This is a genomic window from Arthrobacter sp. EM1, assembly GCF_029964055.1.
GTDB lineage: Bacteria > Actinomycetota > Actinomycetes > Actinomycetales > Micrococcaceae > Arthrobacter.
This window is the reverse complement of sequence record NZ_CP124836.1, coordinates 975383-1032099: the sequence shown is the minus strand read 5'-3', so window position 1 is coordinate 1032099 and position 56717 is coordinate 975383. Positions and strand designations below refer to the sequence as shown.

General features: G+C 66.8%; 53 protein-coding genes (2 of these 53 running past the window's edge). 13 read left to right on the top strand and 40 right to left on the bottom strand.

The window, feature by feature from the left end; genetic code table 11:
- The 7 genes from QI450_RS04590 to argC all read right to left on the bottom strand — a co-directional run.
- On the bottom strand, window positions 1-450 hold the start of the coding sequence (locus QI450_RS04590) for an argininosuccinate synthase (protein ID WP_226774714.1). The gene continues 756 nt to the left of window position 1, outside the view; only the first 450 of its 1206 coding nucleotides appear in the window; the start codon lies at window positions 448-450; the stop codon falls past the left edge of the window.
- A 61-nt stretch (window positions 451-511) separates the two neighbouring features.
- The gene (locus QI450_RS04585) at window positions 512-1042 is read right to left on the bottom strand and encodes an arginine repressor (protein WP_226774715.1); all 531 of its coding nucleotides are present in this window, start codon (window positions 1040-1042) and stop codon (window positions 512-514) included.
- Window positions 1042-2061, bottom strand: coding sequence for an ornithine carbamoyltransferase (argF, locus tag QI450_RS04580; RefSeq protein WP_226774733.1), 1020 nt, complete (start codon window positions 2059-2061; stop codon window positions 1042-1044). Before argF ends, QI450_RS04585 begins: the two co-directional genes overlap by 1 nt.
- Before the next feature lie 11 nt (window positions 2062-2072).
- Window positions 2073-3332 (bottom strand): acetylornithine transaminase, encoded by a 1260-nt coding sequence (locus tag QI450_RS04575; protein ID WP_226774716.1) that lies wholly within the window; start codon window positions 3330-3332, stop codon window positions 2073-2075.
- Window positions 3329-4285, bottom strand: coding sequence for an acetylglutamate kinase (gene argB / locus QI450_RS04570; RefSeq protein ID WP_226774717.1), 957 nt, complete (start codon window positions 4283-4285; stop codon window positions 3329-3331). The genes QI450_RS04575 and argB overlap by 4 nt, the downstream gene beginning before the upstream one ends.
- Window positions 4286-4294: 9 nt before the next feature.
- Window positions 4295-5461, bottom strand: coding sequence for a bifunctional glutamate N-acetyltransferase/amino-acid acetyltransferase ArgJ (gene argJ / locus QI450_RS04565; protein WP_282468106.1), 1167 nt, complete (start codon window positions 5459-5461; stop codon window positions 4295-4297).
- Window positions 5458-6489, bottom strand: coding sequence for an N-acetyl-gamma-glutamyl-phosphate reductase (gene argC / locus QI450_RS04560; RefSeq protein WP_226774720.1), 1032 nt, complete (start codon window positions 6487-6489; stop codon window positions 5458-5460). Before argC ends, argJ begins: the two co-directional genes overlap by 4 nt.
- A gap of 219 nt (window positions 6490-6708) precedes the next feature.
- Here argC and QI450_RS04555 point away from each other — a divergent pair, with 219 nt between their 5' ends.
- The 4 genes from QI450_RS04555 (at window position 6709) to QI450_RS04540 (ending at window position 14513) form a co-directional block, all read left to right on the top strand.
- Window positions 6709-7800 (top strand): acyl-CoA desaturase, encoded by a 1092-nt coding sequence (locus tag QI450_RS04555; protein WP_226774721.1) that lies wholly within the window; start codon window positions 6709-6711, stop codon window positions 7798-7800.
- 219 nt (window positions 7801-8019) lie between these two features.
- Window positions 8020-8982 (top strand): quinone oxidoreductase, encoded by a 963-nt coding sequence (locus QI450_RS04550; RefSeq protein ID WP_226774722.1) that lies wholly within the window; start codon window positions 8020-8022, stop codon window positions 8980-8982.
- Between the two features lie 156 nt (window positions 8983-9138).
- A complete protein-coding gene (locus QI450_RS04545; RefSeq protein ID WP_226774734.1) occupies window positions 9139-13077 on the top strand; it encodes a Pls/PosA family non-ribosomal peptide synthetase in 3939 nt (1312 codons plus the stop codon).
- A gap of 44 nt (window positions 13078-13121) precedes the next feature.
- Window positions 13122-14513: a M1 family metallopeptidase gene (locus tag QI450_RS04540; protein WP_226774723.1), complete on the top strand. Its 1392-nt coding sequence runs from the start codon at window positions 13122-13124 to the stop codon at window positions 14511-14513.
- An 18-nt stretch (window positions 14514-14531) separates the two neighbouring features.
- On the opposite strand, the gene QI450_RS04535 is transcribed toward QI450_RS04540, so the two are convergent.
- From QI450_RS04535 to pheS, 3 genes are all read right to left on the bottom strand, one after another.
- A complete protein-coding gene (locus QI450_RS04535; protein WP_226774724.1) occupies window positions 14532-15143 on the bottom strand; it encodes a 4'-phosphopantetheinyl transferase superfamily protein in 612 nt (203 codons plus the stop codon).
- Window positions 15144-15217: 74 nt separating this feature from the next.
- Window positions 15218-17761 carry a phenylalanine--tRNA ligase subunit beta gene (gene pheT / locus QI450_RS04530; protein WP_226774725.1) on the bottom strand — a complete coding sequence of 848 codons (2544 nt, stop codon included), beginning with the start codon at window positions 17759-17761 and terminating at the stop codon, window positions 15218-15220.
- Between the two features lie 2 nt (window positions 17762-17763).
- A complete protein-coding gene (gene pheS, locus QI450_RS04525) occupies window positions 17764-18825 on the bottom strand; it encodes a phenylalanine--tRNA ligase subunit alpha (protein WP_226774726.1) in 1062 nt (353 codons plus the stop codon).
- A 177-nt stretch (window positions 18826-19002) separates the two neighbouring features.
- On the opposite strand from pheS, the gene QI450_RS04520 reads away from it, so the two are divergent.
- From QI450_RS04520 to QI450_RS04510, 3 genes are all read left to right on the top strand, one after another.
- Window positions 19003-19434 carry a hypothetical protein gene (locus QI450_RS04520; RefSeq protein ID WP_226774727.1) on the top strand — a complete coding sequence of 144 codons (432 nt, stop codon included), beginning with the start codon at window positions 19003-19005 and terminating at the stop codon, window positions 19432-19434.
- Between the two features lies 1 nt (window position 19435).
- Window positions 19436-20074 (top strand): SIMPL domain-containing protein, encoded by a 639-nt coding sequence (locus QI450_RS04515; RefSeq protein WP_226774728.1) that lies wholly within the window; start codon window positions 19436-19438, stop codon window positions 20072-20074.
- Window positions 20075-20189: 115 nt separating this feature from the next.
- Window positions 20190-21344 (top strand): Rv2578c family radical SAM protein, encoded by a 1155-nt coding sequence (locus QI450_RS04510; protein ID WP_226774735.1) that lies wholly within the window; start codon window positions 20190-20192, stop codon window positions 21342-21344.
- On the opposite strand, the gene QI450_RS04505 is transcribed toward QI450_RS04510, so the two are convergent.
- From QI450_RS04505 to QI450_RS04490, 4 genes are all read right to left on the bottom strand, one after another.
- On the bottom strand, window positions 21341-22714 hold the full coding sequence (locus tag QI450_RS04505) for an NAD(P)(+) transhydrogenase (Re/Si-specific) subunit beta (RefSeq protein WP_226774729.1): 1374 nt from the start codon (window positions 22712-22714) through the stop codon (window positions 21341-21343). The two genes, QI450_RS04510 and QI450_RS04505, sit on opposite strands and share 4 nt — an antisense overlap.
- Window positions 22711-23028: an NAD(P) transhydrogenase subunit alpha gene (locus QI450_RS04500; protein ID WP_226774736.1), complete on the bottom strand. Its 318-nt coding sequence runs from the start codon at window positions 23026-23028 to the stop codon at window positions 22711-22713. Before QI450_RS04500 ends, QI450_RS04505 begins: the two co-directional genes overlap by 4 nt.
- Window positions 23028-24167, bottom strand: a complete 1140-nt coding sequence (locus tag QI450_RS04495) for a Re/Si-specific NAD(P)(+) transhydrogenase subunit alpha (protein WP_226774730.1) — start codon at window positions 24165-24167, stop codon at window positions 23028-23030. Before QI450_RS04495 ends, QI450_RS04500 begins: the two co-directional genes overlap by 1 nt.
- Before the next feature lie 170 nt (window positions 24168-24337).
- Window positions 24338-24793 (bottom strand): (deoxy)nucleoside triphosphate pyrophosphohydrolase, encoded by a 456-nt coding sequence (locus QI450_RS04490; RefSeq protein WP_226774731.1) that lies wholly within the window; start codon window positions 24791-24793, stop codon window positions 24338-24340.
- Window positions 24794-24963: 170 nt separating this feature from the next.
- Between QI450_RS04490 and QI450_RS04485 the strand changes: the two genes are divergently transcribed.
- Window positions 24964-26172, top strand: coding sequence for an MFS transporter (locus QI450_RS04485; RefSeq protein WP_226774196.1), 1209 nt, complete (start codon window positions 24964-24966; stop codon window positions 26170-26172).
- A 46-nt stretch (window positions 26173-26218) separates the two neighbouring features.
- Here QI450_RS04485 and QI450_RS04480 read toward each other — a convergent pair whose 3' ends face one another.
- Window positions 26219-27139 (bottom strand): cation diffusion facilitator family transporter, encoded by a 921-nt coding sequence (locus tag QI450_RS04480; protein WP_226774195.1) that lies wholly within the window; start codon window positions 27137-27139, stop codon window positions 26219-26221.
- A 228-nt stretch (window positions 27140-27367) separates the two neighbouring features.
- Between QI450_RS04480 and QI450_RS04475 the strand changes: the two genes are divergently transcribed.
- On the top strand, window positions 27368-27634 hold the full coding sequence (locus tag QI450_RS04475; protein WP_253033207.1) for a GlsB/YeaQ/YmgE family stress response membrane protein: 267 nt from the start codon (window positions 27368-27370) through the stop codon (window positions 27632-27634).
- A 188-nt stretch (window positions 27635-27822) separates the two neighbouring features.
- Here QI450_RS04475 and QI450_RS04470 read toward each other — a convergent pair whose 3' ends face one another.
- The 4 genes from QI450_RS04470 to infC form a co-directional block, all read right to left on the bottom strand.
- Window positions 27823-28734, bottom strand: coding sequence for an RNA methyltransferase (locus tag QI450_RS04470; RefSeq protein WP_226774193.1), 912 nt, complete (start codon window positions 28732-28734; stop codon window positions 27823-27825).
- Window positions 28735-28799: 65 nt separating this feature from the next.
- Window positions 28800-29276: a 50S ribosomal protein L20 gene (gene rplT, locus QI450_RS04465; RefSeq protein ID WP_226774192.1), complete on the bottom strand. Its 477-nt coding sequence runs from the start codon at window positions 29274-29276 to the stop codon at window positions 28800-28802.
- 118 nt (window positions 29277-29394) lie between these two features.
- Window positions 29395-29589: a 50S ribosomal protein L35 gene (gene rpmI, locus QI450_RS04460; RefSeq protein WP_009358635.1), complete on the bottom strand. Its 195-nt coding sequence runs from the start codon at window positions 29587-29589 to the stop codon at window positions 29395-29397.
- A 115-nt stretch (window positions 29590-29704) separates the two neighbouring features.
- Window positions 29705-30814, bottom strand: coding sequence for a translation initiation factor IF-3 (infC, locus tag QI450_RS04455; protein WP_226774197.1), 1110 nt, complete (start codon window positions 30812-30814; stop codon window positions 29705-29707).
- Between the two features lie 407 nt (window positions 30815-31221).
- Here infC and QI450_RS04450 point away from each other — a divergent pair, with 407 nt between their 5' ends.
- Complete coding sequence (locus QI450_RS04450; protein ID WP_226774191.1) at window positions 31222-31608, top strand: DUF1844 domain-containing protein; 387 nt, start codon at window positions 31222-31224, stop codon at window positions 31606-31608.
- A gap of 125 nt (window positions 31609-31733) precedes the next feature.
- On the opposite strand, the gene QI450_RS04445 is transcribed toward QI450_RS04450, so the two are convergent.
- From QI450_RS04445 to QI450_RS18080, 8 genes are all read right to left on the bottom strand, one after another.
- Window positions 31734-33056, bottom strand: coding sequence for an MFS transporter (locus QI450_RS04445; protein ID WP_226774190.1), 1323 nt, complete (start codon window positions 33054-33056; stop codon window positions 31734-31736).
- Window positions 33057-33114: 58 nt separating this feature from the next.
- Window positions 33115-34014 carry an SseB family protein gene (locus QI450_RS04440; protein ID WP_226774189.1) on the bottom strand — a complete coding sequence of 300 codons (900 nt, stop codon included), beginning with the start codon at window positions 34012-34014 and terminating at the stop codon, window positions 33115-33117.
- A 10-nt stretch (window positions 34015-34024) separates the two neighbouring features.
- A complete protein-coding gene (gene priA / locus QI450_RS04435) occupies window positions 34025-34771 on the bottom strand; it encodes a bifunctional 1-(5-phosphoribosyl)-5-((5-phosphoribosylamino)methylideneamino)imidazole-4-carboxamide isomerase/phosphoribosylanthranilate isomerase PriA (RefSeq protein WP_226774188.1) in 747 nt (248 codons plus the stop codon).
- A gap of 147 nt (window positions 34772-34918) precedes the next feature.
- Window positions 34919-35068, bottom strand: coding sequence for a hypothetical protein (locus QI450_RS04430; RefSeq protein ID WP_282468178.1), 150 nt, complete (start codon window positions 35066-35068; stop codon window positions 34919-34921).
- Window positions 35069-35077: 9 nt separating this feature from the next.
- Window positions 35078-35860 carry an imidazole glycerol phosphate synthase subunit HisH gene (gene hisH / locus QI450_RS04425; protein ID WP_226773803.1) on the bottom strand — a complete coding sequence of 261 codons (783 nt, stop codon included), beginning with the start codon at window positions 35858-35860 and terminating at the stop codon, window positions 35078-35080.
- Window positions 35857-36483, bottom strand: coding sequence for an imidazoleglycerol-phosphate dehydratase HisB (gene hisB / locus QI450_RS04420; RefSeq protein WP_226773804.1), 627 nt, complete (start codon window positions 36481-36483; stop codon window positions 35857-35859). Before hisB ends, hisH begins: the two co-directional genes overlap by 4 nt.
- A 64-nt stretch (window positions 36484-36547) precedes the next feature.
- The gene (locus tag QI450_RS04415) at window positions 36548-37666 is read right to left on the bottom strand and encodes a histidinol-phosphate transaminase (RefSeq protein WP_226773805.1); all 1119 of its coding nucleotides are present in this window, start codon (window positions 37664-37666) and stop codon (window positions 36548-36550) included.
- 67 nt (window positions 37667-37733) lie between these two features.
- Complete coding sequence (locus tag QI450_RS18080; RefSeq protein ID WP_309485673.1) at window positions 37734-38207, bottom strand: LysM peptidoglycan-binding domain-containing protein; 474 nt, start codon at window positions 38205-38207, stop codon at window positions 37734-37736.
- Window positions 38208-38549: 342 nt separating this feature from the next.
- Here QI450_RS18080 and lexA point away from each other — a divergent pair, with 342 nt between their 5' ends.
- Window positions 38550-39296: a transcriptional repressor LexA gene (lexA, locus tag QI450_RS04405; RefSeq protein ID WP_226773806.1), complete on the top strand. Its 747-nt coding sequence runs from the start codon at window positions 38550-38552 to the stop codon at window positions 39294-39296.
- A 261-nt stretch (window positions 39297-39557) separates the two neighbouring features.
- Here the strand turns inward: lexA and QI450_RS04400 are convergent, their stop codons facing one another.
- Window positions 39558-41744, bottom strand: coding sequence for an ATP-dependent DNA helicase (locus QI450_RS04400; RefSeq protein WP_226774363.1), 2187 nt, complete (start codon window positions 41742-41744; stop codon window positions 39558-39560).
- Window positions 41737-43305 (bottom strand): GTPase HflX, encoded by a 1569-nt coding sequence (gene hflX / locus QI450_RS04395; protein ID WP_226774364.1) that lies wholly within the window; start codon window positions 43303-43305, stop codon window positions 41737-41739. The genes QI450_RS04400 and hflX overlap by 8 nt, the downstream gene beginning before the upstream one ends.
- Before the next feature lie 544 nt (window positions 43306-43849).
- Between hflX and QI450_RS04390 the strand changes: the two genes are divergently transcribed.
- Window positions 43850-44464, top strand: coding sequence for a methyltransferase (locus QI450_RS04390; protein ID WP_226774365.1), 615 nt, complete (start codon window positions 43850-43852; stop codon window positions 44462-44464).
- Here the strand turns inward: QI450_RS04390 and dapF are convergent.
- From dapF to QI450_RS04360, 6 genes are all read right to left on the bottom strand, one after another.
- The gene (dapF, locus tag QI450_RS04385) at window positions 44445-45401 is read right to left on the bottom strand and encodes a diaminopimelate epimerase (RefSeq protein ID WP_226774366.1); all 957 of its coding nucleotides are present in this window, start codon (window positions 45399-45401) and stop codon (window positions 44445-44447) included. The two genes, QI450_RS04390 and dapF, sit on opposite strands and share 20 nt — an antisense overlap.
- A 60-nt stretch (window positions 45402-45461) precedes the next feature.
- Window positions 45462-46358: a tRNA (adenosine(37)-N6)-dimethylallyltransferase MiaA gene (miaA, locus tag QI450_RS04380; protein ID WP_226774385.1), complete on the bottom strand. Its 897-nt coding sequence runs from the start codon at window positions 46356-46358 to the stop codon at window positions 45462-45464.
- Between the two features lie 69 nt (window positions 46359-46427).
- Complete coding sequence (gene miaB / locus QI450_RS04375; protein WP_226774367.1) at window positions 46428-47996, bottom strand: tRNA (N6-isopentenyl adenosine(37)-C2)-methylthiotransferase MiaB; 1569 nt, start codon at window positions 47994-47996, stop codon at window positions 46428-46430.
- A complete protein-coding gene (locus QI450_RS04370) occupies window positions 47993-48508 on the bottom strand; it encodes a regulatory protein RecX (protein ID WP_226774386.1) in 516 nt (171 codons plus the stop codon). The genes miaB and QI450_RS04370 overlap by 4 nt, the downstream gene beginning before the upstream one ends.
- Window positions 48509-48611: 103 nt before the next feature.
- Window positions 48612-49664 carry a recombinase RecA gene (gene recA / locus QI450_RS04365; RefSeq protein ID WP_226774368.1) on the bottom strand — a complete coding sequence of 351 codons (1053 nt, stop codon included), beginning with the start codon at window positions 49662-49664 and terminating at the stop codon, window positions 48612-48614.
- A gap of 276 nt (window positions 49665-49940) precedes the next feature.
- Window positions 49941-50159 (bottom strand): DUF3046 domain-containing protein, encoded by a 219-nt coding sequence (locus tag QI450_RS04360; protein WP_226774369.1) that lies wholly within the window; start codon window positions 50157-50159, stop codon window positions 49941-49943.
- A gap of 45 nt (window positions 50160-50204) precedes the next feature.
- Here QI450_RS04360 and QI450_RS04355 point away from each other — a divergent pair, with 45 nt between their 5' ends.
- Window positions 50205-50714 carry a MarR family winged helix-turn-helix transcriptional regulator gene (locus QI450_RS04355; protein WP_226774370.1) on the top strand — a complete coding sequence of 170 codons (510 nt, stop codon included), beginning with the start codon at window positions 50205-50207 and terminating at the stop codon, window positions 50712-50714.
- Window positions 50715-50794: 80 nt separating this feature from the next.
- On the opposite strand, the gene QI450_RS04350 is transcribed toward QI450_RS04355, so the two are convergent.
- From QI450_RS04350 to QI450_RS04330, 5 genes are all read right to left on the bottom strand, one after another.
- Entirely contained in the window at window positions 50795-51247 is a 453-nt protein-coding gene (locus QI450_RS04350) for a helix-turn-helix transcriptional regulator (RefSeq protein WP_226774371.1), read from the bottom strand.
- Window positions 51248-51387: 140 nt separating this feature from the next.
- On the bottom strand, window positions 51388-51900 hold the full coding sequence (locus tag QI450_RS04345; protein ID WP_226774372.1) for a CinA family protein: 513 nt from the start codon (window positions 51898-51900) through the stop codon (window positions 51388-51390).
- Window positions 51897-52538 (bottom strand): CDP-diacylglycerol--glycerol-3-phosphate 3-phosphatidyltransferase, encoded by a 642-nt coding sequence (gene pgsA / locus QI450_RS04340; RefSeq protein ID WP_226774373.1) that lies wholly within the window; start codon window positions 52536-52538, stop codon window positions 51897-51899. Before pgsA ends, QI450_RS04345 begins: the two co-directional genes overlap by 4 nt.
- A 9-nt stretch (window positions 52539-52547) precedes the next feature.
- A complete protein-coding gene (locus QI450_RS04335; RefSeq protein ID WP_226774374.1) occupies window positions 52548-55529 on the bottom strand; it encodes a DNA translocase FtsK in 2982 nt (993 codons plus the stop codon).
- A gap of 157 nt (window positions 55530-55686) precedes the next feature.
- A protein-coding gene (locus QI450_RS04330) for a ribonuclease J (RefSeq protein ID WP_226774375.1) crosses the window boundary here: on the bottom strand, window positions 55687-56717 show its 3' portion. It continues 661 nt past the right edge of the window; only the last 1031 of its 1692 coding nucleotides appear in the window; its start codon lies off the right edge, out of view; its stop codon occupies window positions 55687-55689.

Below are 56717 nucleotides of genomic sequence, written 5' to 3'. Positions count from 1 at the left end.
CAGGGCAAGGTCACGGACCGGTGCAATGCACTTCAGGTCCGGGCCGAGGGTCTGGATACCGACCTCGAAGCGGACCTGGTCGTTGCCCTTGCCGGTGCAGCCGTGGGCCACCGTGGTAGCGCCGAATTCGCGGGCAGCCTTGACCAGGTGCTTCACGATCACGGGGCGGGAGATCGCGGAAACCAGCGGGTAGTGGCCTTGGTAGAGGGCGTTGGCCTTCAGCGCGGGCATGCAGTACTCGTTGGCGAACTCGTCGGAGGCGTCAGCCACATAGGCTTCGACGGCGCCGCAGCCCAGGGCGCGCTGGCGGATCGTCTCCAGCGACTCGCCGCCCTGTCCGACGTCGACCGCCACGGCGATCACCTCGGCACCGGTAGCTTCACCGATCCAGCCGATAGCTACGGAAGTATCCAGGCCACCGGAGTAGGCCAGCACAATACGCTCAGTCACTTCAATTGCTCCTTAGTTGTTTGGTTCTTAGTTGTTTGGTTCTTAGTTCTCTGGTGGAAGTTTATTGGCCGGCTTCATCAGCGAGCCGCAGGAAGCGGGCCGCGACGGCTGCGCCGCCGACCGGGTCGCGGGTGACCAACAGCACGGTGTCGTCCCCGGCGATGGTGCCGAGGATGGACGGCATCACCGAGTGGTCGATCGCCAGCGCCAGGAAGTTGGCCGCGCCGGGAGGCGTTCGGAGCACCACAATGTTCGCGGACGCTTCGGCGGTGACCAGCAGTTCCGCGCAGAGCCGGGCCAGCCGCGCGTCGAGGATTTCCTGGCTGACACCGCTTTTGGCCGCGCGTTCCCCGCCCTCCCCCGGCACCGCGTAGACGAGCACACCTTCCTTCCCGCGGACCCGGACCGCGCCGAGCTCCACGAGGTCCCGGGAGAGGGTGGCCTGGGTGACCTGGACGCCGTCGTCGGCGAGCAGTGCCGCCAGCTCCGCCTGTGAACGGACCGACTCACCCGTGAGGATCGCGGTGATCCGTGCCTGCCGGGCCGTCTTGGTGGCCGGGCTGGCCCCCGGGGAAGCGGGCTGGACGGACACTATCGGCGCCCCTTCGGTGCCGGCTCCCCGTTCGGCGCCAGCCCGTCAACGACGGCGAGGCCGGAGTTGTGCATCAGCCAAGCCATCAGCGCCTTCTGGGCGTGCAGCCGGTTCTCGGCCTCGTCCCAGACGATTGACTGCGGGCCGTCGATCACGGCCGCGGCGATCTCGTAGCCCCGGTAGGCGGGCAGGCAGTGGAGCACCACGGCATCCGGCGCCGCCAGCTGCATCGCCGCTTCGTCGACAGCGTAGCTGCGGAACAGCTGCAGCCGGGCCTCCTTCTCCTCCTCCTGGCCCATGGAGACCCATGTGTCGGTGGCGACGACGTCGGCCCCCAGCAGCGCCTCGGCAGCGTCAATGGTGACAAGAACCGACCCGCCGGTCTCCGCCGCGCGGTCTTCGGCCGCGGCGATGATCGCCGGGGAAGGCAGGTAACCTTCGGGGCCGGCCACACGGACGTGCATGCCGGCGGTGACGCCTGCCAGCAGGTAGGAGTTGGCCATGTTGTTGGCAGCGTCGCCAAGGTAGCTTAGGGTGAGGCCCGCCAGCTCGCCCTTGTGTTCCTTGATCGTAAGCAGGTCGGCGAGGAGCTGGCAGGGGTGGTAGTCATCGCACAGGGCGTTAATGACCGGCACCCGGGAGTTTGCTGCCATGGCCACCAGGCCGGCGTGGGCACCGGTCCGCCAGACAATGGTGGACACCATCCGCTCCAGGACCTTGGCGGTGTCCTCGATGGACTCCTTGTGGCCGATCTGCGCCTCGCCCGGGTTGATGATCAACGCATTGCCGCCCATGTCGGCCACGCCCGCGGCGAACGAGACCCGAGTCCGGGTGGAGGTCTTATCGAAGATCACGGCAACGGTCCTGCGTCCGCTGGCCTCCGCCGCGAACGGCTGCACACTGTAGGGGGCGGCCTTCATCCGCAGGGCAAGGTCCAGGACCTCAGCCTGCTCGGCCGGGGTGAGGTCGGTGTCCTTGAGGAAGTGCCGGGGCCGGCTGTTCGACGTCACTGTCGACATTTCAGTCGTGTTCACTGGGCGTCCTTTGCTGTCTGGAGAAGGGCAGGCAGTGCCGCGAGGAAGCGGTCGGCCTGTTCGGTCGTGAGGATCAGCGGCGGGGCGAGCCGGATCGTGTGCGGGCCCGGGCTGTTGACGATAAAGCCTGCGTCGAGCCCGGCGGCCACGACGGTCGGGGCGACGTCGGCGTCCAGATCAAAGCCGATCAGGAGCCCTTCGCCGCGGACCGCGGCAACGCCGTCGATCCCCGCGAGGCCGGCACGCAGCCGCTCCCCTACGTTCCGGACGTGGTCCAGGACATGCTGGTCCGCCAGCACGTGCAGGGTGGCCAGTGCTGCAGCGGTGGCCACCGGGTTGCCGCCGAACGTCGTCCCGTGCTGGCCGGCGGAGAGCAGCGCGGAAGTTTCCGGGCCAAAGGTCACGAGGGCGCCAATCGGGAAGCCGCCACCGAGGCCCTTGGCGAGCGTGACCGCGTCGGGCATAATCCCGGCGTCCTCGCTGGCGAGCCACTTGCCGGTACGGCCGATGCCGGTCTGGACCTCGTCCAGGATCAGCAGGGCACCGACGGCACGGGTGGCCGCCCGCGCGGCCTGCAGGTAGCCGGCGGGCAGCGGCCGGACGCCGGCCTCGCCCTGGATCGGTTCGAGGAAGACTGCTGCGGTGGTGTCGTCCACTGCGGCCAGGAGCGCGTCGATGTCACCGAAGGGGATGTGCACAACGCCGCCAGGCAGCGGCGCAAACGGCGCCCGGTAGGCCTCCTTTGCGGTGAGCGCCAGCGCGCCCATGGTCCGGCCGTGGAAGGCGCCCTCAAGGGCGATGATTTTGGTCCGCGGCGTCGCTGCCGAACCAACATTGCGCCGTGCCAGCTTAAACGCGGCCTCGACCGCCTCCGTGCCGGAGTTGGCGAAAAACACCTTGGAACCGGCCGGCGCGCTGGTGATCTCCAGCAGCTTTTCGGCCAGCGCGATCTGGGTGGGACTCGTAAAGAAGTTGGAGACGTGACCCAGGGTGGCGAGCTGGCTGGAGACGACCGATGTGACAAAAGGATGCGCGTGGCCGAGGGCATTGACCGCGATCCCGCCGAGCAGGTCCAGGTATTCCTTGCCGTCCGCGTCCCAGACGAGGCAGCCGGCGCCACGGACCAGGACCCTCTGCGGGGTCCCGAAGACACCCAGCAGCGAGGTGGAGTAGCGGGCCAGCCAGTCGGCTCCGGTACCGGAGCCGCCGGTTCCGACCATTTCGCTGAGTTTGGGGGATTTTTCCAGCTGGTTCATTTGTTTTCCTCGTCCGGGACGACCTGTGTGCCGATGCCCGCTGTTGTGAAGGTCTCCAGCAGCATCGAATGCGCCAGCCTGCCGTCCACGATGTGTGCGCGTTCGACGCCGCCTTCAACGGCTTTGAGGCAGGCCTCCATTTTCGGGATCATGCCTGACTCCAGACGCGGCAGCAGCTCGCGGAGTTCCGACGCGGTAAGCGAGGAAATCAGCGAGGAGCGGTCCGGCCAGTTGGCGAAGAGACCCTCAACATCGGTGAGGATAACCAGCTTCGAGGCGCCGAGCGCCTCGGCCAAGGCCGCGGCGGCGGTGTCCGCGTTGACGTTCAGCACCTGGCCGGTGGTCTGCACTTGGTGGGTTCCCCGGTCACCGGTGCCGTCCGCGAATATTTCCGGCGCTACTGTCGAAATCACCGGGATCCGGCCGGCCGCAACGATATCCAGGATTCCCTCGGGGTTTACGCCGACAACTTCGCCGACGAGGCCCAGATCCACCTCCTCGCCGTCCACCACGGTGCCGGTCCGGACGGCCCGGAGCAGCCCGCCGTCCTCACCGGACATACCAACGGCGTAGGGGCCGTGTGAGTTGATCAGGCCCACGAGTTCGCGGCCCACCTGGCCGGTGAGGACCATACGGACCACGTCCATGGCCTCCGGCGTGGTGACCCGCAGCCCGCCCTTAAACTCGGATTCGATCCCGAGCCGGCTGAGCATGGCGTTGATCTGCGGGCCGCCGCCGTGCACCACGACCGGGTGGATCCCGACGTGGTGCAGGAAAACGACGTCCTCGGCAAAGGCGCGGCGCAGCTCATCGTTAACCATGGCGTTGCCGCCGTATTTGATCACCATCGTGGTGCCGGCAAAGCGCTGGATCCAGGGCAAGGCCTCGATCAGGGTGCCGGCCTTGCCCTGGGCATCGGACATGGACGTGGTCTCGCGGGTCTGGGCGTTCATCGGCATCCCCTAGCTGGAGTAGGCGCTGTTTTCGTGGACGTAGTCGTGGGTGAGGTCGTTGGTCAGGATGGTGGCCTCGGCGTTACCGGCCTGGAGGTCGATCTCGACCAGGACCTCGCGGGGTGCCAGGTCCACGAGGCTCCGGTCGTCGCCGATGCTGCCGTTGCGGCAGATCTGCACGCCGTTCATGGACACATTGAGCCGGTCGGGTTCGAAGGCGGCGTCGGTGGTGCCGACGGCGGAGAGCACCCGGCCCCAGTTGGGGTCCTTGCCGAAGATCGCGGCCTTAAAGAGGTTGGAGCGGGCCACTGCGCGGCTGACGACTTCGGCGTCCTTTTCGCTGGCGGCGTTGAAGGTGCGGATGGCGATGTCGTGGCTGGCTCCTTCTGCGTCGCCGATCAGTTTGCGGGCCAGTTCTGCGCAGACCCGGGTCAGGCCGGCGCCGAAGTCGGCGGCCGACGGCACGGCGCCGGACGCTGCGGAGGCGAGCAGCACCACCGTGTCGTTGGTGGACATGCAACCGTCCGAGTCCGCCCGGTCGAAGGTGACCCGGGTGGCGTCGCGGAGTACAACGTCGAGCATGTCCGGCTGGACGTCAGCGTCAGTGGTGAGCACCACGAGCATGGTGGCGAGCCCGGGGGCGAGCATGCCGGCACCCTTGGCCATACCGCCGATGGTGAATTCCTTGCCGTCGGCGTCGGTACCGGTGAAGACGGCCTGTTTGGACACCGAGTCCGTGGTCATGATGGCGGTGGCAGCATCGGAGCCGCCGCCTGTGCTCAGCGCTGCGCTTGCCGCCCCGATCCCGGCGAGGACCTTATCCATCGGCAGTTGCTCGCCGATCAGGCCGGTGGAACAGACGAAGACGTCGGTGGCGGAGATGCCGAGGGCTTCGGCGGTCTTTTCGGCGGTGGTGTGGGTGTTCTGGAAGCCTTGCGGGCCGGTGCAGGCGTTGGCCCCGCCGGTGTTCAACACAACGGCATCCACGCGGCCGTCCTTGACCACCTCTCGGGACCAGTGCACGGGGGCTGCGGCCACCCGGTTGGAGGTGAACACGGCCGCGGCGGCCTTGGCGGGGCCGTCGTTGACCACAAGGGCGAGGTCGGGGTTGCCGGAGGCCTTGAGGCCGGCGGTGACTCCGGCGGCACGGAATCCCTGGGGGGTGGTGATGCTCACGGTGCTACTCCCTGCAGATCGAGGCCGGCGGTTTCCGCCAGGCCGAGGGCAATGTTCATGGACTGCACGGCTCCGCCGGCGGTCCCTTTGGTCAGGTTGTCGATGGCGCACGTAACGATTACCCTGCCGGTGTGCCCGTCGAGTGCCAGCTGCATCACGGCGTGGTTGGACCCCTGGACCGACTTTGTCGAGGGCCATCGGCCTTCGGGCAGCAAGTGCACAAACGGCTCGTCGTCGTAGGCCTCGCTCCAGGCCTGGCGGAGCTCCCCGGCAGTAACGCCGGGGCGCACCTTCGCCGTGGCGGTGGTGAGGATGCCCCGGCTCATGGGGGCCAGCGTGGGCGTAAAGGACACCGTTACCGGAGCGTTGAGGGCCGCCGAAAGCCCCTGCTCAATCTCGGGCGTGTGCCGGTGCCCGCCCCCCACACCATAGGGGCTCATCGAGCCCATCACCTCGGCGCCGATCAGATTGGCTTTGGCCGCCTTACCGGCCCCGGAGGTTCCGGATGCGGAAACGATAACAACGTCGTCGGGCTGCAGCAGGTGGTTACTAAAACCAGGGGTAAGGGCCAGCAGGACCGAGGTCGGGTAGCAGCCCGGCACGGCGATCCGGGTGGCGCCCCGGAGCGCCTCACGCTGGCCGGGAAGCTCCGGGAGCCCGTAGGGCCAAGTGCCGGCGTGCGGGGAGCCGTAGAACTTTTCCCAAGCGGCCGCATCCTCGAGCCGGTGGTCGGCGCCGGCGTCGATCACGAGGGTGCCTGCGGGCAGTTGCGCGGCGATCTCCCCGGAGGCTCCGTGCGGCAAGGCCAGGAACACAACGTCGTGTCCGGACAGGTTGGCCACTGTGGTGTCTTCGAGGATACGGCTGGCCAAACCGTGGAGATGGGGCTGCAATTCCCCTAGTCTGGAACCGGCGTTGCTGTGGGCCGTGATGGCACCGATCGTTACGTTGGGATGACCGGCAAGGAGCCGCAGCACCTCGCCGCCGGCATAACCGCTTGCGCCGGATACGGCAACAGAAATAGTCATACAGGGAACTATACAGCAAGAGTATGCATAGATGTCGATAATTATGCATCAGCTGAGCCGCGCCCGGCCATGGTCACCCGGCCGCGGAGTGCACCTGGGCTGCACCGCGGGAGGGGTCCCGATGGCCCGGGGGCGTATGCTTGGTCGTGGGTGATCCAGACCGTGCAATCCGAATGTCGGATGCAGCGTTGCCCGTAACAGTTACGAGGCGCGAGCTCCATGACCCCCACCACTGCTACGCCGGAGCGACCCAAATCTCGCCTCCGCCAGCCCAACGCCGTTGTCCTGAGCTACTCGGAACTCCTCAAGACCGTCAAGTCCGCCGGCCTCCTCGAACGCCGCGTCGGCTTCTACGTCACGGTCTTCTCCGTCCTGGTCCTTCTGATGACCGCCACCTGGTTCGGCTTTGCGCTGATCGGTGACAGCTGGTTCCAACTCCTTATCGCCGCGGCGCTGGGCATCCTCTGCACCCAGCTGAGTTTCCTGGCCCACGAGGCCGGACACCGCCAGATCTTCGCCTCCCGCCGCGCCAACGACTGGGCCGCCCGGCTCCTTGCCACCTCGGTCGCCGGCATCAGCTACTCCTGGTGGGAGCAGAAGCACGGCGCGCACCACAACCACCCGAACGTCATTTCCAAAGACCCGGACATCGCCACCGGCGCCATCGCCTTCTTCCCGGAGGCTGCCGCTACCCGGCAGGGACGGTTCTCCTTCCTCACCCGCAAACAGGGCTGGCTCTTTTTCCCGCTGCTGTTCCTCGTCGGCCTGGGCCTCCAGATCGATTCAATCAAGTTCATCTTCCAGCGCGCCAAAGTCACACACCGCTGGGTGGAAATCCCGATTCTCCTGGTCCGGCTCAGCCTGCTCCCGGTATTGGCCTTCACGTTCCTGCCGTGGGGCGTTGCCCTTGCGTTCATCGGGGTCCAGCTGGCCGTCTTCGGGTTCTACATGGGCGCCTCGTTCGCCCCTAACCACAAGGGCATGCCGGTTCTGCCGGCGGACAGCCGCGTTGACTTCTTCAGCCGGCAGGTCCTGACGTCACGGAATATTTCCGGTGGCCCCTGGATGGACATCCTGCTGGGCGGCCTCAACCGCCAGGCCGAACACCACCTCTTCCCGGATATGGCCCGGCCGCAGCTCGACAAGGCCGCCGTGATCGTCCGCGAATTCTGCGCGAAGCACCAGGTTCCCTACACGGAAACCACCCTGCTGCAGTCCTACGGCATCATCGTGCGCTACCTCAACGAGGTCGGTCTCTCCGCCGGACGCCACTTCGAGTGCCCGATGGCGACCGTGACCCGACGCTTCTAAGCCGCGGCCGGGCTCCGCTGCGCGAAGGGCAAGCCGGCAGCCCCGGCCCGTCAGTGTGACCCGAAGTGGCGGCCGAATACCGGCCGCCACTTCGGCGTTGCTGTCGCTGTCCCTAGGATGGTGCAGAAGCGGAGCCGGAGATCGGGCCGCGGAAACCCAGCCGGCCGATGCGGGCCGGTTTGCAGCCCAGGAACTTCAGCTCAAGCAAGGAGACAGCTAATGCACGCAATCGTCGCCCGCGAGGCCGGGGGTCCCGGTGTCCTCACGCTGACCGGGGTGGAGCGCCCGACGCCGGGCCCCGGCCAGCTGCTGATCAAGGTCGCCGCCGCCGGCGTCAACTTCATCGACACCTACAAGCGCAGCGGCAGCTATCAGGTGGACTACCCCTTCACCCCCGGCTCCGAGGCCGCCGGCACCGTGGCGGATCTCGGCGACGGCGTCACCGGGTTCTCCCCCGGCGACCGGGTGGCGACGGCGGAAGGCATCAACTGCTACGCCGGCTACGCACTTGTCGATGAGGACAAAGCCCTGCCGGTCCCCCGCGGCGTGGACGATTTCACCGCAGCCGCCCTTCCCCTGCAGGGCATCACCGCGCACTACCTGATCAATTCCTCCTTCACGGTGGAGCCGGGCCACACCGTCCTGCTGCACGCCGGAGCGGGCGGCGTCGGGCTGCTGCTGATCCAGCTGCTCAAGGCCAAGGGCGCACGCGTTATCACCACCGTGTCCACGGATGAAAAGGAACAACTGGCCCGCGGCGCCGGAGCCGACCACGTGCTGCGCTACGACGGCTTCGCGGCAAAGGTCCGCGAACTGACCGACGGGACCGGCGCGGACGTGGTCTACGACGGCGTCGGGAAGGACACCTTCGACGGTTCCCTGTCCGCCCTGCGTATCCGCGGCACACTGGTGCTCTTTGGCGCCGCGTCCGGGCCTGTGCCGCCGTTCGATCCGCAGCGGCTCAACGCCGGCGGATCCTTGTACCTGACCCGCCCGACGATTGCACATTTCCTGCGTGATGCCCGGGAACGCCGCTGGCGCTCGGACGAGCTTTTCGCCGCGGTGGCTGACGGAAGCCTCAAGGTCCGGATTGGCGCCCGCTATGATCTCGCGGAAGCCGCCCGGGCACACGAAGACCTGGAGCAGCGCCGCACCACGGGCAAGGTCATCCTGGTCCCCTAAACCAGGACCGCCAGGGTCCGCCGTTATCCGGGACCAGCGTGCGCACATCCGGCTTGAGGCGGATCATTAACACAAAGCGACGCCGGACACCTTCCATTTACCTAGGTCAGAGACGATGCCCCCGTGACTGAGCAACAGCAGCAACCCACAAGCACCGTGCTCCCGCAGGATGCCGCCACCCTAAACACGGTCTTCCCGGCCCAGCTTGCAGGGTCCCCCGCCACTCCGCCGGAGCGGACGCTCGTTGACATCCTGCAGGACACGGCCAAACGCTTTCCGGACGCCTCCGCGCTCGATGACGGTCACGAGTCGCTCAGTTATGCGCAGCTTATGGCGGCAGTCCGGGCCCGGGCAAGGGAGCTGCACGCCGCAGGGCTGGGTGCCGGGGACAGGATCGGTGTCCGGATTCCCTCCGGTACCAACCTGCTGTATGTCTCAATCCTGGCCATCATGATGGTCGGGGCGGCGTATGTTCCGGTGGACGCGGACGACCCGGAAGAGCGGGCCAGGCTGGTGTTCGGCGAAGCACGGATCGCCGGGACGCTTCGCGGTGCCGGCGAGATAGTGACGGCACGCCAGCTGCCCCGGCCGTTTCCGGCTCCCCGGCCTCCCGCGCCGGACGACGACGCCTGGGTCATCTTCACCTCGGGGTCCACCGGAACGCCGAAAGGCGTCGGCGTGCAGCATCGTTCCGCCGCGGCATTCGTCGACGCCGAGGCGCGGATCTTTTTGCAGGACGATCCGATTGGCCCCCAGGACCGCGTCCTTGCCGGCCTGTCCGTGGCTTTCGACGCCTCCTGCGAGGAAATGTGGCTAGCCTGGCGGCACGGCGCCTGCCTCGTCCCGGCGCCCCGGGCGTTGGTCCGGACCGGGATGGACCTCGGCCCGTGGCTGATCAGCCACGGCATCACTGTCGTTTCCACAGTACCTACACTGGCCGCGCTCTGGCCGGTGGAGTCCATGGAGAGCGTCCGGCTGCTGATCTTCGGCGGCGAAGCGTGCCCGCCGGAACTGACCGAGAGGCTCGCCGTCGAAGGCCGCGAAGTCTGGAACACCTACGGCCCCACCGAGGCCACCGTTGTCGCCTGCGCCGCTCGATTGGGCGGGCCCGGCCCAATCCGGATCGGCTTGCCGCTGGACGGGTGGGACCTCGCCGTCGTCGACGCTGAAGCCCGGCCGGTGGGTGAAGGCGAGGTTGGCGAACTAATCATTGGCGGCGTCGGCCTGGCCCGTTACCTTGACCCGGCCAAGGACGCTGAGAAATTTGCCCCGATGCCTTCGCTGGGCTGGACGCGGGCCTACCGCTCGGGCGACCTGGTCAGGTACGAAGCGGAGGGGCTGATCTTTCAGGGCCGCGCCGACGAACAGGTCAAGCTAGGCGGGCGCCGGATCGAACTGGGCGAGATCGACTCCGCCCTGCAGGCGTTGCCGGACGTCGCAGGTGCGGCCGCGACGGTGCAGACGACGGCGGCTGGAAACCAGATCCTAGTGGGGTACCTGGCCCCGGCCGGCGGGCGCGACCTCGATCTCACCGCCGCACGTGAGCTCCTCGGCAAGAGCCTGCCGGCCCCCTTGATTCCGCTGCTGACAGTTGTCGATTCGCTGCCCACCAAGACCAGCGGCAAGGTGGACCGGCACGCGCTTCCGTGGCCGCTGGTGGGGGCCGGCGCCGCCGACGCCGCCGCGGCCCCGCTGAACCTGCCCGATGATGCCGGCTGGATCGTGGAGCAGTGGAGTTCCGTCCTGGGCAGCGCCGTGTCCGGCCTGGACGCCGACTTCTTCGCCTACGGCGGCGGGTCCCTCGCTGCCGCGCAGCTTGTCTCGGCCCTGCGCGTGCGCTATCCAACGATCACGGTGGCCGACATCTATGCCACGCCCCGGATCGGGGCTCTCATCGATACTGCACGCCTGTCGCTGCCCGAGGGCGGGGCAGGACCGGCCCCGGAACGCACGGTCCGGCGCACGGCCCGCAAGTCGCAGGTTTTCCAGACACTGATGGGGGTTCCGCTGCACCTCCTGGTCGGCATGCGCTGGCTGACTTATGTGATGGCGGCGAACAATCTGCTCTCCTGGCTCGCCGGCTTCACTGCGGCGCCCACGGTTTCCTGGTGGTGGGTGGGAGCCTCCTGGCTCGTTTTTGTCAGTCCGGCCGGCCGGATGCTGATCTCCGTCGCGGCAGCGCGCCTGCTGCTGCGCAAGGTAGTGCCGGGAGTCTACCCCCGCTCCGGCCGGGTGCACCTGCGCCTGTGGCTGGCCGAGCAGATCCAGGACCTCGCAGGCGCCGTCAGCCTCGCCAGTGCCCCGTGGGTGCCCTATTACGCACGCGCCCTCGGGGCGAAAATCGGCAACAATGTCCAGTTGCACTCGCTGCCTCCGGTCACGGGAATGCTCTCGCTGGGCACCGGTTGCAACGTCGAACCTGAGGTCGATCTGTCCGGCTGGTGGATTGACGGCGACGTAGTCCATATCGGCGCCATCCATATCGGGCCCGGCGCAACTGTCGGTGCACGCAGTACCCTTATGCCCGGTGCCTCGATCGGTGCCGGAGCCCGGGTGGAGCCCGGATCGGCCGTGCTGGGCAAGGTGAAGTCCGGGCAGTTGGTCGCCGGCTCACCCGCGGAGCGGCGGGGCAAAGCCAAACCCTCCTGGCCGGAGGCTCCCGCCGAGCACCCCATAATCGGCAGGCTCTGGTTTGTCGGCTTCGCCACAGCGTCCGCCGTACTGGCCCTGATTCCCGTGATCTCCGCTGCTGCCGCGGCCTTAGTGGTTTATGCCTTCATTCGAGGCGGCGCTTCGTTGACGGCAGCGGTTCCGCAGCTGCTGCTGGCCATTGCGCCGGCGGCCCTCGTCTGGTTCCTGTCCAACCTGCTGCTGATCCTGCTGACCACCCGGCTCCTCAGCCTGGGCCTGGCCGAAGGATATTACCGGGTGCGCAGCAGAATCGGCTGGCAGGTCTGGGCTACCGAGCGGGTCCTGGACCTGGCCCGGGACGTGCTCTTCCCGATCTATGCGAGCCTCTTCACTCCGGTCTGGCTGCGCCTGCTTGGCGCGAAGATCGGCAAGAACGTGGAGGCTTCGACGGTGCTGTTGATCCCGAAGATGACCACTGTGGGCGAGGGAGCCTTCCTGGCCGACGACACGATGGTGGCCTCGTACGAACTCGACGGCGGCTGGTTGCGGATCGCGCCCGCGAAGATCGGCAAACGCTCCTTCCTGGGCAATTCCGGGATGACGGCGGCCGGCCGCAATGTGCCCAAGAACTCCCTGGTTGCCGTGCTGTCAGCGACCCCCGCCAAAGCCAAGGCCGGCACCTCCTGGCTGGGCAGTCCGCCGGTGCGGCTCCGTCGCACCGCCATCGCCTCCGATGACACCCGGACGTACCAGCCGCCGCTCAGGCTCAAGGTCGCCCGGTCGCTCTGGGAACTGTGCCGTTTTGTTCCCGTCGTGGTGACCGTCGCAATCGCGGCCGGCGTTTTCCTCGCCTTCGACTGGCTTGCCTCCGCCACGAATTACGGCATCGCGGCGCTCCTGGGCGGCGTGGTGATTCTCATCGCCGGAGCGGTGGCGGCGGGCAGTGCTGTGGTGGCGAAATGGTTGCTGGTAGGGCGCATCAAACCCGGTGAGCACCCGTTGTGGAGTTCCTTCATCTGGCGCAACGAGGTGGTGGACACGTTCATTGAAATGGTCAGCGCCCCTTGGTTCGCCCGGGCGGCCACCGGGACCCCGGCCCTGGTCTGGTGGCTCCGGGCCCTCGGCGCCAGGATCGGCGCGGGCACCTGGTGCGAAAGCTACTGGCTGCCCGAGGCGGACCTGGTGACCCTGGGCCGGAACACCACGGTTAACCGGGGTTGTGTGGTCCAGACCCATCTGTTCCATGACCGTGTGATGAGCATTGACACTGTTACGCTCGATGACGGGGCAACAATGGGCCCGCACGGAGTCATCCTCCCGCAGGCCCGGATCGGCAAAGGTGGCACCGTAGGCCCGGCATCCCTTGTGATGCGGGGTGAAACTGTCCCTGCCGCGACGTACTGGATGGGCAACCCGGTGAGCCCGTGGGGCGGGCCGGCAGTGGCTGCCCCCAAGCCGAAGTAGCACGCTCCCGCCCGACCCGCACCTGCCAACCCGAAGGCCGTCTAATGAGTTCCAGCCCCCAGAGGTCCACCGCCGCAACCGGCACCGGAGGCGGCCTGCCCGCGGATGATCCGGCGGGCTCTCCTGATCCGTACCTGCCGGGCCATGGCACCAATGCCTACCGCGTCACCCGGTATGAACTCGAACTGGACTACAAGCTCAGCAGCAACCGCCTGAACGGGCGGGCCACTGTGCACGCGGTGACACAACGCGCCACCTCGGCCATTGTGCTGGACCTGACCGGGCTCCGGGCCAGCAAAATCCAGCTCTCCGGTCGGAAGGTCCGCAAGTTCAGCCAGCGCGCCGACCAGCTGGTCATTGTCCCCGACGCCGCCCTGATGCCGGGCGAAGAATTCACTGTGGACGTCCGTTACGAGGGAAACCCCTCCCCCCGCCGGGGCTTATGGGGCGACGTGGGATGGGAAGAACTGACCGATGGTGTGCTGGTGGCTGGCCAGCCGAACGGCGCACCGTCCTGGTTCCCCTGCAACGACCACCCCTTGGACAAGGCCAGCTATCGGATCTCGGTGACCACTGACGCACACTACCGGGCGGTGTGCAACGGGATCCTGGTCGCCCGCACCGGCCGGTCCAGCCGCGAGACCTGGGTCTACGAACAGGCCGAGCCCATGGCCACGTACCTCGCCACGGTTCAGATCGGCCGCTACGAGCTCTTGGCCCTCAACCCGGTCCGCCCGGCATCGCAGGTGCCCCAGCACGTCGCGGTTCCTGCTGAGCTTGCGGACAAGGCACGCGAAGGGCTGAGGAGGCAGCCGGAAATGATGCGTACCTTCATCGATTGCTTCGGCCCCTACCCGTTCGCCGAGTACACGGTAGTGGTGGCCGGGGATGAGCTGGAGATCCCGCTCGAGGCGCAGAGCCTGTCGATTTTCGGCCCCAACCAGCTGGAACAGGACTGGGAGTCGCAGCGGCTCATCGCCCACGAGTTGTCCCACCAGTGGTTCGGCAATTCGCTGACGGCAGCGTCCTGGAAGGACATTTGGCTGCATGAGGGCTTCGCCTGCTATGCCGAATGGATCTGGTCCGAGGAAGCCGGCGTTATGACTGTGGCGCGCCGGGCCGCCGCCGCCTGGCGGAAGCTCAGCACCGGCGCGCAGGACCTGCTCGTGGGCGACCCCGGTCCGGAGCTGATGTTCGATGACCGGGTGTACAAACGCGGGGCCTTGGCGCTGCACGCCCTCCGCCTGCGCTGCGGCGACCTGGCGTTTTTTTCGCTGCTGCATGAGTGGGCGGGGCAGTACCGCCACGGCTCGGTCTCGACGGCGCAGTTCATTCTCACCGCGGACCACGCGACAGGCCTCGACACGGAAGCGCTGCTGCACCCGTGGCTGTACCAGGAAGCGCTGCCGGCACTTCCGGCCGGCGGCCCAAAGTGATCTCCTGGCCCTTTGTTGCTAAGCGGTTCCCGGAACAGCTAGCGCGGCGGCGAATCCCGCAGGCAGGCCCAGTGCAACCGTGTCCAGTTCAATAAGGACAATGCCGTCCCCGGGCTCCGCGAAAGCCTCCACCGTAGCCGGATCGACCCGCAACCCGGTACCGCGTGATTTGAGCAGCGCTTCCTTGCGCGCCCAGGCAGCAGCCCGCCAGCCCGTTGCCTGGTCGGGGGGAAGCGTATTGAGCCGCTCCCGTTCGGCAGGGGTGAGGGCAACGACGTCGAACCCCGGGAACGTCACACCGGAGCTGTGCTCCAGGTCGATGCCGGGACGGACCCCCGGTTCCCGGGTGTGCACTGCTGCCAGCAGGGCCCAGCCGCGGCTGCGCGACAGGCTTAGGTTCAGGCCGGCGGGAAGACCGGCAATCCGGTAGCCTGGCCGGCCATGGTCATTCTCCGGGCCGGTGCCGCAATCAGGGCACACATAGGCGGCCGTTAGTTCTCCGGGGTGCACCGCCAGGATCCCGGCAGCAAAAGCGCGCAACGCGATCCGGCCGGCCACAAAGTCCCGCCGGGTGGGGTCGTCTTTGAGGCCCGCTGCACGGGCGCGTTCTGCTTGATCGAGGAAGGCCACACCGTCCGGTCCGACGTCGGCAAGACGAACGGACCGGACGGTGGCCCCGGCGACGGCGAGTGTTCTTCCGTGCTCTAGCGTTGGACTGCCCCGAAACGCTCGTGCGCAGCTGCCACGGCACCCTCGCGCGCCGCGGACGCCTCCTCGGCTGTCAGCGTGCGGTCAGCGGCACGGAAGCGCAGGCTGAAAGCCAGCGACTTTTTGCCGTCCTCGATGCCCTTGCCCGCGTACACGTCGAAGAGTGCAACGTCTTCAAGCAGCTCGCCGGCTCCCGCGCGCAGAGCCGACTCCACTTCGTCAGCGGGGACCTCCAGCGGCACCACCAGGGCGACGTCCTGGCTCGCCACCGGGAACGTCGACAGGTGCCGGGCGACGATCACGTCGGCGGCAGCCTCAAAGAGGGCATCGGCGTTGAATTCGAGCGCCACCGACCGTGCCGGCATGTCGTGGGCGGCCAGCAGTTTCGGGTGCAGTTCGCCGGCGTAGCCCAGGACCTCCCCGGTGCGGAGCGCCAGTTGCGCGGCCCGTCCCGGGTGGAAGGCCTGGTGCCGGCCCTGGCTAACAACGATTTCGACGCCGAGCACGTCGCCGGCGATCCGGGCGATGTCCACGGCATCGGCCCAGTCCCATACCCGGGGACTGTGGCCGGCGGCAACCGGTGAGTCGTGGCCGGTAAGCACCGCGGCGAGGTACAGCGGCTGGTCCGGCACACCGTTATACAAACCGTCGAGCACTTCATCGCCCGGCCGGACGCCAAGGGGCGGGATCGTGGCGGTGCCGAGTGTGTCACCCGGCAGGAAAACCAGCCCGGCCTCGAACAGGGCCAGGTCGCGGAAGCCGCGCGAATGGTTGCGTTTAGCCACCTCGATCAGGCCCGGCAGGATCGAGGTGCGCAGGTAGCCTTGCTCCTCGCTGATCGGGTTGGCGAGCTTGAGTGCCGTGCGCGGCGCTCCTTCAGTGGCAACGCCAAACGTGTCGTTGGCGGCCTGGGAGACGAACGGGTACGCGAGGACCTCGGTGAGGCCGGCGGCTGCCAGCGCCTGGACGAGGCGCCTGCGTTGCTGCTGGACGCGGGTCAACCCGCGGCCAGGGGGTGCCACGGGCAGTGACGCGGGGATTTTGTCATAGCCGACCAGGCGCGCAATTTCCTCGGTCAGGTCTTCCTTGGTTTCCAGGTCGTTGCGCCAGCTTGGCGCCGTCACCGTGTACCCGCCCTCGTTTTTGACAACAACTGCACCCAGGTCCTCGAGCGAGCTGAGGATCTGTTCCTCGGTGAAGTCGATCCCAATACGTTCCGCGGCGAAAGCCGCTGGCAACTCGACGGCGACGGCGGCGGGTGCGGTGCCGACGTCGGTCCCCTCGGCGACGGCGGTGCCGCCGGCGAGCTCGACCAGGAGGTCAACAACCCGCTGTGCGGCGATGCCGGCCACCTGCCAGTCAACGCCGCGTTCGAAGCGCTTGGAGGCTTCGGACGGGAGCTTGTGGCGGCGGCGGGAGCGTGCGATGGACACTTCGTCGAAGTGCGCAGCCTCCACGAGGACGTTTGTGGTGGCATCGGACACCTCGGTGGCGGCACCGCCCATCACGCCGGCAATGCCGATCGCCCCGGAACCGTCGGTGATCAGGAGGTCCTCGACGTCGAGCGTGCGTTCCTTGCCGTCCAGGGTGGTGATCTTTTCCCCGGCCGCCGCCCGACGGACCACAATGTCACCGGACAGGGTGTCCAGGTCGTAGCAGTGGGTGGGCTGGCCGAGTTCCAGCATGACGTAGTTCGAGACGTCCACCGGCAGCGAGATCGAGCGGATGCCGGCGAGCCGGAGCCTGGAGGTCATCCACGGGGGCGTGGGCTTCGTCGCGTCGACGCCGCGGACGGTGCGGGCCACAAAACGGTCACAGCCGGGCTTACCGTAGATCGGGGCGCCGTCGTTGAGCTGCACGCCGTAACCGCCGGCCAGTTCCGCAGGTGCCTGGACCCTGGCTGCCGGGTCGGTGAAGGTCGTGCCGGTCGCGTGCGCGTACTCGCGGGCCACCCCGCGGAGGGAGAACGCGTAACCGCGGTCCGGGGTGACGTTGATTTCGGCGGCCTGGTCGTAAAGGCCCAGCAGTTCCATGGCGTCGGTGCCAATTTCCGGGTCCAGCCCGATCCGCGAGAGCACCAGGATGCCGTCGTGGTCCTCGCCGATGCCAAGTTCGCGCACCGAAGCGATCATTCCCGCGGAAAGGTGCCCGTAGGTCTTCCGGGCGGAGATGCGGAAGTCGCCGGGCAGCACGGCGCCCGGAAGGGTGACAACGACCTTGTCGCCTGCCACGAAGTTGTGCGCGCCGCAGATGATGCCCTGGACGCCGGCGGGGTCGATGCCCTCGCCTGTCAGGGTCTGCTGCTGGCCTTCGGGGACCACCCGGACCTGGCACCAGTTGATGGTCTTGCCGTTGGTCTGGGGTTCCTTGACGATGCTCAGCACCTGGCCCACCACCACGGGACCCTGCAGGGCATCCGTCGGGCGGTGCACTGCTTCTTCTTCAAAACCGACCTTGACCAGGTCGGCCATCACGTCTTCGGCCGTCGCTCCGGCCGGTACCTGCGCGAATTCACGCAGCCAGGAAAGTGGGATACGCACGTTTAGATCTCCATCCCGAAGTGCTCGCTGAAACGTACGTCGCCTTCGATCATGTCGCGCATGTCGCCGACCTCGTTGCGGAACATCAGGGTCCGCTCGATGCCCATGCCGAAGGCAAAACCTGAATAGATGTCCGGATCGATGCCGGCCGCGCGGAGCACGTTGGGGTTGACCATGCCGCAGCCGCCCCATTCGATCCAGCTGGGGCCGCCTTTGGCCCCCGGGTGCCAGATGTCCAGCTCGGCGGAGGGCTCGGTGAACGGAAAGTAATTCGGGCGCAGCCGGATCTGGGCCTCGTCGCCGAACATCTGGCGCGCGAAGTGCTCCAGGGTGCCGCGGAGGTCCGCCATGCTGAGTTTCCTGTCGATGGCGAGGCCCTCGAACTGGTGGAAGACCGGCGTGTGCGTGGCGTCGAGCTCATCGGTGCGGAACACCTTGCCGGGGCACAGCACGTAGATCGGCAGTTCGCGTTCGAGCATGGAGCGGACCTGCACCGGGGAGGTGTGGGTGCGCATCAGCAGGTGGGCTTCGGGCGGCTCCACAAAAAAGGTGTCCTGCATTTCGCGGGCGGGGTGGTCCGGTTTGAAGTTCAGCGCATCGAAGTTGAACCATTCGGACTCGACCTCGGGGCCTTCGGCGATTTCCCAGCCCATGCCAACGAAGATGTCAGCGACGCGTTCCTGCAGGGTGGACAGCGGGTGGCGTGCACCGGCACGACGGCGGCGCGGAGCGGCCGTGACGTCAACCGTCTCCTCGACCAGGATGCGTGCGTCGTTCTCGGCTTCGAGCTCGGCCGTGCGGTCCGCGAGCGCCTTGTTGACACGTCCGCGGGAGGCACCCATCAGCTTGCCGGCGGCGGCCTTCTGGTCCTTCGGCAGGCCGCCGATTTCACGGTTGGCGAGGCTCAGCGCGGACTTCTCGCCGGTGTGGGCAAGCCGCACGGCTTTGAGTTCATCGAGCGTGGAGGCGGCGGCAATAGCGGCAACGGCCTGGTCTACGGCGGCGGTGATGGCGGCTTCATCCAGGGGATTCGGGACGCCGGCGCCCGGCAAAGTTTCAGTCATCTACTGTTCTTAGCTACGAGTCGGTTCATGCCAACGGGCGCAGGACCTTGTTCAGATGCAGGGACCCGAGCGTTGACAAAGGGCAGGGCCCGCCAAAATCACTCCGGCGGACACTTCCCAACAGTCTAGTTGAACGCACTCAGGTGCCCGAACCTGGGTCCCGGCTAGCATGGCCTTATGACGCCCGGACAACGGCTGCGGCAGCTGGCCAATGTATTGAATGCAACAACCCCGTTGGGCTTGTTGCTCGCTGGCTGCGCCCGCGCCCCGGTCCGCCGTGGACCCCGCGGGCTGCTGCTTGCCACCGGCTACCACTGGCGGCTGCCAATGGCCGGAGCCTTTACGGTCGGCAATGTGGTGCTCTTCCGCGCCGGACCCGGCAACGCCCTCGCCAATCCGGAACTGCTCGGGCACGAGGAGCGCCACAGCACCCAGTACGCGTGCTGCCTGGGCCTGCCTTTCCTGCCGTTGTATTTCCTGGCAGCAGCCTGGTCCCAGCTCCGGACCGGCAACCCCGGCTCGGGTAATGTCTTCGAACGGCACGCCGGGCTGCTGGCCGGCGGCTACCCGGAGCCAACCCAGGCGGCCCCCGAACAGAACGAGGCATAACATGACCGACAGTCCCAGGACCATCTCCGTAACCGGATCCGGCAGCGCGGAAGCCGAACCCGACATGCTTACCCTTTCGATAGGGGTCGAGTGCCGCCGGGAGGGCGTCGGCGCCGCGTACGGCGACGCCGGCCGGGTCCTGGCAGCGATCACGGAGGCACTGCGCTCGTACGGCGTGGCGGACCCGGACATCACCACGTCGGGGCTCAATGTCCGTGCCGAGGTGAACTGGCAGGAGGGCCGGGGCCAGGTCGTGGCCGGCTACCTGGCGTCCAGCGTCCTGAGTGTCCGGCTCAGGGAGCTGGGAACGTCGTCGGCGGTCATCGCCGCGGCCGTATCGGCCGGCGGCAACGATGTCCGGCTCAACGGCCTGGAGCTCGGCTTCGCCGATCCCGCCGGCGTCTACGCCCGCGCCCGTGAGGCCGCCTGGCTGGACGCCCGCACAACGGCCGGGCACTTCGCCTCGCTCGCCGGGACGTCGCTGGGACAGGTCATCTCGCTCACCCAGCAGTCCGGACATGCGGCCCCACTCCCCGGGGCGGCGATGCAGCGGGCCGCCGCGGTGGAATCGCTTACTGTCGAGGCCGGAGAATCGTCCGTCACCGCAACGGTCGGCGTTGTGTGGGAGCTGCACGGCTAAGCCTGCCACGGGCGCAGCGGTGCGGGCCGGCGGCGGTGGACTGCAACGGCGCGCTGGCGTCCGGATACAGCGGGGCTCCTTGACTTAAACTCGAACATACCTTCGAATGGAAACCATGAGATGGGACGCGCAAGCACTTAATCCGGCGTCGGAAGACTGGGCGGCCGCCGGGCAGGGCACAGTTGCCGCCGGCGGGTCCCCGGCCGCCGCCGATGCCCTGCTGCCCCTGCTCGGGCTGGTGCGTTCCGTGACCACCCCCGAATTCGCCGGCGTCACGTTCCATGAGGTCACCGCTAAATCGGTGCTCAACAAAGTGGCCGCCGGTTCCCGAATGCCGTTCGAATGGACCATCAACCCGTACCGTGGCTGCAGCCACGCGTGTGTCTACTGTTTCGCCCGGAAAAGCCACACCTACCTCGATTTCGACGCCGGACTGGACTTTGACAGCCAGGTGGTAGTGAAAATCAACGCCGCGGAGGTCCTGCGCCGGGAATTGGCCAAGCCCTCCTGGGCCCGGCAGCACGTGGCTCTCGGTACCAACACCGATCCCTACCAACGGGCCGAAGGCCGGTACCGGCTGATGCCCGGGATCATAGGTGCCCTCGCCGATTCCGGGACTCCGCTGTCAATCCTGACGAAGGGCACCTTGCTGGCCCGGGACATCCCGCTGCTGAAGCATGCGGCTGCGCAGGTCCCGGTCGGCGTGGGCATCTCACTGGCGATGACGGACGAGCGCCTCGCCGAAGCAGTCGAGCCCGGTACGCCCGGGCCCCGGGCCCGCCTGAAGCTGATTACCCGGCTCCGGGAGGCCGGACTGCCCTGCGGCGTAATGGCTATGCCCATCCTGCCGTGGCTCTCGGACAGCGACGAGGCCCTCGATTCCCTGTTCGCTTCGCTGGCCTCGGCGGGCGCCACCGGAGTCACGGCCGGGGCGCTATACCTCAAGCCCGGCACCCGGGAATGGTTTATGCAGTGGGTCGCCAAGGAACACCCCCAGCTTGCCGGCAGGTACCGCCGGCTCTACGGCACCGGTTCCTACGCCGCCAAGGAGTACCGCGACTGGCTCTCCGGCCGCATTCGGTATTTCAAGGCCAGGCATGGGTTCTCCGGCTCGCAGGGCTTCAGCCACCGGGACCTCAACGACGATCCCGGCAGCCGTGACCCCAGGGACGAGGAAGCGCAGTATCCCGAGGGGAGCCTCCCCGAACCGGCAGCCGTCGCCGCCGGCCAGCGGTCAGCAACGCCGGCTGCACAGGCTACCTTGTTCTAGAGTTCCTTCACGGCGCCCAGGATCCGGGTGAGTGAGTCCTTGGCGTCTCCAAAGAGCAGCGTCGTTTTGGCATCAAAGAGCAGCTCGTTCTCAATCCCGGCGAAACCCGGCCGCATCGAGCGTTTGAGGAACACCACCTGCCCGGCCAGCGAAACCTCCAGGATGGGCATCCCGTAGATCGGCGCCCCGGGCGTGGATTTGGCGGCAGGGTTAACAACGTCGTTAGCGCCCACAACCAGGGCGACGTCGGTGTTCGGGAACTCCGGGTTGGCTTCTGCCAGCTCTTTTAACGCCTCGTATGGAACGTTTGCTTCCGCGAGCAACACATTCATGTGGCCCGGCATCCGCCCGGCCACCGGGTGGATGGCAAAAACCACTTCAACGCCGCGGGCCGCCAGGGCCGTGGCAAGCTCGGCGATCGTGTGTTGGCCCTGGGCGACGGCGAGTCCGTAGCCGGGCACGATCACGACCCGCTGGGCGTAGCCAAGCTGGACCGCGACGTCTTCGGGCGAGGACGAGCGCACCGGGCGGTCGCTCTGCACTGTGGATCCCGCCGTCGACCCGCCCCGGAAGGCCCCGAATATAATGCCGGCGACGCCCCGGCCCATCGCGGCGGCCATCGCCTTGGTCAGCAGGGTGCCGCTGGCCCCCACCAGGGTGCCGGCCACCACCAGCAGGACGTTGCCAAGCACAATGCCGGATGCTGCAACCGCGAGGCCGGTAAAGGCGTTCAGCAACGAAATGACTATTGGCACGTCGGCCCCGCCGACGGGCAGCACCAGCAGGAGTCCCCCGGCCAGGCCCACTGCCAGCAGCGCGGCCGCCCAGCCGGTTGAACCCGAACCGACCACAAGGGTGCCGGCGGTGACGGCGCCCAGCACCACGGCGCCCATCACCACCGGCATACCCGGGAACAGCAGCGGACGGGTGCTGATCAGCTCCTGGAGCTTGCCCACAGTCACGGCTGAGCCGGCAAAAGACACAGCGCCGATCAACATGGTGAAGACCACGGCCACCCGCACCCAGTAATCGCCGCTGTGGCCCAGTTCCAGCACTGCCACCAGCGCAGCAGCTCCGCCGCCGACGCCGTTGAACAAGGCCACCAGTTGCGGCATGTGGGTCATCTGCACCCGCCGGGCCACCGGAACGGCGATGGCAGACCCGACGGCGATGGCGGCGAGGATCAGCGGGATGTTTGCCAGTTTCGCGGAAAGAAAGACCGTGGCGACGGCCACGAAGGCGCCGGCCGCTCCAATCGTGTTGCCTCGACGCGCGGTCCGCGGTGAGCTGAGGCCCTTCAGCGCAAGAATGAAACACACCGCGGCCGCCAGGTAAAACAGGGAGGTCCACATCGGGCTGAGGACGCTCATGGGCCGTCCCGCCGCGGACGGTCGCTGCGCCGGACAGGTTTCCGGCTGCCGAACATTTCGAGCATCCGGTCCGTTACCACAAATCCGCCGACCAAATTGGACGTTGCCAGCACCACAGCGAGGAGTGCAACCATAAGCAGCCAGGGGTCGTCCGCCTGGCCGGCCACGATGATGGCGCCAACCAGGATGATGCCATGGATGGCGTTGGCGCCGGACATCAGCGGAGTATGCAGCTTGCTGGTGACCTTCGACACAACTTCGAACCCAACAAAGACGGCGAGCACCACTACCGTCAGCAGGGTGACCGGATCCATCATCTGAGTGCCTCCAGCGCGCCGGCGGTGGCGGCGTGCCGGACGGCCCCGCCGTGGGTGAGGCAGGCGCCGGCGACAACTTCGTCGTCGAAATCCGGAACAACTTTTCCCTCTGTGGTCATCAGGGCCAGCAGGTTCGCGACGTTTTGGGCGAAAAGCCGGGAAGCATCGGAGGGCATCGAGGAAGCCGCGTCCTGCAGGCCCACCAGCGTAACGGAACCGCCGTCCACCGGGATCTGGAGGTCCTGCCCGGCGATGACTCCTTCGACGTTCCCGCCGGATTCCGCCGCAAGGTCAACAACGACCGAACCGGCCCGCATGGCTCCCACCATTTCTGTAGTTACCAGCAAAGGAGCTGCGCGGCCGGGGATGGCGGCGGTAGTGATGAGGATATCCGCCGCCCCGACGTGCGGGGCCAGCAGGGCGCGCTGGCGTATGGCCCGGTCCTCGCCCAGCTCACGGGCGTAGCCGCCACCGCCGTCCGCGGCGTCAAGATCGAGCTGGATGAAGGTGCCACCCATCGAGGCGACTTCTTCCGCTGAGGCGGCCCGGATGTCGTTGGCCGAAACCCTGGCCCCAAGGCGTTTAGCCGTACCAATGGCCTGCAGCCCGGCGACTCCGGCCCCCAGAACCAGGACCCTGGCGGGCGGGATCGTCCCCGCCGCGGTCATGTACAACGGAAAGAAGCGGGGATAGCGCACCGCGGCCTCGAGCACCGCCCGGTAGCCGGAGACCAGCGCCTGGGAACTGAGCGCGTCCATCGACTGGGCCCGGGAGATGCGCGGCACCAGTTCCAGCGCAAACGAGGTCACCCCGGCGCCCGCGAGGGCGTCCACTCCGGGCAGTTCCGACCCCGGAGAGGCGAAGCCAATAGTCACCGTGCCCGGGCGGAGTTCCCGGGCTGTCTCCGGTTCAAGCGGCCGGACGTGCAGCAAGACATCCAGTGATGCTGCCGTCAGCTCCGGAACAATTGACGCTCCCGCCGCGGCGTAGGCGGCATTGCCGTACCCGGCCGCGGTACCGGCCTGGCTCTCCACCACCAGATCGAGGCCAAGATCCATTAGCTGGCGCACGGTCTCCGGCGTCGCGGCAACCCGTCGCTCCCCCGTGCGTTGTTCCCGCCTGACACCCACCAGCACTGGCAACTCCTCTCGAATGGCTTCAGAGTAGGCACACGCTTCACCCTTTGGCGAGGGGCGGGCTCCGCAGGCGGGGATCGGCGGCGCGTCACCCGCAGCTCACCTGGACGGTTTTCAGGGCCTCCATGTCACGTCCGGTGCGCCCGAAGCGAAGCACAACACCGGCGGTCTCAGGGCCCCGGCGCCGCTGCGTCTTTCCGGCCCTCCACGGCTGTCAGCAGCGCCTCCACAATGGGCAAATCGGCCGGGATCCAGTCCAGGGCCAGCACGGCGCCGCGGTCCTGCAGATCGACCCAGCGCAGCTCGTCGTGGTCTTGGAGCGGACGCGGATCGCCGCCGAGAAGCTCTGCGAACCAGACCCGCATCACGGCACGTTCGTTAAGCGGCCAGCCCTCCGCCGCGCCCGCAGCGAGTTCTGCTCCCAGCCTGACCCGGACTCCAAGTTCCTCCCGCAATTCCCGGTGCAGGGCCTGTTCGGGCGTCTCGCCGGACTCGACCTTGCCGCCGGGAAACTCCCACATGCCGGCGAACTGCGGGGGCGCCGTCCGCCGGGCCACAAGCAGCCGGCCAGGTTCGGCGAGGGAGTCCAGTACTGCGCCGCCGACAACGTTGATGAGTCCAGTCACGCGACCAAGTCTAGGGGCAGGGCACACGTGGGAGAGAATGGAACCGGCCGGTGGCTGCGGACCTGGAATACCCGGCCCGCCCGCCCCGTTCAACTCATCAGACCGCAGATCATATTTAACTTGCCGCACCCTCCTGGTTCCACCCGGGAACGTCCCCGAAAAGCAGACGAATGACAATCACCGCACGAACACCGGCGACGCCCAAGACCGGCACCCGCACTGTTTCCCTAGCCATCGTTTCCCTCGCCATGGGCGGATTCGGCATCGGCACCACGGAATTCACGATGATGGGCCTGCTGAAGGAAATCGAGCAGGGCCTGAACATCAGCACGCCGGAGGCCGGCCATTTGATCTCCGCGTATGCCCTCGGTGTGGTGGTTGGCGCCCCTGTGCTGGCCGCCGTCGGCGCCAAGCTCCCGCGGAAGTATCTGGCCCTGGGGCTTATGCTCTTTTTCAGCGTCGCCAACCTCAGCTCCTTCATCGCCCCCGATTACGGCACTATGCTGCTTTCCCGCTTCGCGGCGGGGTTGCCGCACGGCGCCTTCTTTGGTGTTGCTGCGGTGATTGCGGCGTCACTGGTCGCCCCGACCCGGCGCGGCTGGGCTATTTCGATGGTGATGGCCGGCCTGACCGTCGCCAATGTCATCGGCGTACCGTTCGGCACCTGGCTGGGCCAGACGTATGGCTGGCGGCTGCTGTTCCTGCTGGTCGGCGGGATCGGCGTGCTGACCCTGGTGATGCTTTCAAAGTTTGTGCCGTTCCAGAAGCCGCACGCCGATGCGAGCTTCCGCCGTGAGCTGGGCGCCCTTAAACGGCTCCAGGTCTGGCTGGCGATCCTGATTGGCGTCGTCGGCTTTGGCGGTTTCTTCGCCACCTATACCTACATTGCGCACACCATGACCTCCGTGGCGGGCATTCCCTCGGCCTGGCTCCCGGCCGTTGTCGCGCTGTACGGGGTGGGCATGGTGGTCGGGAACATCGTTGGCGGCCGGATCGCGGACAAGTCAGTGATGGGAACGATCTACTGGGTGCTGCCGGGCATTGCCGCGGCACTTGTGGCCTACGCGGTGGCCGTGCATTGGCCGTGGTCCGCGTACCTGATGGTCTTCGTGGTCGGCGCGGCCGGCGCCATGCTTGTCCCGGCCCTGCAGACGCGGCTGCTGGACGCTTCTCCCGACGCCCCGTCGCTGGCTTCCTCGCTCAACCATGCGGCCCTTAATGTGGCCAACGCCTTGGGCGCATTCCTGGGTGGGCTTGTCATCGCCTGGGGCTGGGGGTACGTCGCTCCCGCGCTGGTCGGAGCCGTGCTGGCGCTGCTGGGCCTTGGAATCGCCCTCATCAGCGGACGGGTGGAACGCAAGAGGCCGCTGGTCCGGTAGCCGCACTGCGGTTCCCGGATCAGCGGCCCCTCAGCATCATGACCGGTCAGGTGGCGTTGACGCGCTGGAGGTCCGGTTCAAGGTAGATAACCCGCGCGATCGGAACAGCTTGCCGGATCCGGGTCTCGGCACTGTCGATAGCCGCAGCGATTTCCCGGCCGGTGTCGGAGCTGCCGATGCTGATCTTCGCCGCGACGAGCAGTTCCTCCGGACCCAAGTGCAGGGTCTTGAGGTGGATGATCGAGGTGCCGTCGGATTCGATGGCCACCCGGATCCTGGTGACGTCGTCCTTCGTGGCCGATTCACCGAGCAGCAGTGACTTGGTTTCGATGGCAAGCACAGCGGCGATGGCAACCAGCAGGAAGCCGATCATCGCAGTACCCAGGGCATCCCAGATGCCGTTTCCGGTGAGCAGGGTCAGGCTGACGCCCAAGAGCGCGAAGAACAGGCCCACAAGCGCGCCGAAGTCCTCGAGCAGGATAACGGGCAACTCCGGCTGCTTGGCGCTGCGGATGAACTTGACCCAGCCCTGCTTGCCGCGGAGGGGATTGGATTCGATGACGGCTGTCCGGAACGAAAACGACTCCGCGATGACGGCACCGATCAGGACGGCGAGCGGGACCCACCAGAACGCACCTTCGATGGCGTGTGGGTGCTGGAGCTTTCCCCACGCTTCATACAAAGCAAAGAGGCCGCCCACGCTGAACAGCACGATTGAGACGATAAAGGCGTAGATGTAGCGCTCCCGGCCGTATCCGAACGGATGCTCCGGACTTGCCGCCCGTTTGGCACGCTTGCCGCCCACCAGCAGCAGGAGCTGGTTGCCGGAGTCCGCGAGCGAGTGGATCGCTTCGGCCAGCATTGATGAGGAAAAAGTCAGGAAGTACGCGACGAATTTCAGGACGGCGATAGTCAGGTTGGCGGCAAGCGCCGCAACAATCGCCTTGGTACCGCCATTTGCAGCCAAGAGAGCCTCTTCTAAGGGGTTTGGGAAGGTGGTGGACTCCGGCCGATGCGCGCGCCCACAAGGAATACCGTACCTGCTCTTGCCCCGCCGCCAGCACCCGGGGCGACCGGTCCGGCGGGGCAAATAACAATTGGGTGTGCGGCTACTGACAAGCAAACCGGCCTATGTTAGCTTGAAGCCATAATCGGGATTCACCCTTTGGATGCCGACGAATATGTAGGAGGAGTAATGGGCTTTCTTGGCTGGATCATTCTCGGACTCATAGTAGGTGCAATCGTCAAGGCAGTTATGCCTGGCAGTGTCGGCGGCGGCTGGGTTACCAGTCTTGTACTCGGCGTTGTCGGCGCTATTGTCGGCGGATGGATCGGCGACCTGCTCTTCGGCGGCGGCAAGATGGAATTCTGGAACCTCGGTTCCTGGGTCCTGGCCATTGTCGGCGGCCTGGTGGTTGCCGGCGTCTACGGCGCCATCACGGGGCGCAACAAGACCACATAACTACACCGGCACAACGGCGGGAGCCCACCTTGCGGTGGACCCCCGCCGTACTTTTGTGCCCTGCTCGTTGTAGCCACGGGACCGGGAGCGGCCCCGCGGTCCCTGACTCTGTGGGCCTGACTCTGCGGGGCTTAGCGCTGCGGGGCTAGCTCTGTGAGGCTAGCTCTGTGAGCCTGACTCTGCGGGGCTTAGCTCTGCGGGGCTCCGACGTCTTGCTGCGAGCGGGCACTGGCGTAGAGGCAGACGGTTGCCGCGGTCCCCAGATTGAGGCTTTCAGCCGCGCCGTAGACCGGCACGGCCACCCGGTGGTCGGCCAGGGCGAGCTCTTCATCGGAGAGCCCTTGGGCTTCGTTGCCGAAGAGCCATGCCGTCGGGCTTTCCAGCGCGTACCCGGCGTCAGGTGCCGGTGCGCCCAGCCGGCGGGCAGCGTTCTGGTCCTGGAGCCGGTCCAGATTAAGTTCCCCTCCGCCGTCTGCGGCGAGAACTCCGATGCCACGTTCCTTGCAGCGGGCCGCCAGCTCCCCGGGCTCGGCACCAAGCACCACTGGCAGATGAAAGAGTGACCCGGCCGTCGATCGGACCGCCTTGGGATTGTAGATGTCCACACTGGAAGCGGTGAGGACAACAGCATCCGCGCCGGCCGCGTCCGCTGCCCGCAGAACGGTGCCGGCGTTACCCGGGTCGCGGACCTCACACAACACCGCCACCAGCCGCGGGCCGGCGTCAAGTACCGTGTCCAGGCTCACATCGAGGAAGCCGCAGACCGCGAGCACACCCTGCGGGGTCACCGTATCCGCCATCGCGGCGAGGACTTCGTCGGTGGCTAAAAAGGCTGTGGTGCCCTCGGCGAGTGTCTCCAGGTCAGGGTGCCGGTCCAGGCAGGACTCGCTCGCGTAAACCTCATAGACAATGCCCGGCTCCCCCGCGGCCAGCCTCTTCCGGTGCAGCACCAAGGCCTCCCGGACCGCCTGCGGCCCCTCGGCCAGGAACTCGCGGCGCTTTAAACGCGCCGGGCGCCCGGCAAGTTGTGCCACCTTCCTCACTCGATCAGCTCGAGGGTTGGAAAGTACATCATCTTGCGGGCGCCCGGTTTCGTTCATATAAGAACCTTAGTAGCTTTTCGAGCCGGTTCTTGAACGCGGTAGTCCGTGAACGAGCTCAGGTACTACTTGGCAGCCGTGTCGGCGGCCGGCTTGGCAGCGGCCTTCTTGGCGGGGGCCTTCTTCGCAGCCGGCTTCGAAGCGGCCGGTGCAGCTTCGGCCTGCACGGCCGGAGCTGACGTGTCGGCGGGCAGCGAGTCCTTGGCGATCTTGACAAGAGCGGCGAAGGCGTTGGCGTCGGAGACGGCAAGTTCGGCCAGCATCCGGCGGTCAACCTCGACCTCAGCGGCCTTCAGGCCCTGGATCAGACGGTTGTAGGTCAGGCCATTGGCGCGGGAGGCAGCATTGATGCGCTGGATCCAGAGGCGGCGGAAGTCGCCCTTCTTCTTTTTGCGGTCACCGTAGCTGTACACAAACGAGTGCAGCAGCTGCTCTTTGGCCTTGCGGTACAGGCGTGAACGCTGTCCACGGTAGCCCTTGGCGCGCTCAAGAATAACCCGGCGCTTCTTGTGGGCGTTGACCGCCCTCTTCACACGTGCCACGTGCGTACTCCTTAGAAAATCTGATCCCAAGCATCTACTGCCGGAGAAACCGGCTGGCCTGAGAAGCCTTTTTGGTAGTTGACTACTGCCAGGTGGCAATAGTCAGAGAACTTGGAACTTAGATGCCGAGCATCTTCCGGATGACCTTGGCGTCGCCCTTGAAGACGATCTTGTCGCCGGCGAGGCGGCGGGTCAGCCTGGAGGACTTGTGCTCGAGGTAGTGGCGGCGGTTAGCCTGCTGGCGGCGCAGCTTGCCGCTGCCGGTCAGCTTGAAGCGCTTCTTAGCACCACTGTGGGTCTTCATCTTCGGCATGGGAACCGATCTCCTTACGTATCCGCAGACAGGGTCTGCAGTCTTTCGTGCAGCCGCCCCTGCGGGCGGCGTGCTGGTTGCTTGCTGCCGGACGTTGCTGTCCGGCAGCCCTGAACTAGTTGGTCTTCTTGGCGGCCGGCTTGACGGCGGCCTTTGGAGCGGCCGGCCGGGCGGCCGGCTTCGGTGCCGAGGGCCGTGGGATCGGCTTCGGGGCAGCAACCGGCTTCGGTGCTGCCGCCGGAGCGGCCGCGGGAGCCTCCGGAGCCGTGGCTGCGGCCTTGGGCGCTGCCGGGGCCTTGCTAACTGCCGGCTTGGCGGCGGCCTTGGGCGCCTCACGCTTCGGAGCGGCCTTGGCGGCCTCCTGCTTCGGCTTTTCCTGGACGGCAGCCTTAGCAGCCGGGGCCTTCTCTGCCGCGGCGGCCGGAGCCTCGGCGGTTTTGGCAGCGTCGGCCGCGACGGCGTCAGCCTTGACCGTTTCCGCCGGCTCTTCGACGACGTCGGGGACGGTTTCCGCTGCCAGGGGTTCCGTGGCCGGAGCCGCTGGCACGGCCTCCTCAGCTGCTGGCGCCTCGGTCCGGACCTGGTAGCCCTCGGGAAGAAGATCCGCGAGCGACTGGGTCAAGGGTGCATCAGGTGCCGAGGTTTCGACGCGGCCTGAAGCTTTGGCTTCGTTCTCGGCTTTGGCGTCCGCCCGCTGCGACGCCCGGCGGGCTTCTGCCTTGGCTTCTGCCTTGTTCTTGAGCGGGCCAACGACCATAACCATGTTGCGGCCGTCGATCCGGGGACTGGACTCCACGACGCCAACCTCGGCTACGTCGTCCGCGAAGCGCTGGAGCAAACGGATGCCCATCTCGGGACGCTGCTGCTCACGGCCTCGGAACTGGATCATGGCCTTGACCTTGTCTCCGGCGCCGAGGAAGCGGAGCGCGTGGCCGCGCTTCGTCTCGTAGTCGTGGGTGTCAATCTTCAGGCGAAAGCGAATTTCCTTCAGGACAGTGTTGGTCTGGTTCTTCCGGGCTTCACGTGCCTTGACCGCGGCTTCGTACTTGTACTTGCCGAAGTCCATCAGCTTGCACACCGGAGGCTTGGCCTGCGGTGCAACTTCAACGAGATCAAGATCGGACTCGGCAGCCAAACGCAGGGCATCCTCAATACGGACAACGCCTACTTGTTCGCCTGCAGGGCCGACCAGCCGCACCTCGGGGACGCGGATACGCTCATTGATTCTTGGCTCGCTAATGTTAAGGCTCCTGTGTTCGTAAGGGGGTATTCCACCGGCAAAAAGAGAAGGCCCCCAATTGCCGGAGCAATCGAAGGCCTCGAAGATCGGCGCTGCCGGCCTCGAATGAGGTGGCATACATCCTGCCGGGCTGACGCCCGGGAAGAATGCCCGACCAGGTACCCGGCAACCTTACTTCTTGCGAAGCTTCCCGAAGGAGAGCGGCTGACGCGGGTGGGAGAGAACTCCGCTTGCAAACTGAAAATCGATTCTACAGAACAAATTCCGTCCGACGCACCTCCATGACGGGCATGGCGGGTTCGGACTTGTCCCGACGCTGGGCCGCAGCGGTGAACTAACGGCGCAAACAGTGGAATAACGACAATCAGTCGGTCTGTGACAAGCTTACCAGCATGAGCACATCAGAGCGTAATTCACACGTTTACGAGCCCGCCGACGCCCAAGGCGACGTTTCACAGCAGATCCGCGACATCTCCGAGGTGCCCGCAATCGAAGTCATCACCACCGCCGCAGTGCACCTGATGAGTGCCGCAGCAGTGAAGCTTGGGCTGGCCGCCGAAGAGAACGCCGACGAACTCAAGGACCTTGACGAGGCACGCAAACTGATCACGGCGCTGGCCGGACTCGTCACCGCGGCGGCGCCTGAAATCGGTTCCCAGCACGCCGGACCGTTGCGCGACGGGCTGCGGTCCCTGCAGCTGGCCTTCCGAGAAGAGTCCGTCATCCCGGACGCCCCGGGCAAGGGTCCGGGCGAAAAATACACCGGCGCAGTCAACTAGGCACCACCGGCAAACCAGCGAGTACGCGGGGACGGCGGGCAGACCATTGTGGTCCGCCCGCCGTCCCCGTTAACGCCGTCGTCCATGCAACTGCCGGGCCAGCGGCGGTCCGTCCCGGCCGGGGCTCAGGCTGAAGCGAGGCGCCGGCGGCGGCGTTGTTGCAGCACCAGGCCCACGAGGCACAGGAGCACCCCGCCCGCCCCGACCGCCAGGAATCCGGTGGTGGGCCCGACGCCGTCGATAAAGACCCCGGCAAGCGGTGCGCCGAACGCGACGCCGCCGGTCAGCGCCGAGCCGTACCAGCCCATCGCCTCGCCGCGGCGCCGCTCGTCGACGAGCTCGGCAACCTTCTCCGAGGCGGCCGACAGCACCGGCGCGCACAACAGTCCCGGCAGCAGCGAAAGGATGCTGAGTGTCCAGGTGTCCTGCGCCAAGGACATCGGGATGGTCAGTGCGGACATACCAAGGAGCAGCAGGATCGGCGAGATCGGCCGGTGCATGGCGCCATACAGCAAACCACCGATCACCGACGCGGCGCACCAGAAAAAGAAGACCAGTCCGATCTCACCCTGGTGGCCACCGGTTTCGAGGGCGGCCACGATCCCGACGTCGGTGCCGCTCAGGACCATCCCGGCACCGCCGGCAACTGCGAAGACCGCGGCGACCGCGGTGGTGAACCAGCTGAAATTGTGGATGACCCTGCGCCGGAGCCCGGCCGGCGCCAGCCGCCTGTCCTCCGCGGCTGCAAGCGGGACGAATTCGGCCGCGGCTTCCTGCAGGTGCGCCGGGGCGGCTGCCACGACGGCGGCTTCGGCGGCGTCCTGCTGGCTGGCGCCAAAGACCGCATCGGACTCACCGTCAGACTCGGCACTGCGGGTCGGCGGGTTGAACCACATCAGGAAGAGCCCGGAAACCGAGGTGGCAATGCCGACAATTGTCAGCCCCAACACCGACTGTCCGGCGGTCGCGACCAGGGCACCCGCTGCGGGTCCGATCATAAAGACCAACTCGGTGGAGATGGCGTCCAGGGCGAAGGCCGTCCGGCGCTGTTCGCCGGAGGCCAGCACGCCGAGGGACTGGCGCACCACACTGAAGATCGGCAGCGTCAGCAGGCCACCAACAAAGACCAGCGGCAAAAGCACTTCGTAGGACACGTGCGGGACCACTGACCAGATGACCGCCTCAGAGACGACGGAGGGAATAAGCGCGCGGCGCAGCCCGACAGTATCTACCCGCCGTCCTCGCCAGGGTGCACCGACGGCAATGCCAATTGTCATCACCGCGGCCGCTGCCCCGGCAGCCGCATAGCCTTGGCCGAGGGTCAGCACAATGTGCAGGGTCAGTAAGACGCCGGCAGCGGAGTGCGGGATGCGGGCCACCATTCCGATCAGCAGGAGCCGCCTGATCGGCTGAACGGCCAGCAACTCCCGGTATATCGCGAAGTTCACGGATCACATCCTTACTGGTCGTGCCCGGGCCGGCGGAGTCTCCCCCGCCGGCCGGGGCCTATTCCGCCGCGCGCTGCAGTTTGACTTCGATCGAGTCAACCCGCTCGGCAAAAACTTCATTCCGCGCCCAGGCGTCATTAAGACCGGACACGATGGCCTGGACGCCGGCGGCGTCGAGTCCGTCTTCAAGGTACAGCAGCACCCGGAGTTCCGGGCCGGAGCCGCCGCCGGGAAGCTGCCTTCCATCGGCCGCAAGCGAGGCGACTCCGCCGCCACAATGAATTTCCACCCGCCGAACGGCAGGAAAGCCAACGGCGGCCGCACCAAGGCTCCGGGCCAGCTCCGGATCAGCATAGGACGGTGTCCAGCCCCGCTGCTGCGCGAGGGCCCACACTGCCGGCCGCCGAACCACAAAGGTGATCGGAGAACCCGGGTCCAGCACCAGCAGTTCCGCGCCCTCAGCGACCGCGGAGAGTGCCGCGCGGGCGGCATGGACCGCCACCGGGCGAGCCTGCGGGTGCCAGGCGGCGAGCGAAGCGGCGGACGTGAACACCGGCATCGCCGTCCGGCCGTCGGGCGCCTTGAGGGTCACGAGGGCCATATCGGCCTGCTTGTCTGAATGCAGGTCCGCAACGCCAACGCCTTCTTCGGCGAGCGTGGCGAGAATCGGCACAAACACCCGCGCGGTCGACAGCGCGGCCACCACCGCCGCTTCGTCGCCGGCGCCGGCGGCCAGTGCGGTCAGCGCCGCGAGGTAACCGGCGTCGGCTGCGCCGTCGTCGTTCTCGAAGTTGTGCACGCTGGCAGCTTCGCCCGCCAAGGTGCGGCCGGACCAGGGCTGGCCTGCCGAGTCTGTCGGACCGCCGGCGCCGGCCAGGGCCGCCGCGATATGACTGGGCAGCGGCCGTGCCGGGGCCCGGTCACCAGGCGTGCGCTCTTCCCCGGAGAGGTGCTCCATGCTGCGCGCGCTAGCGGCGGCCGGCGGCGTCGAGGGCTTCGGGCAGGGTGAAATTGCCGTTGTAGAGGGCCTTGCCGACGATCGCGCCTTCGACGCCGAGCGGCACGAGGGAGCGCAGAACCTTGAGGTCCTCGAGGCTGGAAATCCCGCCCGAGGCAACAACGGGTTTGCCGGTCTTCTCCACCATCTGGCGCAGCAGTTCCACGTTGGGCCCCTGCAGGGTGCCGTCCTTGGTGACGTCGGTGACGACGTAGCGGGAGCAACCGGCTTCCTCGAGGCGTCCGAGGACGTCCCAGAGGTCCCCGCCTTCCTTGGTCCAGCCGCGGCCGGCCAGTGTGGTGCCGCGGACGTCCAGGCCGACGGCGATCTTGTCACCAAAGCGCTCGATCACCCGGGCGGTCCACTCCGGGTTCTCCAGGGCGGCGGTGCCCAGGTTCACGCGGGCTACGCCGAGGTCAAGAGCCTTCTCAAGCGATTCATCGTCGCGCAGGCCGCCGGAGAGTTCGACTTTGATGTCGAGCCGGCCAACCACTTCGCGGAGCAGTTCGGCATTGGAACCGCGGCCGAAGGCCGCGTCGAGGTCAACGAGGTGGACCCATTCCGCGCCCTGCTGCTGCCAGTTCAGCGCCGCATCCAACGGGGTGCCGTAGCTCGTTTCGCTGCCGGCTTCGCCCTGGACGAGACGGACTGCCTGGCCGTTGACAACGTCGACGGCGGGCAGCAACTCCAGCACGGGCAGCGGGGTTTCGGTGGTCATCGTGGATCCTCAGCTCTTCAGGGACGTCGGGTGGTCAGGGTGCGGCGTGGAGTCGGTTCAGCGGGAGTCGGTTCAGCGGGAGTCGGTCCAGCGGGGGGGCAGGGTGCGGCGGGGGGGGTCAGGCGGCGGGGGGCAGGCGGCGGGGGGTCAGGCGGCGGGAAGCGTCAGGAGGTACGCGGCGAGCAGCGCCATCCCGGCCAGGACATAAAAGACCGCCTGAACCCAGCGCGGACTCTTCTGCTGGCGGAAGGACAGCGCACCGCCGACGAGCAGCCCGGCGAGCCCCATCAGGACCAAGGACCACATCTAGGCGGTCCCGGCTTCCGGGGCTGCGTCGGCCGGGGCGGCCTTCGGGCTTGTGGCTACCGCCGTCCCGGCTCGTCCCCGCAAACCCCCGACCCAGTTCCGGAGCAGGCGGGCACCGGCGTCGCCGGACTTTTCGGGGTGGAATTGGGTGGCGCACAGCGGGCCGTTTTCCACGGCCGCAATGAACGGCGCCCCGTGCTCCGACCACGTAACGAGCGGCGCGCTCATCCGAGGCTGGACCACCTCGAAGTCCCACTCCTGAACACCGTAGGAGTGCACGAAGTAAAAGCGTTCGCTTTCGACACCTGCGAAGAGCCGGGAGCCAGCCGGAACGGAAACCGTGTTCCAGCCCATGTGCGGTACCACGTCGGCGGGGAGGAGCTCGACCTTCCCCGGCCACTCCCCCATGCCTTCGACTTCGGTGCCGTGCTCGACGCCGGCTTCGAAGAGGACCTGGAGGCCAACGCAGATGGCAAGCACCGGGCGGCCCCCGGCGACGCGCCGGCCGATCATCCGGATGGCGTCCACGGCTTTGAGTTCGCGCATCACCGTTTCAAACGCGCCCACGCCGGGGACCACGAGGCCATCGGCGTTGAGCACATCGTCCGGCTTGGAACTGAGGATAACCTCGGCGCCGGCCCGTTCGAGCGCGCGGACGGCAGAACGGATGTTTCCCGAGCCGTAGTCGAGCACCGTGACTGTTGGCTTGCCCTCGGGCGACGCTGGCTTCCTGCCGGCATCCGGGTTGGTGATGGCGCCGTCCTTCAGCACTTTGCCGGTCACAGGGCACCCTTGGTCGACGGGATGCCTTCGACGCGCGGATCAGGCTCAATGGCCGCACGCAGGGCCCGGGCAAAGGCTTTGAACTGGGCTTCAACGATGTGGTGCGGATCCCGGCCTGCGGTGACGTTCATGTGCAGGCAGATCCCTGCGTGCAGGGTGATCGCTTCGAACACATGGCGGGTCAGGGAACCGGTGAAGTGTCCACCGATCAGGTGGTACTCCTGGCCGGCAGGCTCGCCGCCGTGGACGAGGTACGGGCGGCCGGAAACATCCACCACGGCGTGCGCAAGCGCCTCGTCGAGGGGGACGGTTGCTTCGCCGAAGCGCCGGATCCCGGCTTTGTTGCCGAGGGCGGTGCGCAGGACCTCGCCGAAGGTGATGGCGACGTCCTCGACCGTGTGGTGGACGTCGATGTGTGTGTCCCCGGTGGCCTTGACTGTTATGTCGATCAGGGAGTGCTTGCTCAACGCCGTCAGCATGTGGTCATAAAACGGGACCGAGGTGCTGATGTCCGAGACGCCGGTTCCGTCCAGGTTGATCTCGACAAGGACGGAAGATTCGCTGGTGGTCCGTTCCATGCGTGCGGTCCGGCCCTCGGTAGCGGTTGATCCGGGGATGCTCATGTGGGTGTCCTTTGGATGACGACGGTGCCCGGCGTGCAGGCAGTGTGGATGTCCGGTGTTAAGTCTAGGCGGGCGGCGCTGCGCGGCCGGCCAGGAGTCGCTCGAGGGCTCCGAGGAATGCTGTGGTTTCCGTCTCAGTGCCCGCAGTGACCCGCAGATGCCCGGGGATGCCAACGTCCCGAATGAGCACACCCGCGTCCAGCAGCCCCTGCCAGACCTCGTGCGGACTGTCGAGACCGCCAAAAAAGACGTAGTTCGAATCAGAGGCAGCAGGCTTGAGGCCCATACGCTGCAGCTCGGCAACTATCCTGTCCCGTTGTCGCTTGATGTCCTCAACATCCGCCATCAGGGCGACCCGGTGCCGCAGGGCGGCCAGGGCTGTTGCCTGGGTGATCGCCGAAAGGTGGTACGGAAGCCGCACCAGCCGCAGCGCATCGGTGACCTCGGGCGCTGCCGCCATGTAGCCAACGCGGGCACCGGCAAGGGCAAAAGCCTTGCTCATGGTGCGCGAGACGATCAGGCGCTCCCGCCCGGGCAGGAGGGTGAGGGCGCTCGGCGTGCCGTCGTGGGCGAACTCGTGGTACGCCTCGTCGACGATCACTATCGTCTGGCTGGCTTCGCCGGCTTCGTACACGGCCTTCACCACGTCCAGGCCCAGACCCGTACCGGTGGGGTTGTTCGGGGAACACAGGAAGACGATATTCGGCTGCAGTTCCCGGACCTGGCGGGCGGCCGAGCCGGCGCTCAGGCCGTAGTCCTCGGCACGGATGCCCGTGATGTATCCGGTGTCCGTTCCGGCGGCCAGCAGCGGATACATAGAGTACGTGGGAGGGAAACCAAGGGCAGTGCGCCCCGGACCGCCGAAGGCCTGGAGGATCTGCTGCAGCACCTCGTTGGAACCGTTTGCCGCCCAGATGTTCTCCGCGCCCAGCCCGTGGCCCAGGTATTCCGCAAGGGCTTCGCGCAGCTCCGTAAACTCGCGGTCCGGATAGCGGTTCAGGCCGGCGGCGGCAAGGGTAACCGCCTCCGAGATCGCGGCGAGCACATCGGCCGGGACACCGTGGGTGTTTTCATTGACGTTCAGCAGGATGGGAACGTCAAGCTGCGGCGCACCGTAGGGCGTCAGTCCGCGAAGATTGGTCCGGAGGGGAAGTCGGTTCAGGCGCTCTAACTGGTCAGTCACCTCACTAGTTTAAGTGAGATCGCCGCGGGCCCGGAAACTGTGACACCTGACCCATCGCTCAATGGCCCTACGTGGACGGAATGAAAAGGGCCTGGCCCGGCACCACGCGTGCCGCCTCGAGGTTGTTCAGCTCGATGATGTCGGCAACGACGTCGCGGGGGTCACGGCTGGGCACCACGGCGGCGGCAATGGCCCAGAGCGACTCCCCCGGCTGCACCGTCACGGTGACAGTTGGTGTGGGTGACAACTCAGCGGTGGACTCTGCCGCTTTGGCGGGCGCGTTGAGGAAGCCGCTCAGGGTCAAAATCAGTGCAGCCAGCAGCATCAGCGGCACGCCGATAAAAACAAGGCGCCCCCGGCGGGTGAGCTTCAGCGGCGCCTGCCGGGCACGCGGCCCGCGGACGGCGTTGAGCTGCCGGCTGCCGGGGCTGTCCTGCACGGCAGGGGCGGACCCGCCGCCGGGTGCGCCGGCGTCGTGCCGGCCGTAGTTGCCGAATGCGTCGCGGCCGAAAGTGTCGTGAAACGCGCTTGATGCTGACATGAACTGAGCCCTTCCTGGACCATACTGTGCCGCCCGGCGCACTCCACATACGTGCCGCCAACCGGCCTAACTTTCGAACAAACAACCGAACGCCATGCCCTGCACGGGCAACTAAGTAATAGAACACATGTTCGAATCTTGTTAGTTCTGTTTTAGCACTTATTAACGAACATTGTCGAGACTCGCTAGAACAAATGTTTGAAAAAGCGGTGTGGCTGGCCTAGGTTTGACTCAAAGAACAACCACTTCTGCAGTTGATCAGCAGGGTCTGACATTTCAGGCCGGAAGTTCCCGGCGGCCGCAGCCACGGCAGCCGGGCGGAACGGAAAGGCGTTGGCGAACATGGCAGCACAAGCCACTGGCGGCAGGGCCACCCAGCGGGGCCCGCAGGCTGCCCGGCCACCGAAGAGCCTTACCGTTCGGCAAAAGAAGATTCTGGAAACTATCCAGCGCTCCGTGACGGACAACGGCTACCCGCCGTCCATGCGCGAGATCGGCGACACGGTAGGACTGGCCAGCCTCTCCAGCGTCACCCACCAGCTCGCACAACTGGAAAAGCTGGGTTACCTGCGGCGCGACCCGAAGCGCCCGCGTGCCATGGAAGTGCTGATGCCGCTGACCCTCGATGAGGGAAGCACAAAGATCCCAGCCGCCAAGGCCGGCGGGCTGCGGACCGTGGGCGGGCTGTCCGTGTCCGAGTTGAGCAGTGCCACCGACACCGCCATGGTGCCGCTGGTGGGCCGGATCGCGGCCGGCGGTCCGATCCTGGCCGATCAGGTCGTTGAGGACGTGATGCCGTTGCCCCGCCAGCTGGTGGGCCACGGCGAGCTGTTTATGCTCAAGGTCGCCGGGGATTCCATGATCGATGCAGCCATCTGCGACGGCGACTGGGTGGTGGTGCGCCAGCAGGGCGACGCCGTCAACGGAGATATCGTGGCCGCGCTGCTGGACGACGAGGCCACCGTTAAGACCTTCCGGCAGCGCGACGGCCACACCTGGCTGCTGCCGCAGAACACGCAGTACGAGCCCATACTCGGCGACCACGCCGTCATTATGGGCAAAGTCGTCTCGGTACTGCGCTCGCTGTAGCCCGCGTTGGTGCCGGCTTGATCCGGCCACGACCCGGCGCGCCGGTAGCCCGGCCGCGGCCTTATGACCCCCGGCACGTTCGGCCCGGTTCCCCGCCCCCTTATGTTCCCTGCCCCTTAGGTTCGCTGCCCCCTGAGTTTCCCTGGCCCCTGATGGAGAGCCGGCGGAGGGAATGCCGAGGGCCCGGTGCTGCAGCCCTGGCCCGGTTCAAGGAACCGGGTGGGAGCACCAAAACACTGCAAACCGTCCCGTCAGCGGCCGCTAGTTGGGCTGCCCGGATTCCTTCCCAAGCCGTTCCAGGGCAGCCATGGCGACCACGGGATCGTTGGTGGGCCAAAATGGCGGCAACGCCGCCCGGAGGAATCCGCCATAGCGTTCGGTGGACAGCCGTGAATCCAGCACAGCCACCACTCCCCTGTCCGTGGTGGTCCGGATCAGCCGGCCTGCGCCCTGGGCCAGGCGGATGGCGGCGTGGGTCGCGGAAACGCTCATAAAGCCGTTGCCTCCGGCCTGTGCCACGGCGCGGGACCGGGCAGTCATCAGCGGGTCATCGGGACGCGGAAACGGAATCCGGTCGATCACCACGAGGCGGCAGGAGGCGCCGGGCACGTCAACGCCCTGCCACAGGGACATGGTGCCAAAGAGGCAGGTGTCCGGTTCATCGGCGAACTGTTTTACAAGCGCGGTCATGGTCGAGTCGCCCTGGCATAGGATGCTGACGTCCAGCCGCGGCCGCATCGCCTCGGCTGCGTCCTCGGCGGCGCGGCGGGACGAAAACAGGCACAGCGCCCCGCCGCCGGAGGCGCGGATGAGCTTCTCGAGTTCGTCGAGGGCTTCCGGGGACGTGCCGCGGCCGGGCTTGGGCAGGTGCTTGGCGACGTAGAGAATGCCTTGTTTGGGGTATTCGAAGGGTGAACCGACGTCGACGCCGGTCCAGCTGGGGGCCCCGGGGCCGACCAGGCCCAAGCCGCCGGCGGCGGGTTCGAACGCGGAGCCGATCGCCAGGGTCGCGGAGGTCAGAATTACAGTGTGGTCCGCGAAGAGGCCCTCACGGAGCCGGCCGGCGACACTGAGCGGAGCGATGTTGACCAGGGCGGGCGCGGACTCGTCGGGCTGGGAGTAGCCCTGCTGCGGGTCAAAGGTGCTGTTGCGGGAAAACCAGACCACTTCACGGTTTTCCCGCGCCGCCAGCAGCCGTTCGCATAGCTCCAGGATCACCATCAGGCGCGAGCGCGCCAGCTGGCGGCCGCCGTCGGCCGTGTTGGCGCTGTCCCCCTTGGAATCCGAGAGGGCCGCGCGGCACGCGTCCCGCAACTGGTCGACACAGTCCAGCTGTTCACTGTTTAACCCGTTCGGCATCAGCCCGCCGGGGACGCCCTCAATGGCAAGTTCCAGGTTGGCGGCGGCGTTGTTCAGCGCGTCCACCGTAATGCCGGTGTGCTTCCGGGCCCCGGACGCGGCGGCGTGCACCATCGCGACGGAGAGCTGGCCGGAGACCGCGCCGGTCACGCGGTCCTGGAGTTCATGGGCCTCATCGACCACCACAACATCGTATTCCGGCAGCACTGCGAGGCCCTCGAAGGCGCTGACCGCCAGCATGGCGTGGTTGGTGACAACAACGTCGGCGTCCGCGGCGTTCTGGCGGGCGAGTTCGCTGAAGCACTCTGCCGCCAGCGGGCATTTTTGCGCGCCAAGGCACTCCATCGAGGTAACTGAGACCTGCCGCCACGCACGGTCGGTGACCCCTGGCAAAAGCTCATCCCGGTCTCCCGTCGAGGTGTCCTCGGCCCAGTCGCGGAGCCGGACGACCTCCTTGCCGAGCTGGGAGGACGGGCCGCCCATCGCGGCGGCAAAATGCGGCACGGAGGTATCCTCCCCGAGCGAGAAGAGCTGGCCTTCGGACGGCTCTTCCGAAGGGAAGCCGCCGTCGAGCTTATGCCGGCACACGTAGTTGGACCGTCCCTTGACGAGGGCAATTTTGACCGGCCGGTCCAGCGCCGGGGTGATGGTCTTCAGCAGCCGGGGCAGGTCCCTGCCAACGATCTGGGTCTGCAGGGCGAGGGTGGCGGTGGAGACCAGTGTGGGCTTGTCGCTGACCAGCGAGTGGGCGATCAGCGGGATCAGGTACGCGAGGGATTTGCCGGTGCCCGTGCCGGCCTGGACCAGCAGGTGGTCGCCGCTGTCAATCGCGTGCGCCACCTGCCGGGCCATCTCGTGCTGGCCGTCCCGGCTCTGGCCGCCCATTCCCGCCACGGCGCGGTCGAGCAGTTCGACGACGAATTCCGCACCGGCCCGGGCACCTGTTCGAGCCGGCGGCTTTGCGTCCGGTTCAGTCCCGGCAGGGTCCACCGCCGCCGGGACCGCCGTGGCCGCGTCCTCCGCTGCCCGGGCGGTTCCCGCCGGGTGGTCCGTGTCGGCTTCCGCCCCGGTCACCGCTGCCTCAGTCATTGCTGATGAACGAATCCAGTTCAGCGGCGAAGCCTTCACGCACCATCACCACGGCACGGGTGCCTGCTTCCTCGTGGTCCAGGCTAAGGATTTCGGCGTCGGTCTCGTGCAGCTTGCTGAGCAGGTCCCCGCGGTTGTAGGGAATCATGAGTTCCAGCTTCACGCTGGGCCGCGGGATGCCTTCGCTGATGGCTTTGAGAAGTTCCGGGATACCCTCCCCGGTGCGTGCCGACACCACAATGTGGCGAGGTTCGCGCTGCTTAAGCCGTTCGATCACAAAGGGGTCGGCGGCGTCGGCCTTGTTCAGGACGATGATTTCCGGCACCTTGCGGGCATCGACTTCGCTGAAGACGGCCCGGACGGCCGCGATCTGGCCTTCCGGATCCGGGTGCGAGACATCCACGATATGCAGGATCAGATCCGCGTCCGCGACTTCCTCCAGGGTGGAGCGGAATGCCTCCACGAGCTGGGTGGGCAGCGAACGGACGAAGCCGACGGTATCTGCCAGCGTGTAGCCCAGGCCGTCCGAGGTTTCGGCTTTGCGCACCGTCGGATCCAGCGTGGCGAACAGGGCGTTCTCCACCAGGACTCCGGCGTCGGTCAGGCGGTTCAGCAACGAGGACTTGCCGGCATTGGTGTACCCGGCGATCGCTACCGACGGCACGGAATTGCGACGGCGGTTGGCCCGTTTGGTTTCCCGCGCCGGCTTCATTGCTGCGATTTCACGGCGCAGCTTGGCCATCCGGGTGCGGATCCGGCGGCGGTCCAGTTCAATCTTGGTTTCACCGGGACCACGCGAACCCATGCCGGCGCCGGCGCCGCCTACCTGGCCACCGGCCTGGCGTGACATCGAGTCGCCCCAGCCGCGCAGCCGTGGAAGCAGGTATTCGAGCTGCGCGAGTTCCACCTGGGCTTTACCCTCGCGGCTCTTGGCATGCTGGGCAAAGATGTCCAGGATCAGGGCCGTCCGGTCGATGACCTTGACCTTGACGATGTCCTCCAGGCTGCGGCGCTGCGAGGGTGCCAGTTCGGCGTCGACGACGACGGTATCCGCGCCGGTGGACATCACAATGTCCTTGAGCTCCTGGGCCTTACCGGAGCCGAGAAAGGTACCGGGATCGGGTTTGGCGCGGCGCTGGACGATCCCGTCGAGGACCTCCGAACCCGCGGTCTCGGCCAGTGCGGCGAGTTCGCGGAGCGAATTCTCGGCATCCGCGAGGGTCCCTTCTGTCCAGAGCCCGGCCAGGACGACGCGCTCAAGTCGAAGTTGGCGGTATTCGACTTCGGTGACGTCTTCAAGCTCGGTGGAAAGCCCGGCGGTCCGGCGCAGTGCGTGCCGTTCCTCGAGGTCCTGTTGGTCGCCGTCGTAGCTGCTGTGCTCTTCGCCCCGCCGGGAAATCGCCTGCGCCTTGCCGAGCACCGAGGCGGGCGCACCGGCAGTCTGGGCTGGCTCCCGGGCAGGGGTGTCCTTGGCGAGGATCCGGTCGATGACAGCCTGGATTTCCGCAGGACTCATGTCCTGGGCTGCTGAATCGGGTCCGGTGTTGGGCTGACTGGTCATGGTCTCCTTTAGAGGTTTGGCAGTTTCAGAATAGTGCCGATCGGTGCTGCGTGGGGCGGTATTCGCGCTGGGCTGACGACTATTGGTCAAACGGGACTCCTGGGTTGCCTGAGGCAACGGCGCATCGGGCATAAAGGGCTCCTCATCGGAGCGGCGGGAAAGGGAACAGGCACGGTTGGCGCCTTGAGAAGGAAGAGAAGCTTCGCAGGCCGCGCCGCAATAAGCACTGCCAATCTCCAAGTGGGACGGGCGCCAGCGGTGGGTCCATGTCGGGAGCATCGTGGGTGGCGCGCTGAGCGGAAGGTGACTACCTGCGTCGCTGCGGGGACGGGATTTAACCCGGGCCATTTAATCCGAGCCTTTAACCCGGGCCTCTAACCCGCGCCTTTTAACCCGCGCCGGCTACTTGAAGTTCAAGAACATGCTTTTAAGCCTAGCAGACGGCGAAGTTCCCCCGGACCGGACGCACTGGCCTCCGCCCGGCGGCGCACCTGGCTCCTGCCGGTTTCCCATCCGCGCAGGCAGGCAACTAATCTGGCAGGTTATGGAGTCTGTACACTATTTCACCGCCCAGCCGGCCGGGCCGTTCACCCGCAAGCCACTCACAGTGGAACTGGCCGGGGCAACCCGGCAATTGCAGACGTCCTCGGGCATCTTCAGCCCGGACGGTGTCGACAAAGGCACTGCCGTGCTGCTGGCCGAGGCCCCGGCGCCGGCGCCGCAGGGGACATTGCTGGACATCGGTTGCGGCTGGGGCGCGATCGCGCTGACCATGGCCCTGCGGGCACCCCACTCACACGTCTACGCCGTCGACGTCAACGAACGCTGTGTGACCCTGAGCAACGAAAACGCGGCGCTGCTGGGACTGAAGAATGTCACGGCCAGCACGCCCGACGCCGTCGACCCTGAACTTCGCTTTGACACCATCTGGTCCAACCCGCCGATCCGGATCGGCAAGGACGAGCTGCACGCACTCCTGCTCCGGTGGCTGCCGCGGTTGGTTCCGGGCGGCTCAGCTTGGCTGGTAGTGCAAAAGAACCTCGGTGCCGATTCCCTTCAGCGCTGGCTCGCAGCGGAGCTGGACAGCGGCTTCACCGTGACCCGGGAGAGCACGTCGAAGTCGTTTCGAATCCTTCGGGTCAGGAAAGCGTCCCACTAGCGACGATCACGGCGGGGCCGCTGAGTTCGACATGCTCGTGCCCCTCCGCGCCGAGGAAGAACTTCACGCCGACCACACCACCGGGGACGTGGACGTTCCAGGCGTCCGGGGCGCCCTGGCCGGCCCAGTGGCGGATCGCGACGGCCGCGGCGCAGGCGCCGGTGCCGCACGACTGGGTTTCCCCGACTCCGCGCTCATATACGCGCATCGTGATGGTACCGACGCCCTCGTGGACCAGCGGCTCGGCGGGAACCACGAATTCGACGTTGGTGCCGTGCGGCGGTGCAGGGTCAACGTGGGGTGCGGTAAAGAGCTGCGTGCCATCCAGTTCAGCGGCTTCTGCCAACGCCACAACGGTATGCGGGTTGCCCATGCTGACGGAGAGCGCCGGCCGTGCCACTTCCAACCCTGCGGCGCTGACCAGCGAATCCATGGACCGGGCGGTGGCCTCACCCGGGAAAATGAATTCCCAGGGGCCCATGTCCACCGCGTAGCCGGACGCGGTGCGAACGACTGTCTTGGCGCCGCCCCGGGTGCCGATGGTCGTTGCTTCGCCGGCCGGAAGCTCAATCAGGCCTTCACTGACCAGGAAGTGGACAAAGACGCGGACACCGTTGCCGCACATCTCCGACAGTGAGCCGTCGCCGTTGCGGTAGTCCATAAACCACTCGGCCTGGGGGTTTTGCGTCAACAGTTCGCGGCCCTCGGCGAGCAGCCGGGACGGGACGGCGCGAATCAGTCCGTCCCCGCCGATTCCCAGATGACGGTCACACAGTGCGACAACCTGCTCCGGGGTGACCGCCAGGGTGCCGTGGGGGTCTGCGAGCAGGACAAAGTCGTTGCCCGTCCCGTGGCCTTTGGAAAACTTCAGCCCGCCCAGGGCTGCACTGTCCCCGGAGGGTTTACGGTCAGCGGCCACGGCCAAGTCTTCATCCATGCACCAAGGGTACCGTCGCGCGGCGTGCCGCTGGAAAACGGCCGTGGCGCCACGTTCCGGTCACTCGGCTCCGCCGCAAAGCGCGGCGGCCTTGGCCAACAGTTCCGGGTCCTGCCAGTCGAGCCAGCCTATTCGGGGGTCGGCGCGGAACCAGGTGAGTTGGCGCCGGGCAAACTGCCGGGTCGCGACGATGGTTTCCGCCACTGCCTGGGCTGGGTCGGATTCGCCGTCGAGGACCTTGAGGAATTGCGCATAGCCGAGGGCCCGGGGTGCTGTTTTGCCCCGCCGGAGTCCGGCCGCATCCAGCCTGCTGACCTCGTTCAGCAGCCCGCGGTCAGCCATGGTGTGTACCCGGCGGGCGAGCCGTTCCCGGAGCCGTTCACGGTCCACCTCGAGCCCGATCTGGACGGCCGGCTGGAAGTACTCGCGGCTGGGCATAAAGGAGCTGAAAGGCCGCCCGGTCAGCTCGAACACCTCCAGGGCGCGGACAATCCGGCGCGCGTCGCCGAGCCGGCCCGCGGAAACCGGGTCCACGCCTTCGAGCCGCGCACGCAAAAGCGCCGGTCCGTCGTTTTCCAGTTCGGTCTCCAGCCTGCTCCGGATGACCGGATCGGTGCCGGGGAATTCCAGCACGTCAAGGGCTGCGCGGACGTAGAGACCGGATCCCCCTGCCAGGATGGCGCGTTTGCCGCGGGCATGGATGGCGGCAATGAGCCCTCGGGCGTGCTGCTGGAAGTCGGAGACGCTGGCTTCCTCGGTCACGTCCAGGATGTCCAGAAGGTGGTGCGGCACTCCCCTCCGTTCGGCCTCGGTGATTTTCGCGGTGCCAATGTCCATGCCTCGGTAGAACTGCATCGAGTCGGCATTGATGACTTCGCCGTCGAGTTCCAGCGCCAGCGAGACGGCAAGATCGGACTTGCCGGAGCCGGTCGGCCCGACGACGGCGATCACCGGCATTCCCGGCGTGGCGCCGGTTCCCGCGACAGGTTCCAGGCCGGCCGGGGCGTCCTGCGAGGCTTTCACGGGCTAGCTGCTGCGCACGGGCAGTGCCGGCATGCCCAGGGACACACCCTTCGTTCCGGCTGACGATGCCGGGGCGGGGGCGCCGCAGGAATCCGCCTGCGACCTGTCCCAGGCGTCGCCGGCGCGGGAACGGCGAAGACTGAAGTCCGCCACGGTCGCCGGGTCGGCGACGAGGTGGAACGCCGCTGCCCCGGTGATGGTCACCGTAACGAGGTCACCGGGGCGCGGCGTCTCGGCGCCGTCAGGCACGGAGAAGTGGACCAGCCGCTGGTCCTGTGCCCGGCCGGAGAGCCGATGGGTTTCCTCGGACTTACGCCCGGCATGGGCGGTGACCATCACCTCGACGCGCCGGCCGAGCTGGCGGGCGTTCTCCTCGGCCGCAATCCTGTCCTGCAGTGCGGTAAGGCGTTCGAAACGCTCCTGCACAACGGCTTTGGGGAGCTGGTCCGGCAGCTCCGCGGCGGGCGTTCCCGGCCGCTTGGAGTACTGGAAGGTAAAGGCTGTGGCGAAGCGGGACTTCTCCACAACGTCCAGGGTGGCCTGGAAGTCCTCCTCGGTTTCGCCGGGGAATCCGACGATAATGTCAGTGGAGATGGCGGCGTGCGGAATCTTTGCTCGGACCTTGTCCAGGATGCCGAGGAACTTGGTGGACCGGTACGACCGCTTCATCTCCTTGAGGACCTTGTCCGAGCCGGACTGCAGTGGCATGTGCAGTTGCGGCATCACGTTCGGGGTCTCGGCCATGGCGTCGATGACGTCGTCTGTAAAAGCGGCGGGGTGCGGGCTCGTGAAGCGCACCCGTTCCAGGCCCGGGATATCACCGCAGGCGCGCAGCAGTTTGGAAAACGCCTGCCGGTCACCGAACTCCACGCCGTAGGAATTCACGTTTTGGCCCAATAGGGTTACTTCGATCGCCCCGTCGGCCACGAGCGCCTGAATCTCGGCCAGAATGTCTCCCGGGCGGCGGTCCTTTTCTTTGCCGCGCAGGGCCGGGACGATGCAGAAGGTGCAGGTGTTATTGCAGCCAACGGAGATCGATACCCAGCCGGAATACACCGAGTCGCGTTTGGTGGGCAGTGTGGAAGGGAAAACGTCGAGCGACTCGAGGATTTCCAGCTGTGCTTCGTTATTGTGGCGGGCCCGTTCCAGCAGCGCCGGCAGGGCGCCGACATTGTGTGTTCCGAAGACGGCGTCCACCCACGGAGCCTTTTTCAGGATGGTGTCCCGGTCCTTCTGCGCCAGGCATCCCCCGACGGCGATCTGCATTCCCGGGTTGGCGGCTTTGACCGGCGCCAGCATGCCGAGATTGCCGTAAAGCTTGTTGTCGGCGTTTTCCCGCACGGCACAGGTGTTGAAGACCACAACATCGGCGAGGTCGCCGGCGGCCGGAACATAGCCTGCCGCTTCGAGCATTCCGGACATCCGCTCGGAGTCGTGCACATTCATCTGGCAGCCGTAAGTGCGCACCTGGTAGGTGCGGGGCGGCACAGGCACCGGCCCGTCGCCGGGTGCCGACGAGGCATCCGTGGAAGGGGTGTTGCCGGCTGCTGGGGAGGGAATGGTCAAACTCACCTGTTAAGGGTACCGGGTCGGCGCCGTGCCGGGGTTTCCCAGGATTCCGGCCCGGACCCTGCAACGGCCGCATCCAGCACTTCGCCGACGATCCGGAACGCCAGGGAAGGTTGGTAGCCCTTGCGGGCGAGCATGGACGCCAGCCTGCGGGTGGTTTTGTCGCGCTCTGCGCGGTCCGCGAAGCCGGTCAGGCCGCGGAGTTTCCGTCGTACCAGTTCGCGGCCCGCATCTTCCTCGGCCGCGTCGCTGAGCTGTTCGAGGGCAGCGGCGGCGGTGTCCGAGTCGATGCCCTTCTCGGTGAGTTCGCGCCGGAGTGCCCCTTTGGCGAGTTTGCGGCTCTGCGAACGGGACCGCACCCACATGTCTGCGAAATCCGCGTCGTCGATGAGCTTCACTTCTTCGAAACGGTCGAGCACGGCGTTGGCAACGTCGTCGGGTACGTCCCGTTCCGCGAGCTTGCGGGCAAGCTGCAGCCGGGTCTTGGGCGCGCTGGTCAGCTGCCGGAGCACAATTGCACGGGCAAGGGCCGCCGGGTCCGCGCTAACCCCGGCATCCCTCTCGTTGGCGGGGGCAGGGCTCCGGGCGGGGAACCCTGCCCCCTGGCGCGGCCGGCGGTTAGAAGCCGTCAACGGCCTTCAGCTTTGGGGATGCTTCGGTCTCGGCGGGGGCCTTCACTCCGACGCCCAGCTTCTCCTTGATAAGCCGTTCCAGCTCGGTGGCCAGCTCGGGGTTATCGCGCAGGAAACGCCGGGAGTTTTCCATTCCCTGGCCCAGCTGGTCACCGTCGTACGTGAACCAGGACCCGGACTTCTTGATCAGCCCGTGTTCAACACCCATGTCGATGATGCCGCCCTCGCGGGAGATCCCCTGGCCGTAAATGATGTCGAACTCGGCGATCTTGAAGGGCGGTGCCATTTTGTTCTTAACGATTTTGGCCTTGGTGCGGTTACCGACGGAGTCCGCGCCCTCCTTCAGGGTCTGGATCCGGCGAACGTCGATGCGGATGGACGCGTAGAACTTCAGCGCCTTGCCACCGGTGGTGGTTTCCGGGGACCCGAAGAAGACGCCGATCTTTTCGCGCAGCTGGTTGATAAAAATTGCCGTGGTCTTGGTCTGGCTTAGACGGCCGGTAATTTTTCGGAGGGCCTGGCTCATCAGTCGGGCCTGCAGACCCACGTGGCTGTCGCCCATGTCGCCTTCGATTTCCGCGCGGGGAACAAGCGCCGCGACGGAGTCGATAACGATAACGTCCAGGGAGCCGGAGCCGATCAGCATGTCCATGATTTCCAGGGCCTGCTCGCCGGTGTCCGGCTGGGAGACCAGCAGCGCATCGGTGTCGACGCCTAGCTTGGCGGCATATTCGGGATCCAGTGCGTGTTCGGCGTCGATGAATGCGGCGATGCCGCCCAGGCGCTGGGCATTGGCGACAGCGTGCAGTGCCACGGTGGTCTTACCGGAGGATTCCGGACCGTAGATTTCCACAACGCGGCCCCGCGGCAGGCCGCCAATTCCCAGCGCAACGTCCAAGGCGATGGAGCCGGTGGGAATGACCTCGATCGGCGCACGGACTTCGTCGCCCAGGCGCATTACCGAGCCCTTGCCGAACTGCTTGTCAATCTGGGCAAGCGCTGCGTCGAGCGCCTTCTGGCGATCCGGGGCTGCGGCCATGGTTCACACCTCTAATACTTTCTCGCTGTGGAGTGGCCGTTTCGGGCCCTGTGTACTGTTCCTGATCTGCGGTCACGATCAGTTTGCGGTCGATACTGAAACTACCGGCACCCACCGACAGAGTTGTCTGCCTGCCCCGCATATGTGGAAAAAGCTCTAAAAAAAGCATAGCCCTACCCGAACAGATATTCGAACAATCGGCGCGGCGTGTCAGTCGTTCGCCGCCACGGCGTGGCCGCAGGGCCGGACCCTTCGTTCGGCCGCACGGGGTCTGCGTCAGCGGGGTTTGACGTCCCGGCCCAGCCGCCGCTCGGGCGGCACATCCTGGACGTCGCACAGCGCCAGCCATACCTGCCGGGGGGCAACGCCGGCGCCCAGGGCCTGGTCGGCGGTCCGGCCGCCGACACCGGCCAAGACGAGGGAGCTGCCAAGGACACGGGAGTACCCGGCCCCGAATTCGTCGTCCATGAGGCGCCAAAAGTCACTGATTCGCACCCCTAGAGTCTCTCACGGTGCCCCGGGGACTCTAGAATGGTGGCCATGAGCATTCCCGCCGCAGGCCCTGGGTTCCCCGGCGTCACTGATAACTCCACCGACGCGGCGCTGACCGACGTCGAGCACCAGTTGAGCCTGCTCTGGCGCCGCGCGCGGTCCATCTCGCACCACCTCTCGCGCCAGGTCCACCCCGACATGGAGCCGGCGGCCTACGGACTGCTGATTGTCATCCGCCGCCAGGGTTCCATGCGGCTGACCGAACTTGCCTCCAGCCTCGGTGTCGGAAAGCCCTCTGTGAGCCGGCAGGTCGCCTTCCTCGAACGCCTCGGCCTGGTCTCCAAGGAAGCCGATCCGCTCGACGGCCGCGCCCAGATGATCCGGCTGACGCCGGTGGGTGAGGAAAGGATGCATGAGGTGCAGGACGCGCGGCGCGAAGTGTTCCGCGAACGGCTTGGCGAGTGGCCGCCGGAAGAACTGCAGACCCTTTCACGCTACATTGCAAAGCTCAACGCGACCTACGAGCGTGACGGTTTTCCCCGCGACGAACCGCAGTAGCTGCCTCGTTCCACCCCACCGGACACACAAAGGACCCCGGCACACCGCCGGGGTCCCTTGTCGAGTGGTTCCAGTCGGGGCTAGCGTGCCCCGGAGAGGAGGCCCTTGGCCAACTCATCGTTGAGCTCGGAGTTTAGCTCACGGTCCAGGTCACGGCCGTAGCGCTGGGCGAACTCCTGCGGGACGGTGTCCGGAACCGCAACGCCTTCGGCGACGGCAACACGGTCACTGACTTCGCGGAGCATACCGGAGAGCGGAACATCCAGGGCCGAGCAGATCGAGGAGAGCAGCTCCGAGGAGGCTTCCTTCTGGCCCCGTTCCACCTCACTCAGGTAGCCCAGGGACACTCGGGCACTGTGCGAGACTTCGCGGAGGGTACGGCCTTGGCGTTGGCGGACGTCGCGCAGAACATCACCGATTTCGTGACGAAGTACAACCATTTTGCGCTCCTTCTGTTCGCTCTTAGCCTGATCGGCGAGGCCCACATCCTTCCAGCGGACAACGCCGTTAACGGATACGGGCTGCTTTACCATCTGTATCGCCTTGCTCCCTCTTTATGTCGAGCCCGCCGGTCACAGCGGACACTGATGATGCTTTCATCCTAGGCGCCTCCTATCTACGGAAGCGACATAATGTAACAACTATTCGCAGTGCAGATTTGTTCCCGGCAACTTTACGCCCGGTCGCCTTCGCCTGCCAGTATCTCAAGGAGCCGTTCCAGCGCGGCGGCACAGGCCTGGCCGCGGATTTCCGGCCGGTTGCCCTCGAAGCTGTAGGCGTACGACGTCGCACCCTCCGCCGTGGCGACGCCGATAAAAACGGAACCCACGTCCTTGCCGCCGTGCGGCTCGGGGCCGGCAACCCCGGTAGTGGAGATCCCGACGTCGGCTCCGCAGATTCTGCGTGCCCCCGCCGCCATGGCTTCGGCAACCCGGCCGTCGACGGCTCCGACGGTCTCGAGCAGTTCCCGGGATACCCCCAGGACGTCGGCTTTTACGGTGTTCTGGTAGGACACCACACCGCCCTGGAGCATGCCGGAGGCACCGGGGGTGTCGGCCAGCATCGCGGCGACCATGCCGGCGGTGAGGGATTCGGCCGTGGCGACGGTCAGTCCGCGGCCGATCGCTCCGGCGACGGCCTCTTCGGCCAGCCGATGCAGGTTAATCGCGGGGTGGAGACTGCTCATGACCTTCCCTCCAGCTTCTTTTGTTGCTGCGCCCGGATGCCGCTGGCGCGCAGCTTGAGGGCCTCGATGACATATTCTCCGCCGGTCCACACGGTTATCGCGAGGGCCGCCATCATAACCACAAAGGCCACAACGCCAAGCCACGGGGCGATCGGGGCCAGCGGAAGGATGTAGAGGAAGATCGCCGCCGTCTGGGTGACGGTCTTGAGTTTCCCGCCGCGCGAGGCCGGAATCACGCCGTAGCGGATAACAACGAAGCGCAGGGCGGTGATGCCCCATTCCCGGACCAGGATCAGGATGGTGACCCACCAGGGCAGCTCCTGCAGCAGCGAGAGCATCACAAGAGCCGAGCCGATCAGCAGTTTGTCCGCGATCGGGTCGGCGATCTTGCCAAAGTCGGTGATCAGGCCGCGGCTGCGGGCAATGTCACCGTCGAGCTTGTCAGTGTAGATCGCAACGGCGAAAGTCGCCCCGGCGATCCAGCGCCAGACGCCGTTCTGGGCGACGAGCCCGGGAGCATCGAGCAGCAGGAACCAGACGAAAAACGGCACCATCACTATCCGCAGCATCGTCAGGATGTTGGGCAGATTCCAGATCCCGGAAGCGGATCCGGCGCTGTTTGCTTCGGCGCTAGTCACGTTCCTAGGCTACCGTCCGGTGAGCGACCAGGCGTCCTCGGAACCGCCGTCGTCCTCGGTGGGGCCACCACCGGAGCCACCGTCGGCGCCGTCGTAGTACTCCGTGGCCGGCGTACGACGGTCCAAGTCGGCGGCGACGAGGTCCTCCGCGTAGCCGCCCTGGGCGATGTTCGCGTTGGCGTTCTCGCTCAGCGCTGCGGTCTGCGAATCGGCCGTGGCCGGCACCTCCATGCCCTTCATGGCAGCCAGCACAGTGGCGAGGTCATCTGGCTTAACCAGGACGTCGCGGGCTTTGGAACCCTCGGAGGGGCCCACCACACCGCGGGATTCGAGCAGGTCCATCAGCCGGCCGGCCTTCGCGAAGCCGACGCGCAGCTTGCGCTGCAGCATCGAGGTGGAACCGAACTGGGTGGTGACCACCAGCTCGGTGGCCTGCAGCAGCACCTCGAGGTCGTCCCCGATGTCGTCGTCGATCTGTTTCTTCGGCGCTTCCGGGGCCACGTCATCGCGGTATACGGCCTTGAGCTGGCCCTTGACGTGCTCGACCACCTTGTGGATTTCGGACTCGGTGACCCAGGCACCCTGGACACGCATGGCCTTGGACGCACCCATCGGCAGGAACAGGGCGTCGCCCTGGCCGATCAGTTTCTCGGCGCCCGGCTGGTCCAGCACCACCCTGGAATCGGTGACCGAGGACGTGGCAAATGCCATCCGGGACGGCACATTGGCCTTGATCAGGCCGGTGACGACGTCCACGGAGGGACGCTGGGTGGCGAGCACCAAGTGGATGCCGGCAGCACGGGCCAGCTGGGTGATGCGGACAATCGAATCCTCGACGTCGCGCGGGGCGACCATCATCAGGTCGGCGAGCTCGTCCACGATGATCAACAGGTAGGGGTAGGGCCGGATGACCCGTTTGGAGCCCTCGGGCGGGTGGACTTTCCCCGCACGGACGGCCTTGTTGAAATCGTCGATGTGTTTAAAGCCGTAGTTGGCGAGGTCGTCGTAGCGGGCGTCCATTTCGCGGACCACCCACTGCAGGGCCTCGGCGGCCTTTTTGGGGTTGGTGATGATTGGAGTGATGAGGTGCGGGACACCTTCATAGGCGGTGAGCTCCACCCGTTTGGGGTCCACCATAACCATCCGGACCTCGTCGGGTGTGGCACGCATCAGGATGGAGGTGATCATCGAGTTCACAAACGAGGACTTGCCGGCACCGGTGGCCCCGGCGACCAGCAGGTGCGGCATCTTGGCAAGGTTGGCCACAACGTAGCCGCCCTCGACGTCCTTGCCGACTCCCATGACCATCGGGTGCTCCGTGCGCCGCGCGTTCTGGCTGCGGAGCACGTCACCGAGGGACACCGTCTCGCGGTCCGTGTTGGGGATCTCAATTCCGATCGCCGACTTGCCCGGGATGGGGCTCAGGATGCGCACATCGGAGCTCGCAACGGCGTAGGAGATGTTTTTGGAGAGCGCCGTGACGCGCTCCACTTTGGTGCCCGGGGAGAGTTCAATCTCGTAGCGGGTCACCGTGGGGCCGCGGCTGAAGCCGGTGACCTGGGCGTCCACGTTGAACTGGTTCAGGGTTTCCGTCAACGAAGCGACAATCGCGTCGTTGGCTTCCGTGCGCTCCTTCGGGATGGAGCCGGGGGTCAGGACGTCCGACGGCGGCAGCGTGTACGTAACGTCGCCGGCAAGCGATAGCTGCTCCGTACGCTGCGGGATGGGGGTGGGCAGCGGTGCCAGGGCCACCGGATTCGCGGGGACCTTTGATGCGGCACCTAAGGCCGCGGCGCCGGGGGCCGGCGCGGCGGGATTCAGCGATCCTGCGGCGACCATCCCCGGCGTGACCAGCGGGATCGCCTCGGTGGCGTTTTCCCCGGCCGCTCCTGCAACTGTGGCCGCGGCGCTCCCCAAACCCTGGGCTGCCTTGATCTTTTCGATGGCTAGCTCCGCCTGGGTGGGGCGTCGCACCCCGGGGGCGACGGATGTGGCGTCCTTCGCGGTGCGGGCGGCTTCGGCTTCCTCGTCCGCCACTAGTGCCCGCTCGAACGCTTCGTCGCCGACGTAGCCTTCGAGCCCGGACTCGTCCTCGTGGTCCTTGCCGAAAAGACGGCGGCGCTTCTTTTTCGGCGGCGCAGGGGTGCTGTTTTCGTCCAGGTAGCTGCGGTCGTGGCGGCCGCCGGTGCTGTCGCCGCCGGTGTTGCCGTCGTCGGTGTACTGATCTTGCAGGTCGATGCCCATAAGGTGCTCGTACGCGGCGTGCAACCGGCCCGGAATGGCGCCGAACGGCGTGGCGGTGACAATCAGCAGGGACGTAAAAGCAAGCACGCTGTAGACGGCCAGCGGAACAGCGGGGTGGATGGCGGCAAGCGGGGCCGCGGCAAGGTAGCCGAGCATTCCGCCGGCTCGGCGCAGTCCGTCGAAGCCTTCAGCAACGGTAGGCTGCCCGCCAATGACGTGGGCCAGGCCGGAACCGGCGAAGGCCATGATCAGGAAACCGATCCCGATCCGGTTGTTGCCGCGGCCGTCGACGGGGTGGCGGAACAGCCGAAAGGCACAGACCACGAGCATCAGCGGCAGCAGCAGCGACATCCAGCCGAAGGTGCCGTTGACGATTCCGTACACCATGTCCGGGAACCAGCCCTGAAAACCCCACCAGGCAAAGGTGGCGACGAAGACCCCTAGTGCGAGGTTGAACAGGGCTGCGCCGTCGCGGCGGTCCCCGGGGTCGAGGTCGCTGACGTCGTAGCCGATCCGGCGGATACCCGCTCCCACAACGTGGGCAACACCCAGCCAGGCACCGGCTGCAACCCGGACCGGCCAGGGCTGTTTGGGTTCGACGACGGCCAGCTGGCGGGTGCGCGAGGCGCCAGTTGAACCGGAGGGCTTGCTGGTTTTGGACGCAGCCGAACCGGAGCCCCGGGTCGAAGAGCTGCCTGATTTACCGCTGGGGTTTCCTCTAGGCGCGGAGGAAGTACGTGTCGCCATACCCGTTACGGTACCCGACTTCGGGCCGAAAACCGCGGATTTCCGGGCCTTCGAGAGCTCCATGTTGCCGGCCGGAAACGCACAACGGCCCTCCCGGTCCGCCGCAAGCGCTAGCCAGCGGCAGGCCGGGAAGGCCGTCGTTAGGTAATGCCGGCGCTTAGGCCTCCAGGACCACCGGGATGATCAGGGGCTTGCGGCGGAGCTTGCGGTTGACCCAGGTACCAACCACGCGGCGAACGACCTGCTGCAGCTGGTGGGTGGTGTGGTCCGAGCGGTTGAGCACGGCCTCTTCCAAGGCGGCGTTGATCTTGGGGATGATCTCGTCAAAGACCGAGTCGTCCTCGGCCACGCCGCGGGCGTGGATCTCGGGTCCGGAGACGACCTTGCCGGTGGCGCGGTGGATCACGGTGATGATGGAAATAAATCCTTCGTCGCCGAGTGTCTGACGGTCCTTGAGGTCAGATTCCGTGACTTCCCCGACGCTGGAGCCGTCGACGTAGACGAAGCCGACTTCGACCTGGCCGACGATGTCGGCCTGGTGGTCACGGAGATCGATGACCGTTCCGTTGTCCGCGAGAAGGATGCTCTCTTCCGGGACACCGGAGTCCAGGGCAATCTTGCCGTTGGCGATCAGGTGCCGGGTCTCACCGTGCACCGGCATCGCGTTGAGCGGCTCGAGGATGTTGTAGCAGTACAGCAGCTCGCCGGCCGCGGCGTGGCCGGAGACGTGCACCTTGGCGTTGCCCTTGTGGATAACGTCGGCACCGAGCTTCAGCAGGCCGTTGATGATGCGGAAGACGGCGTTCTCGTTGCCCGGGATGAGGCTGGAGGCGAGGATGACAGTATCGCCCTGGCCGACGACGACGCGGTGGTCACCGTTGGCCATGCGGGACAGGGCCGCCATCGGCTCGCCCTGGGAACCGGTGGACATCAGGACCACACGGTTGTCCGGCAGGTTGTCGATGTTCTTGATGTCGACGAGGATGCCCGGCGGCACGTCGAGGTAGCCGAGCTTCTCGGCGATGGCCATGTTGCGGACCATGGAGCGGCCGACGAAGGCAACCTTGCGGTTGTGGTTGGCGGCGGCGTCCAGGACCTGCTGGACGCGGTGCACATGCGAGGAGAACGACGCGACAATCAGGCGCTTGGACGCCTGGCCGAAGAGCCGGTCCAGGGTCGGGCCGATTT

Coding starts and splice junctions, on each gene's coding strand:
- argF (WP_226774733.1), bottom strand. CDS start 2,061: ATGTCGACAGTGACGTCGAACAGCCGGCCCCGGCACTTCCTCAAGGAC.
- QI450_RS04575 (WP_226774716.1), bottom strand. CDS start 3,332: ATGAACCAGCTGGAAAAATCCCCCAAACTCAGCGAAATGGTCGGAACC.
- argB (WP_226774717.1), bottom strand. CDS start 4,285: ATGAACGCCCAGACCCGCGAGACCACGTCCATGTCCGATGCCCAGGGC.
- argC (WP_226774720.1), bottom strand. CDS start 6,489: ATGACTATTTCTGTTGCCGTATCCGGCGCAAGCGGTTATGCCGGCGGC.
- QI450_RS04555 (WP_226774721.1), top strand. CDS start 6,709: ATGACCCCCACCACTGCTACGCCGGAGCGACCCAAATCTCGCCTCCGC.
- QI450_RS04550 (WP_226774722.1), top strand. CDS start 8,020: ATGCACGCAATCGTCGCCCGCGAGGCCGGGGGTCCCGGTGTCCTCACG.
- QI450_RS04540 (WP_226774723.1), top strand. CDS start 13,122: ATGAGTTCCAGCCCCCAGAGGTCCACCGCCGCAACCGGCACCGGAGGC.
- pheS (WP_226774726.1), bottom strand. CDS start 18,825: ATGACTGAAACTTTGCCGGGCGCCGGCGTCCCGAATCCCCTGGATGAA.
- QI450_RS04520 (WP_226774727.1), top strand. CDS start 19,003: ATGACGCCCGGACAACGGCTGCGGCAGCTGGCCAATGTATTGAATGCA.
- QI450_RS04515 (WP_226774728.1), top strand. CDS start 19,436: ATGACCGACAGTCCCAGGACCATCTCCGTAACCGGATCCGGCAGCGCG.
- QI450_RS04510 (WP_226774735.1), top strand. CDS start 20,190: ATGAGATGGGACGCGCAAGCACTTAATCCGGCGTCGGAAGACTGGGCG.
- QI450_RS04505 (WP_226774729.1), bottom strand. CDS start 22,714: ATGAGCGTCCTCAGCCCGATGTGGACCTCCCTGTTTTACCTGGCGGCC.
- QI450_RS04500 (WP_226774736.1), bottom strand. CDS start 23,028: ATGGATCCGGTCACCCTGCTGACGGTAGTGGTGCTCGCCGTCTTTGTT.
- QI450_RS04485 (WP_226774196.1), top strand. CDS start 24,964: ATGACAATCACCGCACGAACACCGGCGACGCCCAAGACCGGCACCCGC.
- QI450_RS04475 (WP_253033207.1), top strand. CDS start 27,368: ATGGGCTTTCTTGGCTGGATCATTCTCGGACTCATAGTAGGTGCAATC.
- QI450_RS04470 (WP_226774193.1), bottom strand. CDS start 28,734: ATGAACGAAACCGGGCGCCCGCAAGATGATGTACTTTCCAACCCTCGA.
- rpmI (WP_009358635.1), bottom strand. CDS start 29,589: ATGCCGAAGATGAAGACCCACAGTGGTGCTAAGAAGCGCTTCAAGCTG.
- QI450_RS04450 (WP_226774191.1), top strand. CDS start 31,222: ATGAGCACATCAGAGCGTAATTCACACGTTTACGAGCCCGCCGACGCC.
- QI450_RS04440 (WP_226774189.1), bottom strand. CDS start 34,014: ATGGAGCACCTCTCCGGGGAAGAGCGCACGCCTGGTGACCGGGCCCCG.
- priA (WP_226774188.1), bottom strand. CDS start 34,771: ATGACCACCGAAACCCCGCTGCCCGTGCTGGAGTTGCTGCCCGCCGTC.
- hisB (WP_226773804.1), bottom strand. CDS start 36,483: ATGAGCATCCCCGGATCAACCGCTACCGAGGGCCGGACCGCACGCATG.
- QI450_RS18080 (WP_309485673.1), bottom strand. CDS start 38,207: ATGTCAGCATCAAGCGCGTTTCACGACACTTTCGGCCGCGACGCATTC.
- lexA (WP_226773806.1), top strand. CDS start 38,550: ATGGCAGCACAAGCCACTGGCGGCAGGGCCACCCAGCGGGGCCCGCAG.
- QI450_RS04400 (WP_226774363.1), bottom strand. CDS start 41,744: ATGACTGAGGCAGCGGTGACCGGGGCGGAAGCCGACACGGACCACCCG.
- hflX (WP_226774364.1), bottom strand. CDS start 43,305: ATGACCAGTCAGCCCAACACCGGACCCGATTCAGCAGCCCAGGACATG.
- QI450_RS04390 (WP_226774365.1), top strand. CDS start 43,850: ATGGAGTCTGTACACTATTTCACCGCCCAGCCGGCCGGGCCGTTCACC.
- dapF (WP_226774366.1), bottom strand. CDS start 45,401: ATGGATGAAGACTTGGCCGTGGCCGCTGACCGTAAACCCTCCGGGGAC.
- miaA (WP_226774385.1), bottom strand. CDS start 46,358: ATGCCGGTGATCGCCGTCGTCGGGCCGACCGGCTCCGGCAAGTCCGAT.
- recA (WP_226774368.1), bottom strand. CDS start 49,664: ATGGCCGCAGCCCCGGATCGCCAGAAGGCGCTCGACGCAGCGCTTGCC.
- QI450_RS04355 (WP_226774370.1), top strand. CDS start 50,205: ATGAGCATTCCCGCCGCAGGCCCTGGGTTCCCCGGCGTCACTGATAAC.
- QI450_RS04350 (WP_226774371.1), bottom strand. CDS start 51,247: ATGGTAAAGCAGCCCGTATCCGTTAACGGCGTTGTCCGCTGGAAGGAT.
- QI450_RS04345 (WP_226774372.1), bottom strand. CDS start 51,900: ATGAGCAGTCTCCACCCCGCGATTAACCTGCATCGGCTGGCCGAAGAG.
- QI450_RS04335 (WP_226774374.1), bottom strand. CDS start 55,529: ATGGCGACACGTACTTCCTCCGCGCCTAGAGGAAACCCCAGCGGTAAA.